The 56136-nt window shown below is 66.8% G+C and carries 53 protein-coding genes (1 of these 53 only partly in view); 29 read left to right on the top strand and 24 right to left on the bottom strand.

Translation table 11 applies throughout. The features are described from left to right. Positions 1-343 precede the first annotated feature (343 nt). The 4 genes from CK951_RS19770 to CK951_RS19755 are packed head-to-tail and all read left to right on the top strand — an operon-like array spanning position 344 to position 4799. Positions 344-3010 carry an SMEK domain-containing protein gene (locus tag CK951_RS19770; protein ID WP_096787912.1) on the top strand — a complete coding sequence of 889 codons (2667 nt, stop codon included), beginning with the start codon at positions 344-346 and terminating at the stop codon, positions 3008-3010. After that, positions 3007-3372 carry a hypothetical protein gene (locus tag CK951_RS19765; protein WP_157764684.1) on the top strand — a complete coding sequence of 122 codons (366 nt, stop codon included), beginning with the start codon at positions 3007-3009 and terminating at the stop codon, positions 3370-3372. The genes CK951_RS19770 and CK951_RS19765 overlap by 4 nt, the downstream gene beginning before the upstream one ends. After that, on the top strand, positions 3362-3760 hold the full coding sequence (locus CK951_RS19760; RefSeq protein ID WP_157764683.1) for a hypothetical protein: 399 nt from the start codon (positions 3362-3364) through the stop codon (positions 3758-3760). The genes CK951_RS19765 and CK951_RS19760 overlap by 11 nt, the downstream gene beginning before the upstream one ends. Then, positions 3738-4799, top strand: a complete 1062-nt coding sequence (locus tag CK951_RS19755; protein ID WP_232520758.1) for a radical SAM/SPASM domain-containing protein — start codon at positions 3738-3740, stop codon at positions 4797-4799. The genes CK951_RS19760 and CK951_RS19755 overlap by 23 nt, the downstream gene beginning before the upstream one ends. Before the next feature lie 197 nt (positions 4800-4996). On the opposite strand, the gene CK951_RS19750 is transcribed toward CK951_RS19755, so the two are convergent. Both CK951_RS19750 and CK951_RS21955 read right to left on the bottom strand, forming a co-directional pair. Continuing rightward, entirely contained in the window at positions 4997-5983 is a 987-nt protein-coding gene (locus tag CK951_RS19750) for a DUF3883 domain-containing protein (RefSeq protein ID WP_096787908.1), read from the bottom strand. A gap of 29 nt (positions 5984-6012) precedes the next feature. Beyond that, positions 6013-6144 carry a hypothetical protein gene (locus CK951_RS21955; RefSeq protein WP_269770566.1) on the bottom strand — a complete coding sequence of 44 codons (132 nt, stop codon included), beginning with the start codon at positions 6142-6144 and terminating at the stop codon, positions 6013-6015. A gap of 601 nt (positions 6145-6745) precedes the next feature. Here CK951_RS21955 and CK951_RS22025 point away from each other — a divergent pair. The 3 genes from CK951_RS22025 to CK951_RS19735 all read left to right on the top strand — a co-directional run bounded on the left by CK951_RS22025 (position 6746) and on the right by CK951_RS19735 (position 8018). Beyond that, on the top strand, positions 6746-6973 hold the full coding sequence (locus CK951_RS22025) for a hypothetical protein (RefSeq protein ID WP_096787907.1): 228 nt from the start codon (positions 6746-6748) through the stop codon (positions 6971-6973). A gap of 221 nt (positions 6974-7194) precedes the next feature. Beyond that, complete coding sequence (locus tag CK951_RS22020; protein ID WP_332461072.1) at positions 7195-7545, top strand: hypothetical protein; 351 nt, start codon at positions 7195-7197, stop codon at positions 7543-7545. After that, the gene (locus tag CK951_RS19735; RefSeq protein WP_096787906.1) at positions 7542-8018 is read left to right on the top strand and encodes a DUF421 domain-containing protein; all 477 of its coding nucleotides are present in this window, start codon (positions 7542-7544) and stop codon (positions 8016-8018) included. The genes CK951_RS22020 and CK951_RS19735 overlap by 4 nt, the downstream gene beginning before the upstream one ends. Here the strand turns inward: CK951_RS19735 and CK951_RS19730 are convergent. The 3 genes from CK951_RS19730 to CK951_RS19720 form a co-directional block, all read right to left on the bottom strand. Continuing rightward, a complete protein-coding gene (locus tag CK951_RS19730) occupies positions 8005-9249 on the bottom strand; it encodes a DUF2254 domain-containing protein (RefSeq protein WP_096787905.1) in 1245 nt (414 codons plus the stop codon). The two genes, CK951_RS19735 and CK951_RS19730, sit on opposite strands and share 14 nt — an antisense overlap. 448 nt (positions 9250-9697) lie before the next feature. Continuing rightward, the gene (nhaC, locus tag CK951_RS19725) at positions 9698-11188 is read right to left on the bottom strand and encodes a Na+/H+ antiporter NhaC (protein WP_096787904.1); all 1491 of its coding nucleotides are present in this window, start codon (positions 11186-11188) and stop codon (positions 9698-9700) included. Positions 11189-11703: 515 nt separating this feature from the next. Then, complete coding sequence (locus CK951_RS19720; RefSeq protein ID WP_232520757.1) at positions 11704-12267, bottom strand: OST-HTH/LOTUS domain-containing protein; 564 nt, start codon at positions 12265-12267, stop codon at positions 11704-11706. A gap of 148 nt (positions 12268-12415) precedes the next feature. Here CK951_RS19720 and CK951_RS21480 point away from each other — a divergent pair, with 148 nt between their 5' ends. The 5 genes from CK951_RS21480 to CK951_RS19700 all read left to right on the top strand — a co-directional run bounded on the left by CK951_RS21480 (position 12416) and on the right by CK951_RS19700 (position 16944). Next, complete coding sequence (locus CK951_RS21480; RefSeq protein WP_198402517.1) at positions 12416-12970, top strand: hypothetical protein; 555 nt, start codon at positions 12416-12418, stop codon at positions 12968-12970. A 66-nt stretch (positions 12971-13036) separates the two neighbouring features. After that, positions 13037-13315, top strand: coding sequence for a DNA-binding protein (locus CK951_RS22160; protein WP_096787902.1), 279 nt, complete (start codon positions 13037-13039; stop codon positions 13313-13315). Further along, positions 13243-13482 carry a hypothetical protein gene (locus CK951_RS19705; protein ID WP_096787901.1) on the top strand — a complete coding sequence of 80 codons (240 nt, stop codon included), beginning with the start codon at positions 13243-13245 and terminating at the stop codon, positions 13480-13482. The genes CK951_RS22160 and CK951_RS19705 overlap by 73 nt, the downstream gene beginning before the upstream one ends. 466 nt (positions 13483-13948) lie before the next feature. After that, the gene (locus CK951_RS21235; RefSeq protein ID WP_157764680.1) at positions 13949-14635 is read left to right on the top strand and encodes a hypothetical protein; all 687 of its coding nucleotides are present in this window, start codon (positions 13949-13951) and stop codon (positions 14633-14635) included. Further along, a complete protein-coding gene (locus CK951_RS19700; RefSeq protein ID WP_157764679.1) occupies positions 14632-16944 on the top strand; it encodes a DDE-type integrase/transposase/recombinase in 2313 nt (770 codons plus the stop codon). Before CK951_RS21235 ends, CK951_RS19700 begins: the two co-directional genes overlap by 4 nt. A gap of 185 nt (positions 16945-17129) precedes the next feature. Here CK951_RS19700 and CK951_RS19695 read toward each other — a convergent pair whose 3' ends face one another. From CK951_RS19695 to CK951_RS19685, 3 genes are all read right to left on the bottom strand, one after another. Continuing rightward, entirely contained in the window at positions 17130-17576 is a 447-nt protein-coding gene (locus tag CK951_RS19695) for a hypothetical protein (protein WP_157764678.1), read from the bottom strand. 59 nt (positions 17577-17635) lie between these two features. Next, positions 17636-18016, bottom strand: coding sequence for a hypothetical protein (locus tag CK951_RS19690; RefSeq protein WP_096787898.1), 381 nt, complete (start codon positions 18014-18016; stop codon positions 17636-17638). A 313-nt stretch (positions 18017-18329) separates the two neighbouring features. Beyond that, the gene (locus tag CK951_RS19685) at positions 18330-20597 is read right to left on the bottom strand and encodes an adenosylcobalamin-dependent ribonucleoside-diphosphate reductase (RefSeq protein WP_096787897.1); all 2268 of its coding nucleotides are present in this window, start codon (positions 20595-20597) and stop codon (positions 18330-18332) included. A gap of 133 nt (positions 20598-20730) precedes the next feature. On the opposite strand from CK951_RS19685, the gene CK951_RS19680 reads away from it, so the two are divergent. Beyond that, positions 20731-21162, top strand: coding sequence for a DUF1489 family protein (locus CK951_RS19680; RefSeq protein WP_096787896.1), 432 nt, complete (start codon positions 20731-20733; stop codon positions 21160-21162). On the opposite strand, the gene hisG is transcribed toward CK951_RS19680, so the two are convergent. Genes hisG through hisS form a run of 3 tightly spaced genes read right to left on the bottom strand, consistent with a single transcriptional unit; the run spans position 21155 to position 24437 of the window. Then, positions 21155-21862 (bottom strand): ATP phosphoribosyltransferase, encoded by a 708-nt coding sequence (gene hisG, locus CK951_RS19675; protein WP_096787895.1) that lies wholly within the window; start codon positions 21860-21862, stop codon positions 21155-21157. The genes CK951_RS19680 and hisG overlap by 8 nt on opposite strands. After that, positions 21859-22956 (bottom strand): ATP phosphoribosyltransferase regulatory subunit, encoded by a 1098-nt coding sequence (locus CK951_RS19670; RefSeq protein ID WP_096787894.1) that lies wholly within the window; start codon positions 22954-22956, stop codon positions 21859-21861. Before CK951_RS19670 ends, hisG begins: the two co-directional genes overlap by 4 nt. After that, positions 22953-24437 (bottom strand): histidine--tRNA ligase, encoded by a 1485-nt coding sequence (hisS, locus tag CK951_RS19665; RefSeq protein ID WP_096787893.1) that lies wholly within the window; start codon positions 24435-24437, stop codon positions 22953-22955. The genes CK951_RS19670 and hisS overlap by 4 nt, the downstream gene beginning before the upstream one ends. Before the next feature lie 87 nt (positions 24438-24524). Between hisS and CK951_RS19660 the strand changes: the two genes are divergently transcribed. Then, on the top strand, positions 24525-24725 hold the full coding sequence (locus CK951_RS19660; RefSeq protein ID WP_096787892.1) for a SlyX family protein: 201 nt from the start codon (positions 24525-24527) through the stop codon (positions 24723-24725). 44 nt (positions 24726-24769) lie between these two features. After that, the gene (locus tag CK951_RS19655) at positions 24770-25822 is read left to right on the top strand and encodes an AbrB family transcriptional regulator (RefSeq protein ID WP_096787891.1); all 1053 of its coding nucleotides are present in this window, start codon (positions 24770-24772) and stop codon (positions 25820-25822) included. Here the strand turns inward: CK951_RS19655 and dnaE are convergent, their stop codons facing one another. Next, positions 25823-29317, bottom strand: a complete 3495-nt coding sequence (gene dnaE / locus CK951_RS19650) for a DNA polymerase III subunit alpha (RefSeq protein WP_096787890.1) — start codon at positions 29315-29317, stop codon at positions 25823-25825. 181 nt (positions 29318-29498) lie between these two features. On the opposite strand from dnaE, the gene xdhA reads away from it, so the two are divergent. The 11 genes from xdhA (at position 29499) to CK951_RS19595 (ending at position 42255) form a co-directional block, all read left to right on the top strand. Further along, positions 29499-30863, top strand: a complete 1365-nt coding sequence (gene xdhA / locus CK951_RS19645; RefSeq protein ID WP_096787889.1) for a xanthine dehydrogenase small subunit — start codon at positions 29499-29501, stop codon at positions 30861-30863. Then, a complete protein-coding gene (xdhB, locus tag CK951_RS19640; RefSeq protein WP_096787888.1) occupies positions 30860-33277 on the top strand; it encodes a xanthine dehydrogenase molybdopterin binding subunit in 2418 nt (805 codons plus the stop codon). Before xdhA ends, xdhB begins: the two co-directional genes overlap by 4 nt. Further along, positions 33270-34211 (top strand): xanthine dehydrogenase accessory protein XdhC, encoded by a 942-nt coding sequence (gene xdhC / locus CK951_RS19635; RefSeq protein WP_096787887.1) that lies wholly within the window; start codon positions 33270-33272, stop codon positions 34209-34211. Before xdhB ends, xdhC begins: the two co-directional genes overlap by 8 nt. Next, entirely contained in the window at positions 34208-35728 is a 1521-nt protein-coding gene (locus tag CK951_RS19630; protein WP_096787886.1) for an ABC transporter ATP-binding protein, read from the top strand. The genes xdhC and CK951_RS19630 overlap by 4 nt, the downstream gene beginning before the upstream one ends. Next, positions 35715-36797 carry an ABC transporter permease gene (locus tag CK951_RS19625; protein ID WP_096787885.1) on the top strand — a complete coding sequence of 361 codons (1083 nt, stop codon included), beginning with the start codon at positions 35715-35717 and terminating at the stop codon, positions 36795-36797. The genes CK951_RS19630 and CK951_RS19625 overlap by 14 nt, the downstream gene beginning before the upstream one ends. Continuing rightward, positions 36797-37726, top strand: coding sequence for an ABC transporter permease (locus tag CK951_RS19620; RefSeq protein WP_096787884.1), 930 nt, complete (start codon positions 36797-36799; stop codon positions 37724-37726). Before CK951_RS19625 ends, CK951_RS19620 begins: the two co-directional genes overlap by 1 nt. A gap of 50 nt (positions 37727-37776) precedes the next feature. Continuing rightward, on the top strand, positions 37777-38868 hold the full coding sequence (locus CK951_RS19615) for a BMP family ABC transporter substrate-binding protein (RefSeq protein ID WP_096787883.1): 1092 nt from the start codon (positions 37777-37779) through the stop codon (positions 38866-38868). 420 nt (positions 38869-39288) lie between these two features. After that, entirely contained in the window at positions 39289-40359 is a 1071-nt protein-coding gene (locus CK951_RS19610) for an FAD-binding oxidoreductase (RefSeq protein ID WP_096787882.1), read from the top strand. Further along, entirely contained in the window at positions 40356-40991 is a 636-nt protein-coding gene (locus tag CK951_RS19605) for a DUF938 domain-containing protein (RefSeq protein ID WP_096787881.1), read from the top strand. Before CK951_RS19610 ends, CK951_RS19605 begins: the two co-directional genes overlap by 4 nt. 70 nt (positions 40992-41061) lie before the next feature. Next, on the top strand, positions 41062-41397 hold the full coding sequence (locus tag CK951_RS19600; protein ID WP_096787880.1) for a carboxymuconolactone decarboxylase family protein: 336 nt from the start codon (positions 41062-41064) through the stop codon (positions 41395-41397). A gap of 66 nt (positions 41398-41463) precedes the next feature. After that, on the top strand, positions 41464-42255 hold the full coding sequence (locus CK951_RS19595) for a GH25 family lysozyme (protein WP_096787879.1): 792 nt from the start codon (positions 41464-41466) through the stop codon (positions 42253-42255). Positions 42256-42301: 46 nt separating this feature from the next. Here the strand turns inward: CK951_RS19595 and CK951_RS19590 are convergent, their stop codons facing one another. The 4 genes from CK951_RS19590 to CK951_RS19575 form a co-directional block, all read right to left on the bottom strand. Beyond that, a complete protein-coding gene (locus CK951_RS19590; protein WP_096787878.1) occupies positions 42302-44797 on the bottom strand; it encodes an FAD-dependent oxidoreductase in 2496 nt (831 codons plus the stop codon). A gap of 146 nt (positions 44798-44943) precedes the next feature. Then, a complete protein-coding gene (locus tag CK951_RS19585; RefSeq protein WP_096787974.1) occupies positions 44944-45726 on the bottom strand; it encodes a metal ABC transporter permease in 783 nt (260 codons plus the stop codon). Beyond that, the gene (locus CK951_RS19580) at positions 45719-46465 is read right to left on the bottom strand and encodes a metal ABC transporter ATP-binding protein (RefSeq protein WP_096787877.1); all 747 of its coding nucleotides are present in this window, start codon (positions 46463-46465) and stop codon (positions 45719-45721) included. Before CK951_RS19580 ends, CK951_RS19585 begins: the two co-directional genes overlap by 8 nt. Next, entirely contained in the window at positions 46462-46944 is a 483-nt protein-coding gene (locus CK951_RS19575; protein WP_232520756.1) for a Fur family transcriptional regulator, read from the bottom strand. Before CK951_RS19575 ends, CK951_RS19580 begins: the two co-directional genes overlap by 4 nt. Before the next feature lie 71 nt (positions 46945-47015). Between CK951_RS19575 and CK951_RS19570 the strand changes: the two genes are divergently transcribed. Beyond that, positions 47016-47915: a zinc ABC transporter substrate-binding protein gene (locus CK951_RS19570; RefSeq protein WP_096787875.1), complete on the top strand. Its 900-nt coding sequence runs from the start codon at positions 47016-47018 to the stop codon at positions 47913-47915. Positions 47916-47960: 45 nt separating this feature from the next. Next, positions 47961-48944 (top strand): aldose epimerase family protein, encoded by a 984-nt coding sequence (locus CK951_RS19565; protein WP_096787874.1) that lies wholly within the window; start codon positions 47961-47963, stop codon positions 48942-48944. On the opposite strand, the gene CK951_RS19560 is transcribed toward CK951_RS19565, so the two are convergent. Continuing rightward, the gene (locus CK951_RS19560) at positions 48945-50171 is read right to left on the bottom strand and encodes a urate hydroxylase PuuD (protein WP_096787873.1); all 1227 of its coding nucleotides are present in this window, start codon (positions 50169-50171) and stop codon (positions 48945-48947) included. It abuts the gene before it with no gap. A 200-nt stretch (positions 50172-50371) separates the two neighbouring features. Here CK951_RS19560 and CK951_RS19555 point away from each other — a divergent pair, with 200 nt between their 5' ends. After that, positions 50372-50746 (top strand): DUF2237 family protein, encoded by a 375-nt coding sequence (locus CK951_RS19555; protein WP_096787872.1) that lies wholly within the window; start codon positions 50372-50374, stop codon positions 50744-50746. 36 nt (positions 50747-50782) lie between these two features. Here the strand turns inward: CK951_RS19555 and trpB are convergent, their stop codons facing one another. The 7 genes from trpB to CK951_RS19520 form a co-directional block, all read right to left on the bottom strand. Further along, entirely contained in the window at positions 50783-52015 is a 1233-nt protein-coding gene (gene trpB, locus CK951_RS19550; protein ID WP_096787871.1) for a tryptophan synthase subunit beta, read from the bottom strand. 5 nt (positions 52016-52020) lie between these two features. Beyond that, a complete protein-coding gene (locus CK951_RS19545; RefSeq protein WP_096787870.1) occupies positions 52021-52476 on the bottom strand; it encodes a GNAT family N-acetyltransferase in 456 nt (151 codons plus the stop codon). Continuing rightward, the gene (locus CK951_RS19540; RefSeq protein ID WP_096787869.1) at positions 52473-53111 is read right to left on the bottom strand and encodes a phosphoribosylanthranilate isomerase; all 639 of its coding nucleotides are present in this window, start codon (positions 53109-53111) and stop codon (positions 52473-52475) included. The genes CK951_RS19545 and CK951_RS19540 overlap by 4 nt, the downstream gene beginning before the upstream one ends. Next, positions 53111-53488 carry a LapA family protein gene (locus CK951_RS19535; protein WP_096787868.1) on the bottom strand — a complete coding sequence of 126 codons (378 nt, stop codon included), beginning with the start codon at positions 53486-53488 and terminating at the stop codon, positions 53111-53113. The genes CK951_RS19540 and CK951_RS19535 overlap by 1 nt, the downstream gene beginning before the upstream one ends. A gap of 37 nt (positions 53489-53525) precedes the next feature. Continuing rightward, positions 53526-53807, bottom strand: coding sequence for an integration host factor subunit beta (gene ihfB / locus CK951_RS19530; RefSeq protein WP_011910760.1), 282 nt, complete (start codon positions 53805-53807; stop codon positions 53526-53528). A 177-nt stretch (positions 53808-53984) separates the two neighbouring features. Beyond that, positions 53985-55670, bottom strand: coding sequence for a 30S ribosomal protein S1 (gene rpsA, locus CK951_RS19525; RefSeq protein WP_096787867.1), 1686 nt, complete (start codon positions 55668-55670; stop codon positions 53985-53987). 106 nt (positions 55671-55776) lie between these two features. Next, a protein-coding gene (locus tag CK951_RS19520) for a d(CMP) kinase (RefSeq protein WP_096787973.1) crosses the window boundary here: on the bottom strand, positions 55777-56136 show its 3' portion. It continues 261 nt past the right edge of the window; 360 of the gene's 621 nt are visible here — the last part of the coding sequence; its start codon lies beyond the right edge, outside the window; its stop codon occupies positions 55777-55779.

The following is a 56136-nucleotide window of genomic DNA, read 5'->3' as shown; positions in this document are numbered from 1 at the left end:
CGCGGGCGGAAAGCGGTCGTTCGCTGTGGGATCGACGGGCAGCCCCTTAGGGGGCGCATCCGGACTACCATCTGTTCACGGTGGATTGTGGAAAGCGATCCTTCTTCGGCAGGCGCGACAGTGTCCGCTCTCCTTGAGTCGGCGTACCACTCAAAACGCCGGCCAGCGCGACACAGGTTACACCATGTATCTGCCCTTGCTTGCGCAGCGCCTCATTATCCCTGATATTCGGCCGATTAGGGGGAGAAGCTTCCATGTCCTTCGCGGATCAACCTGTTGAGCAGTTACAGTATGATTTTGGCGGCACCCTTGCCGTAACATTCCCGAGCTCGATGGACTCCCGATGAACCGAGACGACCACCTCAAGAATATTGCCAAGTTTGCGGGGCGCATGGTCCATGAAATCAGGGCGCTTAACGCCATCGGGCGCTTCGACATCAATTCTGTTACTGAAGACTTTCTGATTCCCATTTTGAAACTGGTGTTCGATTGCTCGGATCTGCAAAACATGAACCGAGTCCAAGCCAACTTCCCGGCTGTAGACCTCGGCTGTACGACGACTAGGGTTTCGTTTCAGGTGACCACTGACGGGTCAAGCGGAAAGATATTGAAAACGGTCGAGAAGTTTCACGAGCACAGCTTGAGTAAGACTTTCGACCGCCTTTATGTGCTTGCGCTGACCGGGAAGCAGGCCTCGTACACGGCAAAGTCGCTGGAACGAGCAATCGCGGCGCTCACGATTCCATTCAGTCCTGCAGCGCACGTGATCGATTTGGACGATATCCTAGCGCGGATGCGGCATCTTGAAACCGCCAAGCTCGAAGCTATCGATCATTATCTCGCGTCGGGCTGGGCAAAGCGCGACAGCCAAGTGAAGTTCCGCGAGCAGCTCGACAAATTTCTCGCCTTCTCAACAGAGAAGATCGAGGTTGAAAAGACGTCGCGCAAATATATCCCCACGATCTTCGTGGAAACGCACTCCACCAAAGAGCAGATGAGGCTGTTCGCCAACCCATTGTTCTTCTATCGCAAGATACAGGATAAATTTCGTAATTTCGGCTATGATCACCTCAAACCCAGCTTTAGAATTGCCGGCGAGCCAGAACTGGTTTCGGAGCTCGATGTCGGCTTGCTCAGCGCTGCGCCGGCAACCTTCGCCGAATTGGGCGTGTGGCTTGACCAGGTTGACCAAGCGATCGGCGTCGAGTTGGCAAAGGTTCGCCCACTGTCGTGGTGGCGCGAGACCGGCGAGGCTCGCTACGAACCTGTGAACCCAGAGTCGGCGGGATGGAAGATCGCGCAGTTCCGGCTCGAGAGTGCCGCCAGCGGGCTAACGTCGCGATTGATCGATGCGCGCGCGCTGATCAGCCTCATCCGCAACAAGATTTTCCTCGTCACCAGTATGGCCGGACAGGGTAAGACCAATTTCGTGTGCGACTTGGTCGAGAACCAGTTTCGGCTGTTTGAAATTCCGTGCCTGTTCATCCCGGCGCGCCAGCTGAATGGTTTCACGCCGGGCACCCGGCTATTTGACTACATCAAACACAACCGATACGCGCCTGACGGCACCAAACTGCACGATTATCTGACGCTGTTCGACCAGGTGGCGCACGATGTCGAAAAGCCGTTCGTAATTGTCATCGACGGCATCAACGAAGTTAACGACCTCATATCGTTCAACGACGAACTCAAGGCGTTTTGCAGCGCGGTTTCCCAATATGAATGGATCAAGCTCGTAATCACATGCCGAAGTGAATTCTTCGATGAGCGCTTTGCAACGGTTTTGGACGAGCCATTTGCGGTGCACATCCACCGCGTGAACGACTTGCGTTCGGAAATGACCAACCATAGCAAGTCACGACTTTTGAACGCTTACTTCGCGCATTTTCGCATCAGCGGGTCGTTGCGGGGGAGAGCGAAGGCGTTCCTTGCGAACGACTTATTGCTCCTGCGGATCTTCTGTGAACGCCATGAGGGCAGCGATGTCGGGTACGTGACCGACATCTACAAGGGCGATCTGTTCGTCGACTATCTCCGCAAGAAGATCGACGCCTTCCCTCCAGAGCACAGGACGAGTGCCCTGCCTACCTTGTTCAAGATTGCGGTGTCGATGCTTGCAGCGGACGATTTTTCCAAGCTCTCGGTGCGCAATTTTACTGCCCAAGAGCAAGAGGTCGTCCGGCGCTTCGTCGAGGACGATGTAATCCTACGGCGGGAAGTCGATAGCGAGGGCCTCGCGGGAGTAGGCAATCTCGCCATCTCGTTCACCTATGACGAGCTGAGGGACTTTATCATCGCCTATCAGTTGGTCGATCTTGCCGATGCCCAGCAGGCCCAGGCATTGACCGAAGCGTTGGCCCACTTGCCCGGCCGTCCGGTTTATGAAGGCGTCTTCCGCTATTCCTATCTGCTCGCGCGCAGAGCGAACAAAACCGCCGCAATCGCGGCTTGCGAGGCGGCACCGAACTTTGGCGAGCATTTCAGTCTCAACGTCCACCTATTGCCCCCCGCAGTGCAATCAAGCGAAGACGTTGCGCGCGTTAAAGCCATTCTATCGGACGCTGGCTCCGCTCGGCGGCGGCGGCGCGTCGCTCTGTTTCTGCTTCACCGGCACAACACAGCCGAGTCGCTAAACATCGCTTTGCTTATCGCCCACTTGAACGATCTCGAAGACAAGGGGCACGCCGCCTTCATTCAGGATATCTTCGGCGACCTTCGTGACTACGACCCGCTTGCGTGGCGGCGACGTGTCGATAAGCTCGTGACCGATGTTGGGGGGGACGAAGGCAGCCGCGGCCTGATGCAACACACACCGGAATGGCTCGCGTTCTTCTTGCACGCCGCCACGCACGCCGGCTGGATGGAACGGGAACGCGCCTCCGCCCTATTCCGTGAAGCAGGGGGCGCAGTCAATTCCGCCAAAGCCCTGATGCTGGTTCGGCCGGCCAGAGCCACGGCGGTGCAACTGCTTCTCGCAGACATCGCAGCATCCGAGGTAGCGATGGCATGAATGATAAATTTCTAGTCCTGCCTGTGCGCCGGATTCCGCCGCTCGGCGAATTTCTCCATGCCTTGAAGATCAAGCCGACCGGGCTCGCCGCGCAGCTGTTCACATGTGTTTACAACCAGCTGTTCGTTTGGTCGGACGACTTGCGTGCGCAGTATGACCAATATTATTGCGTGGAGTATCCGACGCTCGCGGCCTATCTTGAACTAACGCACGAAGTCTATCTCGACCCGGCCGAACTCGAAAAGACGCACATCCTTTCAGTTGAATCTCTCGGAGGCGTGCTCGAGGAAGCCTATGACGACAATGTCCGGGACACAGTTCTCGCCTGCATTCGCAACCTGGAGGACGGCCATGAAGATTAAGATGGATTTCGTCTCAAACAGTTCGTCGACTTCGTTTGTCTATATCGCGCGGGACATGCTGTCGCGCGACGAATTCTTCTCGGCGGCGGGGGTCGGTCACGACAGCCCTGTGGCACCGCTCTTCGAGGCCATGTTCGCTGAGCTCAAGACCCAGATCGACCGCGGAACAGTCCTGACGCGAGTCGAGGATGTCGACACAACGGAGAGCCGGCAAAATTTTACGCCGGCGGTGCTCGATCGTATGAAGCAGGGCATCGTAAACGGCGATACGGTCACGATCGGCCGCTTTAGCAGCGAGAACAATCTGGCCGAGATGACGCTTTGCACTGAGATTTTCGAGATTGAGTCTGAAAAGTTCTTTATCAATGCCTATGACAACTATTGGTGAAACGAGCTTGCGCGTCAATTGTTACAAAGATCTCGGCTATTCGACCTTCTTTAACGCCCGAACCGGCTTCTTCGCCCGCGTCCCCGATCCCGGTGGGCGCGAGCCATTCTGGTCGCCGCACGGCCCCGAGCTTATAGACATTTCAATTACAAACTGGTGCGACAAGGGTTGCGTGTTCTGCTACAAGAGCTCTACCCGGCATGGGTCGCACATGGCGCTCGCTGATTACAAGCGCGTGATCGACCAGGCGGCCGAGATGGGGACCTTCCAAGTCGCGCTGGGGGGCGGCAACCCCAACCAGCACCCCGATTTCGTCGAAATCCTTGACTACACTTGGGCGAAAGGGATCGTCCCAAACTACACTACTAACGGACGCGGACTGACCGACGAAGTATTGGCTGCGACCCGTCGCAATTGCGGCGCAGTGGCGGTCTCTGCTTACGCTCCCTATCACGAGACAGCTGAGACCATCGGCCTGCTGACTGATCACGATATCAAGACCAATGTGCATTTCATCATCGACAGCGACAGCGTTGACACGGCGATCGACTGGCTCCGCAACCCGCCCCAGTTCCTTGTCAAGATCAACGCCATCATCTTCCTCAACTACAAACCCTCGGGGCGGAAGATCTTTGAGGAAAAGATGCTCCGTCATAGCGATCGCCTCGATGAGTTCTTCGGCCTAGCCACCGCAACTGATGCGAAACTCAAGGTCGGGTTCGATGCATGTTGTGTAAGCGGGGTGTTCGCCAGAACGGATGCCAACAACGCGCTAGTGGATGCCTGCGATGCAGGACGGTTCTCTCTATACGTTTCCGAAGACATGAAAGTTTATCCTTGCTCGTTTCAGAGCGGCCTAGTCGAAGGCGGCACGCTCGATGAAGACACTTCACTTCTGGACATCTGGCACGGCTCGGAAAACGTCCGCTCATTTCGGCGTTACTTTTCCTCCAACCGCTGCGGCGGCTGCTCGCACAGGCGAACCTGCATGAACGGTTGCCCGATATTCGATCAACTCGTTATCTGCGGAAACCGCTAGGCGAATATCTGTCGCTCCTAGCTCAATGCAATGTCGATTGTCCATTCAGTCTAGTGCCAGGCCAGATAAATGGCAGCTTTTAGGGTAGCAAGCAGACAGACCATACGTGACATGGAGGACGGGGCGTTGGCGTACGCTCGATGCCTGTCGACGGTGGTTATGGGCCGGTTTCGTAAAGCAGTACGGGTGTGCCTCGGTCAAGCAATTGACAGTCTGGCTGCGATGATAGGCTGAATTCGTAGACGTTGCCCGTCCTCGGTCACCCAGACAAGGTCATTTCCCTTCGACAGAATTGCATCATGGCGAAAGATGTAGGCCGTCGGCTTCGACGTAAGCGCCTCCGAAAGCACGTAAATGATGTAGTCCATCCGGTGTTCAGGTGACCGCATTTTCGCGTATTCGTTTGGCGTCAATTCGACGACTAGGTCTTTGCCCGAAAGTCCTTTGACCTCAACTTTAAGATTGACGCCGTCTTCAGCAAACGCTTCAAGGTCCCAACCTACGCCGTCTTTTTCAACTGTCTCCACCCTGTGAGAACCGCCCTTTTCGGACTCGTAATAGGCGATCGCATGGTTAATCGCGGCCTGTTCCACCTTACGGCGTAACTCTGGGTCAGTCTGTCTTGGAGATTTGGCTGATCGATCGACGCGTCGCCCGCCTCGGCCGATGTATTCAGCGACATCTCTATTGAAGGCTTCTCCTTTGCCGTACCAGACCGGGCTTTGGCCCAAGTTCCCGGGCTCCTTTGCCGTGGGAATAATGAATGAACGAGCATCGATCGGCAGAAGTACCGCGTCGACAGCGGGCGCTTCGATCTGATATCCGACATCGAAGCCCGACAAACGCTCCAGAATTCGATGCTCGGCATCTCTGTGGATGCGTGCGTTCCGATACCAGCCGACGATTACAGTCTTCTTGGTTCGTGGATTTCGCGCAATCCAGACAACCGTCACGCCATCCACCGCAGCATCGCCGCGTTTCGCACCTAGCCGCGAAATCTTGATTTTTGCAGAACGGGGCACATAGCCATAGACCTTCCCCCTGATTGGCTCGAAGTTCCATGATTCATGGGCAATGCCATTCGTCTTCAGAAAACCGAAGTTGCCCTCGGCCTTGTCCCCCTTGGGCCCTCTGTAGTGTGCCATCCATGCGTGGTTTATGTACACCAGTGTCTCTGTCGCCATTATTCCCGCCGCCTGTTAAACTCGTCGACTCAGATTTCCAGTGTGGCCAGCGCCCGTGCGAAATTCACCGTCCCCAAGATCACGGTGATGTCGTCCTGAAACAGTTTGAGCGTGTAGGCCGGTTTTTGCAACGTAACTTCGGCGTGCTCGATCCAGTTCACTGGATCGCGTCGACAGCGAGATGTTCGGTGCAAGGCCTTTTGCCCAACCCGATGAGGGAGTAAGTTGATATCGCTCTTTTAGATACCATGCCACACCGACTCAGATCGGTCGCCGCCCTACTGGAACATCACGCTGAAGTCTTGGCTGATTTCCATGCTGCACCTGCAAACGCCGGCAGTTGCCGGGATCGCAACTATTATAGCTGGCTTCTTGCAGCGGTTCCAATGGAACGACAGCTTTGTGGAACACTGCGAGGCCGCATCCTAACAGGGCGACCGTCCACTTTGGGCCGAGTCCATTGGTAGCGCAAGACGTGACTTCTCAAGTGTAATGTCCGCTTCCTGCGCTTCGCTGCCGGCGTCGGAGCGAGTGTCCGGTATTGCGGGTTTCTGCGACCGCCTTGCCGCGCCGCCGTCAGACCGCTTAGCGCAAAGCGCAGGTAGGACATCGGCGGCTCGTCGTTCCGGCTCCGGACGGCACCCGGGGCGGCCTCAAGACGGGCGGCTCCAGGGAGGAAACGGCTGGCTGCGGCGCAATGTTTCCACCCGCTCGCGGTTTTGGCCCACCGGGACGGGCCGCAGGCAGGGCGGGTCGACCCGCATGATCCTGCTCACCGCCCTTCTCGCCGCAGGCCTCGGGCTCATCCACATCTTCATCGGACGCCTGCGCTTCCTGGGACATGTTCCCCGCAGCACCTGGCTCCCGGCGGCGGGTGGCCTGGCCGTCGCCTACGTCTTCCTGCACATCCTGCCCGAACCGGGCGCGCACCAAGCCACCTTCGCGCGCGAGCTGGGGCTTCGGGCCGAGACCCCGGTCTTCCTCGTCTGACTCGCCGGGCTCACCACCTTCTACGGGCTCGAGAGGCTCGCCAAGACCTCGCGCAGCCGCTCGCGGGCGGAGGGCCGGGAGGATGCGGTCGAGGCGCGGCTCTTCTGGATCCACCTCGGCTCCTTCGCCGGATACAACCTGCTGATCGGCTATCTGCTCGTCCACCGCGAGGAGCCGGGGCTCGTGTCGCTCCTGCTCCATGCCGCTGCGATGCCGCCTTCGTGACCAGCGACTTCGGCCCGCGCGAGGATCACAAGCATCGTTACGACCGGACCGGCCGCTGGATCATGGCAAGGGCCGTGGTGGCGGGCTGGGCGCTCGCAGCGGTGACGCGCCTGCCGGATGTGGCCTGGGGCTTCCTCTTTGCCTTCCTCGCCGGCGGGGTGGTGCTGAACGTGCTGAAGGAGGAACTGCCGGAGGAGCGACAGAGCCGCTTCTGGCTCTTTTTCGGCGGTGCCGCGGCCTATGCGCTGGTCCCCGGCGCGATCTGCCCCACCTGCGTCAGGCTTCGGATCATTTCGGGCCCAGGCATGTTGCCCATGAGATCGAGCCGCAAGGGAAGGCATCAATGACCGAGCCGATCTTCTTCGACAGCTGGGCGGGCGTGGCGCGGGTGCTGGTGGTCGGCCTAGCGGCTTACGGCCTGCTCATCGTCATGCTGCGCGCGTCGGGCAAGCGTACACTGAGCAAGATGAACGCCTTCGACCTCGTGGTGACGGTGGCGCTCGGCTCCACGCTGGCGACGGTGCTTCTCAGCCCGAGCGTGCCGCTGGTCGAGGGGGTGGTGGCGCTCGCGCTGCTCGTCTGCCTGCAAGATGCGATCACCTGGCTGTCGGTCCGCGTTCCGACGGTTCAGGATCTGGTCAGGAGCGAGCCGACACCGCTGCTGCACGAGGGTCGCCTTCTCGACGGCGCGCTGAAGCGCCAGCGCGTGACGCAGGACGAGGTGCGGGCGGCGCTGCGGCAGGGCGGGCTCGACGATCCCGCCTCGGCGCGCTCGGTCGTTCTGGAAACCGACGGCAGCCTGACCGTCATTCCGCGGTAGCCAGCCGCGCGGCCTCGGCCCTCAGCCGCTCGATATCCTGCGGAAGCTCCATCGCGCGGGCGGCGCGGTCCAGCGCCTCGTGCGACAGTGCGCGGGCCGCCGCCCCGAACAGGCCTGGGTCGTGCGCGGCCAGCGTCGCCAGCCCCTTCTGAAGCCGGATCTGCACTTCCAGCTGGCCCGCCCCGTCGCGCGCGATCCAGCGGAAGGCGTCCTCCATCAGGTCCGTGACCGACAGCGGCGCGACGTGAAGCTGCGGGTGGCGCACCTCCGGCTGTGGCGCCAGATCGTCCGACCAGCGCGCCAGCAGGCCGACCGAGGTGCCGATGACGTCGATGGCCGTGCCGGGGTCGTTGACGCCCGGCGACAGCGCGCGCGAGGCGACCTCGGACAGCACGATCAGGCCGAAGCGCGGGTCGTGGTCGAAGGACCGGTCGGGGCCGATGACGAAGGCCGCGCGTAGCCGCGCCCCGGTCTCTTCGTCGAGGAAGCGCGCCGCGCGCAGCATCGGGCGGGTCGGATCGAGATAGGCGCCCGGCCGGACCAGCAGGCACAGGGGGATGTGCTCGGCGGTGCGCGCGATCTCTGGGATGTTCACGGTCTCCAGATAGCCGAACCGATCCGGGAAGAGGTCGAAGCCGTCCGGCGGCGCCAGTCCCGGCAGTCCGCCCATGAAGGGATCTCGGGCATGGGCCGCGAGCGCCCCGGCGGTCGCCTCCTCCAGTCGGTCGATCACTTCCGACACGTCGCCAAGACTCGACAGCTGGCCGATCCAGCGGATAAGCGACAGGATGACCGCCGCGATGACGACGCAGGAGGCGAAGAACAGGACCACCCGCGAGGCATCGTTGTAATAACGGGTCGAGAGCCCGACGATGCCCACGATCGCGAAGATGAAGCCACCGATGAAGGTCGAGATCGCGTTCTGGGCCGTGCGGTCCTGCATCAGAAGCGGCCGCGCCCGCGGGGTCGCGGCGCCGGCGGCGGCCTGCATCGATGAAGCCATGATCCCGAGAGAGAAGATGGCCACCGCCAGCAGGGAATTCGCCAGTGCGTCGAGCAGGTCGTAGACGCCGTCGAGCCCGATCAGCCGCACCAGCCTGTCCGGGATGAAGGGCGCGATCACCGGCGCCAGCACGAGCGTGGCCACCGCCACCGCAGCATAGAGGGCCGGCCGGAACCAGAGCGAGCTGCGGGTTCTGGTCAGGATTCTCTCGAAATGGACGAAAGCCATCACACCTCCGGGCTGAGGCCCAACGGAGCCGGTCAGATCCGGTTCCTGTCCGCGAGGGGGACCCTCTGCGGACGATGTGGCCGACACCTCGGCGGCAGGAAGACGCTCGGAGAATCGTCTCGTATGAGTGGTACGGAAACATCGCCGCAAGGGAACCCTATCCATACATTCGCCCGAATGACCCGGACCTTCATGGGCCATGCCCGCTGCTCGACCGACGAACAGGATATAGAGCCACAGTGGCGGACGCGGGCGGCTACGCGGGAGGGCGACACAATGTACTCGTAAACCCTCGCGTAGCAGCCTCGAAAGCTACGCCATTCGCCGTATTTTGACCGGTTCGGTTTCCGTCGATTCGACCGGAACGAGATCGGCCGCTACGACATCGTCATCCACGAGTTCTGCGTCGGACGGGCCGAGGCCCGCGTTCGGCCGCCGCGGAAGTTCTTCAGCCTCTGCTGTCCGAGAGTGCGTGATCTTCCAGATCCATGACATCCTCGGAGGAATTCGCCCAGGCCGCGCGTTCGTCATCGGTCGCCCGTGGCGAGAAGAAGCCGGTGAAGGCGTAGAAGATTCCGATCAGCGGCGCCGTCCAGCAGGCGAATGCCAGCGGGATGTAAAGCAGGTTCTGGATCTGGCCGGACATGATCCCCAGACCCAACGCCGAGATCACGAAGGCGCCGCCGGCGTTCCACGGGATCAGCGGGCTCATCAGCGTGCCGCCCTCTTCGACCGCGCGGCTGAGGTTCAGCGTCGAATAGCCCATGCCGCGGTAAAGCGGCGAATACATCCGCCCCGGCAGCGCGATCGAGATATACGGGTCGCCCGCGACGAGGTTGGTGGCGAAGGCGGTGGCGATGGCCGAGCTTTGCACCGCCGCGAAGGACTTTACCCGCGCGATGATCGCCGTGATGATGGCTTCGAGGCAGCCGGTGCGTTCCAGCGCTCCGCCGAAGCCGAGCGCGATCAGCATCAGCGAGATGGTCCACATCATCGACTGAATGCCGCCCGAATTCAGCAGGCTGTCGATCTCGGCTACCCCGGTTTCGAGGACATAGCCCGACTGGGCATAGGTGAAGACGTCATGCACCCCGGCGCCCTGCTGGAAGATCGCGATCAGCGCCCCTGCCAGCACCCCCGCGAACAGCGACGGCAGCGGCGGCTTGCGCGTCAGTGCAAGGATCACGACGACCAGCGCGGGCAGCAACGGCACAAGGCCGATCTCGAACCTCTCGTCGAGTTCCGCCGTGATCCTCTCGATGGCGCCGAAGGAGGCCTCGTCGGAGCCGATCAGAGCATAGCCGGCCACGAGATAGGCCACCAATGCGATCAGCATCGCCGGCACCGTCGTTGGCAGCATGTTGCGGATGTGATCGAAGATATTCACTCCGGTCACGGCGGGCGCAAGGTTGGTTGTGTCGGACAGGGGCGAGATCTTGTCGCCGAAGAATGCGCCGGAGACGACCGCGCCGGCCGTCCAATACGCCGGGATGCCGAAGCCCGCGCCAATCCCCATGAGCGCGAGGCCCACCGTGCCCACCGTGCCCCAACTGGTGCCAAGTGAAAGCGAGACGACCGAACAGAGGATCATCGCCGCCGCAAGGAAGATCGACGGGTTCAAAAGGGTCAACCCGTAGTAGATCAGCGTCGGCACCGTGCCGGAGGCGATCCAGACCCCGATGATCATCCCCACCACGATCAGCACCGAAAGCGAGGGCATCGAGACATGGATGACGTGGAAGACGCCCTCACGGATATCCAGCCATTCCTGCCCGCGCAGCACGCCGACAAGCCCGGTTATCGCCAGCCCGATCACGAGCGGAATATGCGGGGTGAAATCGCCGAAGTAGAACAGCTGCAAGGCCAGCAGGCCCAGCGTCAGGATCACCGGTACAAGGGCAAGCGGCAAGGACGGCGGGTCGAAGCTCGGCTTTTCCATTTCTCGCTCTCGGCAGGCTGTGACTGATGGGAAAGCACCGGAAGCGCCTGTCTGGTTCCGTAAACCCGTGGATCGAGCAGCTGTCCGCGTGGATCCCGGGCTGTACGCGCTGCGCGATCAACGAACGGCCGCTCCGGCTTTATGCTGCGGCTGCTGTGCCGCACTGCCGTCAGACCGCTTTCCGCCCGCCGGCTCGGTGCCGCCGGCCATGCCGCAGTGAGTTCGAAGGTCCGAGAAGGGCTGACCGGTCCTCTCGCTGCGCAGTGCTCGAACGGCAGCTTCGTCCGAACGAGCTTCGGTGCCCGAAAGGCCATTATGGGCCGGAGCGCGTCTTGTTGTCGCGCTTGGCAGGGTAGGTGACGGCAAGCTCGCAATGTGCGCATCACACCCGTTCGCGCCGTGAGATTGAGCGGCCCGTTTTGTAGGTTTCTGCGGATGCCATGCCGCGCGGCCGTTCGCTTCCCGCCCGTTGACACGGAACGGGCTATTCTATGGCGTCCGACATGACACCGCGGCTACCAGAATCTCGGAATGCGAGGACCATACCAAGCCCGAGGGCGGCCATCGACCTTGCGCACCTGCAGGTCGAAAAGCCCGGATTCGTGGATGACTTGGCGCCAGCTCCGACAACCATAATCATCGGGCCGTTCGCCGGGATCGCGCGTCAGGAACCAACTCAAGGCGGTCTCCACAGATGTCCAGCCGCCCGGTGCCAACTCACTTGCCGCGTCCACCAGGGCTTGCGCGATCGTCGTGACGGGCCAAGGTACTCGTTCGTGGACAATCCAGTCGTGAAATTCGGGTGACGCGAGATATTCGGCCATGGTGCTGCGGGCCTGTTCCATGTCCGCCGCGCAGGTCTGCAGATCCGCATGGGCGCGGGCGACGCGATTAATGGCGGCCGTCAGGGCCTGTCGCGCTAAGAGGCAGCCGTCTTCCGTGCGAAGATCGTGTTCTTCGAGGAAGTGGTGAACCAGGGTGTTGCGCAAAGCGACCAGCCCGCGGTGTTCACGTCCGATGCGGGCGAGGTCGTCGGCGGGGAAAGCTATCCGCCCCGAGCAGCTAATCGGCGGCGTCATCGCGCGCGTCGCGCTGGCCCTCCTGACCGGCAGGCACGAGGACGGACCCCATAATCTCGCCGACCAGTCCACCCAGGGTCTTCCGCCGGACCTCGGCTATCCGGTTGGCGCGGGTGTCCTCCCATGTGGACGTCGAGCCGGAGACGTGATGCCCCGCGACAATCGATTTCAGCAGCAGTTCGAAGGCTTGCAGCCGCAGAATGCACTGCCCGAAGAGATGTTCGACCTCGTCTCTGGCCGTCCGAAGGGGAGCGTCAACCGATGTCATTGCGTGCGAAGGCTAGGGTCGTCGGGCTTTTTCGTCAACGTCAAGGTCCGCAAGCTGGTGAGCGGCGCCTTGGCCAGATTTCGCATGCCGGACAAGAACAGAGTTCCTGAACAACTGAAACCCGCCGTTCACGAGTTGAAGCTCTTCGCGCGTAACGAGGCCCGCCTTCAATGCCGCCTCATCGGCCTGCCGCCAAATGGCCTTCTGCCGCGCGCGCTCCACGGGATCAAAGCTGTCCGTCTTCATGTCCTCACCACCGTTAGCGGCAGGATCGTCGTGCGCGCCGGTCACGTCAACCCGCACTCCTCGGAGCCGACTGGGATTGCCGCCGCGTACCGCCGTTCGCATACCGTCACGACAGCTTCTGTCAGCCGCCCGGAAGGATCCGGTGCGGCCGTTTGGTCGGCTCGGCAGAGACTATACGCGCGGGCATGAGCACGGCCTATTTCCGTATGACGCGAGACGGGTCCACTTCCACGGCAGGATCAGGAAGGTGACCGGATGCCTGCAAGACCCGCCCCTACCGTGGAAGACGTCCTCGCAACCGGCCTCGCGCTGCGCGCCGAAGGGGAAGAGCCGACGCAAGCCAAACTTTTCCGCCGGCTGGGTCGCACTGGGCATCCGGCGACAGCATGGAAGATCTGGCAGGAGCATGGTGCAAAACTCCTGCCGACCGACGCGCCGGCGGAAGTTCCGGATCGCCGGCGATGGCGCAGGCTCGGCAGCTCGTCCGGACCTCGGTCGAGGCGCTGCTGGACCTGGCGCGGCGCGAGGCGGTGACGCCTCACGTGGCCGAGGTCGAGACACTGAAGGCGGCTCTTGCACAAGTCAGGGCCGAGATTGCCGAGTTGAGGGCGGTAAAGGACGCCCAGCACGACCTCGCGTGCGAGCTTCGCGCGACAATCGCGGCAGGTCTCCAGCGGAAGCCGTTGCTCATCCTGCCCTGACGTCCACCGGGCTCGCCAAGGGCAGGACGGACTTCCCCACGGGAGTTGGCTCGGCGCGGGTCGGACCGAGTCAACCACCCGCATTTTTTCAAGGGTTTTCTTCCGACCGGATCGATCTGCTTCTTCGCGGGCGACGAGGCCCGCGACCAGAGGCCAGGACCATGATCTCGATCACAATCGACCCCACGCGAGGAACCGGCGGCACACCCTCCCGACAGACCGGCAAGTTCTTCTTCCGGACCGGCGCAACCGGCCAATATGACCTTTGCAAGGTCGACCTCCGCTTCGACACCGGCGCGTCCTGCACGAATGCATGGCTTGCACCGGCTCTTCCGCTTGACCGGTCCCGCGACACGGGGACCTTCCTGCGGAGCCCGACCATGCCCGAACTCGACTGCCATCCCCGGCATCTCGCCGGATACGGCACGGCGCCTGCCTTCCATACCGGCCATAAGGGAGCAGGTGCATGACCGCCGCACTCGCCCTCCTGCTTCGGGAGCCGTCCGACGTCCGGCTTCCGGCGCCGTCGCGCGCCGACCACGACGTCCCGCGCGCGTCCAAAAGCCATTGCATCGTGCACACCGTCCTCGGCGACGGCGACGGGGTTCGGGCGCAGGCCGAGTCGCTGCTCGAGCACAAGTGGCAGCTCGTGCTGAGTGCGCGGCCCGAGACGGTCGACCTGCGCGAGCAGGTCCGCTTCCGCTACGGCCGCGACGACGAGCACATCTTCGACATCGTCGTCACCGAACGCTCGGGACGCAGGATCGCCTACACGGTCAAGCCCGAGGTCCGGCTGGTTTCCGGTCGCTTCCTCGCCCAGATGCAGGAGGTCGCCTGGTGGGTGCGCCGGAAGCGCTTCGCCGACGACGTCCGGCTGCTGAGCGACGCCGATCTCGATCCGGTGGAATTGTACAACGCGCATCTGATCGCTGCCGTCCACGAACCCGACCCGGAGGCCGACGCGCGCGCCCTCGAGGTCGCCGCGACGCTGACCGGCGCGCGCTGCATCCGCGACCTGACGCTCGCGACCGGCCTCGAGGCACGCGGCTACCGCGCGATCCTTCGCCTCCTGCGCGGCCACCAGCTCTGCACCGCTCGTCCCGAACGCATCACCCCGGACACGCTCGTCCGCCTCACGGAGAACCGCGCATGAGCCGCGCGACCGACATCCGACATCCGCCCTTCCACGTCTCGGAGCACTGCCGTCTCACGATCGGCGGCAAGGCCTTCCGGCTTGGCTACCGCACCGGCGACGCCTATGTGCTGGCGCCCGCCGAAGGCACCGACCCTGCCGAGACCTTCACCTTCGACCACCTGAGCCGACTGAACCGTGCCGGCCACATCCATCACGAGCGCGAACATTTCCTGCCCCCGCACCTGCGGACCCAGGCCGCGCCGCCGCGCCCGGACATTACGACGTCCGACCTGGATCCGGAGCATGCCAGCAGGGTCAACGAGCGCTACGCGATGGTGTCGGCCCTGATCGATCTGCAGCGGCGGGGAGAAGTCGTCCTCACGTACCAGTCGATCAACGCGGCCATGCTGACCATTCGTGTCGAAGCCCTCAAGTACCTCGCCAAGCTTCCCGACGAGGCGCGGCTCAATGAGGTCTACCGTGCCCTCAAGACGGGCGACCAGGTGCCGCTGCCCGCCGGCATCCCGCTGCCCCGGCACCGGGCGGCGAAGACCCTTCTGCAGTGGCGCAAGAAGTTCCTCGCTGGCGGAAAGCTCGCGCTCGTCGATGGCATCGATCAGCGCGGCGATCGCAGTTCCGCCTTCCCCCCCGAGGTGGATGCCCTCCTCGTCCAGACCGTCCGCGCGAGCTACCTGACGCGCGAGCAGAAGTCCAAGGTCGCGGTGACGGCAGACGTCCGGCGCGCGTTCGAGAAGGAGAATGAGGAAAGGGCCGCCAAGGGGCTGTCGCTGATCACCGACGTGCCCCGCCGCGACGCGGTTCGCGCGGCGATTGCGCGCCTCGACAAGCTCGAGGTCATGATCGCGCGCCATGGAGAGGACTACGCGAAGAAGATGTTTCGCGCCGGCACCACCGGCCTCGAGGTCAGCCGGCCGCTCGAGCGCGTCGAGATCGACGAATGCTGGATCGACCTCCGGACCATCCTGTCGCAGACTAGGTTGCGCAAGATCTTCACACCGGAGGAGATCGTGGCGTTCGGCCTCGACAAGGAGAAGATCCGCTGGTGGATCGTGGTCGCCATCGACTGCCGCACGCGAATGATCCTCGCGCTCAAGCTCACGCCGAACCCGCGAGCGAGTGCGGCCGTCGAATGCCTGCGCATGATCATGGCCGACAAGGGAGAATTCGCTGATCAGGTCGGAGCGCTGACGCCTTGGTCGCAATGCGGGACGCCCGAGGGGATCGTGCACGACGCGGGCTCCGGTCTGACGTCGATCGACTTCAGCGACGCCTGCGCCGACCTGCGCATAACCGATCTCACGGCGATCGCCGGGGCTGCCTCGGCGCGCGGCCGCATCGAGCGACTGTTCCAGACCATCGCGAAGGGCCTGCTCTGCAGACTTTCGGGGCGCACCTTCTCGGACACCGTGAAGCGCGGGGATTATGATGCGGACGCGCGCGCCTGCCTTGGCACCGAGGATATGTGCCGGATCCTCGTCCGCTGGATCGTCGACATCTATCACAACACGCCTCACACCGGCTTGGGCCTGCTGACGCCGCTCGAGCAATGGCAATCGGACATGGCCGCCGGCAACTATCCGCTGAAGGCCCTCCCGTCGCTCGAGCGGCAGCGGGTCGCCTTCGGCATCGCTGGCACATACCGCCTGACGAAGCACGGCGTCGTCATCCTTGGGATCCCCTACAACAGTCTGCGTCTCGCCAGCCACTTCGCCGCAGAAGGGGCGATCATGCTCCAGACCCGCTGGGATCACGCCGACCTCGGCGCGATCAGCGTGCGGATCGACGATGTCTGGGTCGAGGTGCCGGCAGTGCACGAACGCTTCCGCGGCCTGACGGCGCAGGTCTGGATCGCTGCTCGCCAAGCCCTGCGGGAGGCCGCGGCAGCGCGCAAGTCCCATACTCAGGCGGTCATCTTCAAGGCGATCGACGACATCGAGGCGACCAACCAGAAGGCCAAGCTCCAGTCCCGCCTCGTCGACCAGGCCTGGACGCCGGAACGGCTGCAGCATTTCCAGTCCGAACTGTTCGCGAACTTCTCCATCGCGGCCGATGCGCCCACCGTGCTGCCGGTCGAGGAGGGCGTCGGCCGCTCGATCATCCCCACCGCGCCCGCTGCTTTCACTCCCGAGGACGAGGTTGGGGAACCTGCTGCGTCAACACCGCAGCGTGCCTCGCGGAAGGCCCGCTCCTCGACCCGACCTGCCAAGGTAGCCCCGACGGCGGATGCTCCGCCGTCCTCGAGCGCACCCTCCGACCTTGGGAATGCCGCCGCCAACACCAGCACGCTCTGGCGACCGCCGCGCTGACGCCGTTGGCGCCACACCGAACCGAAGGGCGTGCGCAATCCGCACGCCCTTTTGCTTTGGATGCAGGGCGGTGCCAAGAACCAGGAGCGACACAGGCAGGCGCCATCCTCGCTGCCACGGAAAACAGGCGGCGCGGGTCGCCCCGCGCCGCCTGTCCTTCATGCCAATCGCTGGTGACGCAGCGTTCAGCTGTTCTCCATGAGCCGCGCGATCTCGCGCAGCCCGATCACCGCATGACGGACCCCGTCGCGCAGACGCATGAACTCATTCACCAGATCCTGCACCCGGCACAGAACCTCCCCATCCGCATCATGGACCGGGATCGGCTCCACACCCCGCGGATCGTGCTCGACGGCGTCGTCGCAACCATCCCATGCGTAGCGGTAGCCAACGATGTGGCGCCCGATCTGTCGCTCGAGTTCCGCGTGGAGGCTGATCAGAGGACCATCGTCGGCAGTGTCGAACACCCGGCCCTGCTCGAAGCGCCGGAGGCAGACCTCTGGCAGGCCACCAGAGGACGCCGTTCGGTAAAGGTGATGTGCGCGCACCGCCAAGGCCACGGCACTGCCCCGCGCCACGGCGCGTTCGGCACGCGCCTCCAGTGACTCTTCCAAAAGCATGACCTCCTTCATTCTCTTCGGGTGGAAGCACCCGAGGTCAAGCGCCGGCCCCGAAGGGGGGCCGGAGGAAGTCATGCGGCGGCTCGCCGGGAAGGCAGGACCTCACGATCGTCGAGAGAGTCGAGAAGGTTGCTGAACGCTTCGCTGAGCCGGCAGATCTCGTGCACCCTCGGGTCCGCAGGATCGATCGAGGAGAAGTAGCCGGCAGCGTCGCCCTCCGGATCTTCCACGCCGTCGAGCGCGAGGAGGCGATGCAGCGCCAGCAGTTCGCGACGCAACAGAGGGGTCGCGCGAGTGGCTTCGGCGACACGAACGGCGAGCCGCTGCACGCGGTTGCGCGCGGACGAGCCTCCCAGCAAGTGCGCCGCAGCAAGCACGGCGGCCAGTTCGTGATCGAAGAAGACGCGCAGGAGCAGGATCCCGGCCGGGGAAGCCGGAGCGTCGTAGGGCATGGTGTCTTTCCGTAATGGCAACCAGCCACGGGGTTCTGGTCAAGTCGGCGCCGCGTCCCCGCTCTCCCCGAAGGAGCGGGAACACGGCGCTACGGGGTCAAGAACCGTTACGCGCCACCAGAAAGCACCCACGCTCGCGTCTGCCAGCGCCGGAACAGGCCATCAGAAAGATGGTGGCAGGGTAACACCCTGTAACAAAAGTGTTTTTCCGGTGACCGTGTCGGAATGGAAAACAATCATCCGAAAAATGGAAGCCGAAAGCTGCCAGAATGGAAGTTAAATGGCCGCTTCGTCACTGTTGCTCGCCACCTTGCTATCCGCACTTCGAAAACCCACAGCTCGCGCAGGTCATGCATCCCTCGACCATCCGCAGGTCGTAGCTTCCGCAGGACGAGCAGGCCTTTGCCTTCACGCCGAGAACCTCCACATCCGCCTTGGGGTCGGTCTTCAGCCCCATGCCTTCGCCCTCGATGAAGCCGATCGCGATCAGGTGGCGCTCGATCACGCCGCCGATGGCGGCCAGGATCGACGGGATGTAGCGCCCCTCCATCCAGGCGCCGCCGCGGGGATCGAAGACCGCCTTCAACTCCTCGACCACGAACGAGATGTCGCCCCCGCGCCGGAACACCGCAGAGATCATCCGGGTCAGGGCCACCGTCCAGGCGAAATGCTCCATGTTCTTGGAGTTGATGAAGACCTCGAACGGCCTCCGGTGCCCGGCGATGACGATGTCGTTCACCGTGATGTAAAGCGCATGCTCCGAGCCCGGCCACTTCACCTTGTAGGTCGCGCCCTCCAGTGCCGCGGGACGGTCGAGCGGATCGGTGAGATACACCACCTCGCCGCCCTTCGGCTCCGGCGCCTCGACCGGCGCGGCCTTCGCGGCTTCGGACACCGACAGGACCGAGCCCGTCACCTCGTTCGGGCGATAGGTCGTGCAGCCCTTGCAGCCCATCTCCCAGGCGGCGAGGTAGACATCGGCAAAATCGTCGAAGGAAATGTCCTCGGGGCAGTTGATCGTCTTCGAGATCGAGCTGTCGATCCACTTCTGCGCCGCCGCCTGCATCCGGACATGGTCCAGCGGCGCAAGCGTCTGCGCGTTCACGAAATGGTCGGGCAGCGGCGCGTCGCCCATCTTCTCGCGCCAGAGCCGGACGGCGTAGTCGACCACTTCCTCCTCGGTGCGGGTTCCGTCCTTCTGCAGCACCTTGCGGGTATAGGCATAGGCAAAGACCGGTTCGATGCCGGAGGAGACGTTGCCGGCATAGAGGCTGATCGTGCCCGTGGGCGCGACCGAGGTCAGCAGCGCATTGCGGATGCCGTTCTTGCGGATCGCCTCGCGCACATCATCGTCCATGTGGGTCAGCGAGCCGGAGGCGAGATAGGCGTCGGCCTCGAACAGCGGGAAGGCCCCCTTCTCGCGCGCGAGATCGGACGAGGCCAGATAGGCCGCGCGGGCGATCGCCTTCATCCAGGTCTCGGTCTGCCGTGCAGCCTCTTCCGATCCGTAGCGCAGCCCCACCATGAGCAGCGTATCGGCCAGACCCGTCACGCCAAGGCCGATCCGCCGCTTCATCTGCGCCTCGTGCGCCTGCTGCGGCAGCGGGAAGCGGGACGCGTCGACCACGTTGTCCATCATGCGGACCGACAGCCGGACCAACTCGTCGAGCTGCCCGAGGTCCAGCTCGGCTCCCTCCTCGAACGGGTGCGACACCAGCCGGGCGAGGTTCACCGAGCCGAGAAGGCAGGCGCCATAGGGCGGCAGGGGCTGCTCGCCGCAGGGGTTGGTGGCCGCGATGGTTTCACAATAGGCGAGGTTGTTCAGCTGGTTGATGCGGTCGATGAAGATCACGCCGGGCTCGGCGAAGTCGTAGGTCGAGCGCATGATCCGGTTCCACAGGTCGCGCGCCTGCAGCGTCCGGTAGACCTTGCCGTCGAAGACCAGTTCCCACGGCCCGTCCGCCTTGACGGCCGCCATGAAGGCATCGGTCACGAGAACGGAAAGATTGAACATCCGCAGCCGGGCCGGGTCCTTCTTCGCCTCGATGAAGGCCTCGATGTCGGGATGGTCGCAGCGCATCGTGGCCATCATCGCGCCGCGGCGCGAACCGGCCGACATGATGGTGCGGCACATGGCGTCCCAGACATCCATGAAGGACAGCGGCCCCGAGGCGTCGGCGGCCACGCCCTTCACCTCGGCGCCGCGTGGACGGATGGTGGAGAAGTCGTAGCCGATCCCCCCGCCCTGCTGCATGGTCAGGGCGGCCTCCTTCAACGCGTCGAAGATGCCCGCCATGCTGTCGGGGATCGTGCCCATCACGAAGCAGTTGAACAGCGTCACCGCGCGGCCGGTGCCGGCGCCTGCCGTGATGCGGCCGGCCGGGAGAAATCTGAAATCCTCGAGCGCGCGGTAGAAGCGATCCTCCCAGAGCGCCGGCTCCTTCTCCACTTCGGCCAGCGAGCGCGCGATGCGGCGCCACGTATCCTCAACGGTGCCATCGAGCGCATGCCCGGCACTGTCCTTCAGGCGGTATTTCATGTCCCAGATCTGTTCGGCAATGGGGGCGTGGAAGCGCGACATGGGACGGGAACCTTGAATTTGTGGATCAGGTGGAAGGGACACCCAAGATATGCGCCTGGCGCGCCGCGGTCAAACAGCTTGGACCGCCCGTGCGCCACGGCTATATGAAGGCTTCCGAAGCCGGAGAGTCCCCTTGGCCAAGCACGTCAACCTTCTGAAACTCTGCGTCGGCGCAGAGACGGTGGAAGATCTTCTCGACTGGCAGGCAAGCCAGAGGCACCGCTGGCCCGAGGGGAATCCCCGTCATGTCACGCGGATGTGGCCGAAGCGCGAGGCGGAGATCCTCGCCGGGGGCTCGCTCTACTGGGTGTTCAAGGGATCGATTCTCGCGCGGCAGCCGATCCTGGGGCTCGAGTCGGTCGAAGGCTCCGATGGCATCACCCGCTGCGCGCTGGTGCTGGATCCGGCGGTGATCCGGACCGTGGCCGCGGCCCGCCGGCCCTTCCAGGGCTGGCGCTACCTGGCGCCGGAGGATGCCCCCGCCGACCTGCCGCAGGGGCGGCAGCGCGAGGAGCCGCTGCCTCCCGATCTCGCTCAGGCGCTGGCCGACATCGGGCTCAGGTGAGCCGCGGCGCCGCGATGGCGAGATGCCCGGCCAGCCGGTCGAGAACCGTCCCCGCCTCGGTCCAGTCCGCCCGGCGCGAGGCGAACAGCACGGCCTGCGAGCTGTGCACCAGACCGTCGGAAAGGATTTTCAGATGATTCGCCCGTAGCGTCTCGCCCGATGAGGTAATGTCCGCGATGGCCTCGGCGGTGGTGTTTTTCACCGTGCCTTCGGTTGCGCCCTGGCTGTCCACGATCTGGTAGTCGGCGACGCCGTTGGCGGTCAGGAACTCCCGCACCAGGCGGTGATACTTGGTGGCGATCCGCAGGCGGAAGCCGTGGGTCGCCCGGAAGGCCGCCGCCGCCGCGTCCAGATCGTCCAGCGTGTCGACGTCGATCCAGAAGGCCGGCACCGCGATGATCAGGTCGGCGTGTCCGAAGCCCAGCGGGGCCAGCTCGGCCACCTGGGTCTCCCAATCCGCCAGCTTCTCGCGCACGAGATCCGAGCCGGTGACACCCAGATGAATGCGGCCGGCGCTCAGCTCCCGCGGGATCTCGCCGGCCGAGAGCAGCACGAGTTCGACGCCCTCGACGCCATCCACGGCGCCGGAATATTCCCGCTCGGCCCCCGTCTGGCGCATTGTCACGCCACGGGCGCCGAACCAGTCGAACGTCTTTTCCATCAGCCGGCCCTTCGAGGGCACCCCGATCTTCAGCATCACGCCGTCCCTTTCAGCTGCGCCACGAGACCGGGACGGATCACGCCGCCCACCGCGGGGATCGAGTGCCCCTGCCCCAGCACCGCCGTCAGCGCGTCATAGCGCCCGCCGCTGGATACGGGCGGCAGCGTCGGATCATCCGCGTGGAAGCTGAAAACGAAGCCGTCGTAATATTCCAGCGTGCTCTGGCCGTGGCCGGCCGCGAAGGGAAGGCGATCGACCGCGACGCCACGCGCCGCCAGCGCGTCCAGCCGCCCGGCGAACCGCTGCACCGAGGCGGCCATCGCGGGCATCCGCGCTGCCAGCGCCTCGAGCCGCGCGAGCGCCTCGCCCGCCGGCGCCTCGACCAGCAGCAGGTCATCGAGCACCGCCGCCTCGTCCGGGTTGATCGGCGGCGTCCGCGCATCCTCGATCAGGGCCGCAACCCGTGCGGCCACGTCTTCCGGCTCGCGCAGGCCAATGGCCGGGCCCGACTGATCCATCAGCGCCTCGGGCGAGGCCGCAGCGAGCCGCTCCAGCAGCCGCAGGCGGGGCTCGGGCACCGGGGTCCGCCCCGCGAACCGATCGAGCAGGGCGCGGAACCGCTGCGGGCGCCAGACATGGCGCAGCAGCGCCGACTTGCGCTTGTCCGAGGTCGAAAGCCCCCTGACTGCGGCCAGCAGGATACCGAAGTCGCCGGTCGCCGCCTGAAGCCCGAGCGGCGCCAGAACCTCGGCGATCAGCCCGAAGACATCGGCATCGACCGCCTCGGGATGTGAGCGGTCGAAGACCTCGAAGCCGACCTGCAGGTATTCCGAGGCCCGCGGCCCCAGATGCTCCTGCCGACGGAAGACCTCGCCCATGTAGGTGTAGCGGGCGGGATCGGCGCCGGCCGCCATGTGCGCCTGCACCACCGGCACGGTGAAGTCCGGCCGCAGCATCATCTCGCCGCGCAAGGGGTCCGAGGTCACATAGGCCCGCGCCCGGATATCCTCGCCGTAAAGGTCGAGGAGCGTGCCGGCCGGCAGCAGGATGTCAGCCTCGACCGGCTGCGCGCCGGCGGCCTGGAAGGCGGCGAAGATGGCCTCCGCCTCGGCGCGGACGGCGGCCTTTGTCACGCGAGCATCCCGCGCACAGCCTCGACCAGCGCGTCGCGCGGCACCTCGACCTGCGCCGGGCGCGACTTCCATTCCTCGAGGCTCGCGCCTTCCGCGATCCGCGCCCCAAGCACCAGGTCCTTCAGCACGACGACGCCGCGCGCCGCCTCGTCCGAACCCTGAATCACCGCAACGGGCGATTTTCGCGCATCGGCATACTTCAACTGGTTGCCGAAGTTCTTCGGGTTGCCGAGGTAAAGCTCCGCGCGAAGCCCCGCCCGGCGCAACTCGCCCACCATCGCCATGTAATCGGCCATGCGGTCGCGATCCATGACGGTGACCACCACCGGCCCCTGCGCGTCCTGCCCCGCCCGCCCCTTGGCGCGCAGCGCGGCAAGCAGCCGGTCCACGCCGATCGAGACGCCCGTCGCCGGCACCGCCTGCCCGGTGAAGCGCTTCACCAGATCGTCATAGCGCCCGCCGCCCGCGACCGAGCCGAACTGACGCTTGCGGCCCTTCTCGTCGAGGATCTCGAAGGTCAGCTCCGCCTCGAACACCGGCCCGGTGTAATAGCCAAGGCCGCGCACCACCGACGGGTCCACCACGATCCTGTCCGGCCCGTAGCCCTGCGCATCGAGCAGTTCGGCGATGGTTTCCAGCTCCTGCACCCCGTCGAGGCCGAGCGCCGATCCAGCGACCAGTTCCCGCAGTCGCGCAACCGTCGCCGCGCCGGTATCACGCTTGGAGGCCATGAATCCCATCACCACCTCGGCCTGTTCCGCCGAAAGGCCCGCACCCTTGGTGAAGTCGCCGGATTCGTCCTTCCGACCCTCGCCCAGAAGCGCCCGCACGCCCGCCTCGCCCAGACGGTCGATCTTGTCGATGGCGCGAAGGACGATCCCGCGCTCGGCCTCGAACTTCGCGGGGTCAGACGGGTCGAGCACGCCCACGACCTCCATCACGCCATTCAGGACCTTCCGGTTGTTCACGCGCACGATGTAGTCGCCGCGCGGAATGCCCACGACCTCCAGCGCGTCCGACAGCATCGCGCAGATCTCGGCATCCGCCGCCACGCTGGCCGAACCGACCGTATCGGCGTCGCACTGGTAGAACTGGCGGAAGCGTCCCGGCCCGGGCTTCTCGTTGCGCCAGACGGGGCCCATTGCGTAGCGGCGGTAGGGGCTCGGCAGGTCGTTGCGGAACTGCGCGGCCACGCGAGCGAGCGGCGCCGTCAGGTCATAGCGCAGCGCCAGCCACTCGCCATCCTCGTCCTGCCAGCCGAAGACGCCCTCGTTCGGGCGGTCGACGTCAGGCAGGAACTTCCCCAGCGCCTCGACGGTTTCCACCGCCGAGGTTTCAAGCGGGTCGAAGCCATAGCGATGGTAGACTTCGGCCACCGCATCGAGCATCGTCTTGCGCTCGGTCACGTCCGCGCCAAAATAGTCGCGAAAGCCCTTCGGCGTGTCCGCGCGCGGGCGGCGGGGAGCCTTGTCCTTGGCCATGGGTCGCACCCTTCGCTGTTCGTCGGGCGCGGTGTATCGGAAGGGGGCGGCGCGGACAAGCGCCGGGCGGAGCCAGAGGAGGAACGGATGGAAACGCGCATGGAAGCGGCCGAGGTGCAGATCGCGCACCTGACCCGCGTCGTCGAGGACCTGTCCGATGTGGTCGCGCGGCAGGCGACCGAGATCGCCCTGCTCACCCGCCGGGTCGAGTTGCTGATGGAGCGCGAGGCCGAGCGGGAAGCCGATGCCGTCGCACTGATCGCGGACCAGCCGCCGCCGCATTACTGACGGCGGCCTTGCCTTTCGCGGCAAGGGGTGCTGATTTGCCGCGGATGCGCCTGTCCTTCGATCCGCTCGCCCTGATCCTGACCTTCACGCTCGGCGCGGCTGGCGGCATGGTGGCGCGCGCGCTGGGGCTGCCTCTGCCGCTTCTGATGGGATCGCTCTGCGCGGTCGGCGCGGCGGCGGCGCTGCGGGTCAGGCTCTTCGGTCGCGCCGTGGCGGTGCCGCAGAAGCTGCGGATCGTCTTCCTGCCGGTCATCGGCGTCGCCATCGGCGGCGCCTTCACGGCCGAGGTCGTCCGCGAGGCTCCGCGCTGGTGGCCGAGCCTGCTCGCGCTCTGCCTCTTCATTCCGCTGGCCCACGTCATCGGCTACCAGATCTTCCGACGGGTCGGAGGTCTTCCGAAGCCGACGGCCTGGTTCGGCGCGACACCGGGAGGGCTGATCGAATCGGTCGCCCTGGGCGAGGAGGCGGGCGCGGATGCGCAGATGCTGGTGCTGCTCCAGTTCCTCCGCCTGATCCTGACCATCGTGCTGGTGCCAGCCGGCTTCACACTGCTCACGGGCCACGCTGTCGGCAGCGCCGCGGGAACGGCGGTGGCCGGGCTTCCGCTCGGGTGGACGGACTTGCTGGTGCTGGCGGTTGCGGCCCTTGCGGGCGTCTGGCTGGGCGGCCTCCTGCGGCTGCCGGCCTTCGCGATGACCGGGCCGGTCGCGCTGTCGGCCCTTGCCCATCTTGCAGGGCTGACGCGGGGAGTGCCGCCGGACTGGCTGATCGGGTTGACCCAGATCGGGATCGGCAGCGTCCTGGGAGCCCGCTTCGCCGGCCTGCCGCGTGGGGCGCTGCCGCTGGCGGGCCGGCTCGCCGCGATGAACGTGACGGCGGCGCTCGCGCTCGCCTTCGCCTTCGCGCTGCCGGTGGCGGCGCTTTCGGGGCAGCCGGTGGCCGCGGTCTTCCTAGCCTTCGCGCCGGGCGGACTGGCCGAGATGAGCCTGATCGCCCTCTCGCTCCAGATGAGCATCGTCTACGTGACCGCCCATCACGTCGCCCGGATCGTGCTGAGCGTCACGGTGGCGCGGCTGGTCTTGTGGCGGATCGGCTGATCATATCTCCTCGATCATCACCACGCCCTGCACGGCCTTGAGCGCGCCCTTCACCTGCGGGCTGACCGGGTAGTCCTGCGGCAGGGCGATGTCGATCTCCTGCCCGCTGGCGGGGTCGGCCACGCAGATCGTGACCTGTCCCTTCGCCCGTCCCTGCACCCGCGCCAGCAGCGCCGCGACCGAGGCCGCGGCCTCCGCCCGGTCGAGATGGATGCGCAGGCTGGCCGCGCCTGCATCCGCCGCCACCGCGTCGATGGGCGAGACGCCGCGCGCCAGAAGCTTCAGCGTGTCGCCCTCGAGCGTCGCCTCGACGGTCAGCACGACATGCCCGCCCGGCTCGAGCAGGTCGCGTGCCTGCTCCAGCACGTCCGAGAACACCGTGCATTCATAGAGGCCCGTCGGATCGGAGAGCTGGACGAAGGCGAAGCGGTTGCCCTTGGCCGACTTCTTCTCCTGCCGCGACGAGACAGCTCCGGCAATCTTGGCCACCATCGGCCCGCGTTGCGCGGCTTCGGCCAGTGCTGCGACGGTGGTCACGTTCTTCCGCTTCAGCGGCCCCATGTAATCGTCGAGCGGATGGCCCGAGAGGTAGAAGCCGATCGCCTGATGCTCCTGCCCCAGACGCTCCACTGGAAGCCAGTCGTCAACAGGCGGCAAAGGAGGAAGTCTCACAGTCTTTGTGCTCACGCCCCCCAAGAGGTCTGCAAGGGCACCTTCTCTCGGTCGGTGCACTTCGATGCTGAAGGAAACGAGAGACTCCAAAGCCTCGAAAACTTGCCGGCGGTTCCTATTGAGACAGTCGAAGGCACCCGCTCGTGCAAGCATCTCCAGCGGGCGCTTGCCAACGCGGGATAGATCCACACGCTCCGCAAAGTCGAATAGCGTCGCGAAGGGACGGGTGCCCCGCGCCGCGACGATCAGCTCCATCGCCTCGACGCCCACGTTCTTCAGCGCGCCCAAGGCATAGACCACCGCCCCGTCCCGCACCGTGAAGGTGGCGAGCGAGGCATTCACGCAAGGAGCCACCGTCTTCAGGCCAAGCTTGTCCACCTCGCGCTTGTAGACCGCAAGCTTGTCGGTCAGGTGGATATCGCAGTTCATCACCGCGGCCATGAACTCGACCGGGTGGTTCGCCTTCAGCCAGGCCGTCTGGTAACTGACCACGGCATAGGCCGCGGCGTGGGACTTGTTGAAGCCGTAGTTCGCGAATTTCTCAAGCAGGTCGAATACTTCGCCGGCTTTCTTCGCGTCGATGCCGTGGGTCTTCTTGGCACCTTCGATGAACTTCGGCCGCTCCTTCGCCATCTCCTCAGCGATCTTCTTGCCCATCGCGCGGCGCAAGAGGTCCGCGCCGCCGAGCGTATAGCCCGCCATGACCTGCGCGATCTGCATCACCTGTTCCTGATAGACGATGATGCCCTGCGTCTCGGCGAGGATCGGGTCGATGGTAGGGTGCAGGCTTTCGAGATCCCGAACCCCGTGCTTCACCTCGCAATAGACCGGGATGTTCTCCATCGGCCCCGGGCGATAGAGCGCCACCAGCGCGACGATATCCTCGATGCAGGTGGGCTTCATCCGCCGGAGCGCGTCCATCATCCCCGAGCTTTCGACCTGGAACACCGCGACGGTCTTGGCCTGCGCGTAAAGCTCGTAGGTCGCGGGATCGTCCAGCGGGATGTGGCCGATGTCGTTCTCGGCCCCCGGCGGCGGCTGGTAGAGCACCCGCCCGTCCGCGGCCTGATGCAGCGGACGCCCGCCGCCGCGGATCAGGTCGATGGCATTCTGGATCACCGTCAGCGTCTTCAGGCCGAGGAAGTCGAACTTCACGAGCCCCGCCGCCTCGACCCACTTCATGTTGAACTGGGTGGCCGGCATGTCCGACCGCGGATCCTGATAGAGCGGCACCAGTTCGTCGAGCGGCCGGTCGCCGATCACGACGCCCGCGGCATGGGTCGAGGCATTGCGCAGCAGCCCCTCGATCTGCATTCCGTAGTCGAGGAGGCGCTTGACCACCTCTTCGGCCTTGGCGGCCTCGCGCAGGCGCGGCTCGTCCGCCAGCGCCTTCTGGATCGAGACCGGCTTCACCCCCTCCACCGGGATCATCTTCGAGAGGCGATCCACCTGCCCGTAGGGCATCTGCAGCACGCGCCCTACGTCGCGCACCGCGGCCTTGGACAGAAGCGCGCCGAAGGTGATGATCTGGCCCACCTTGTCGCGCCCGTACTTGCCCTGGACGTAGCGGATGACCTCCTCGCGCCGGTCCATGCAGAAGTCGATGTCGAAGTCCGGCATCGACACCCGCTCGGGGTTCAGAAACCGCTCGAAGAGAAGCTGGTAACGCAATGGATCGAGATCGGTAATCGTCAGAGCGTAAGCCACGAGCGAGCCCGCGCCCGACCCCCGTCCCGGTCCCACCGGGATGCCGTTGGCCTTCCCCCACTTGATGAAGTCGGCCACGATCAGGAAGTAACCGGGAAAGCCCATCTGCTCGATGATGCCGAGTTCGAAGGCAAGGCGCGCCTCGTAGTCCTCGACCGGCGCCGCGTGCGGGATCACGGCGAGGCGGGCGGCCAGCCCTTCCTTGGCCTGACGGCGCAGTTCCTCGACCTCGTCATCGGCGAAGCGCGGCAGGATCGGGGGGCGCTTGGCCGCCTTGAACGCGCAGCGCCGGGCGATCTCCACCGTCGACTCCAGCGCCTCGGGCAGGTCGGCGAAGAGCGCGCACATCTCGGCTTCGGACTTGAAGTAGTGCTGCGGCGTCAGCCGCCGGCGGGGAGCGCTCTGGTCGACATAGGCGCCCTCGGCGATGCAGATCAGCGCGTCGTGGGCCTCGAACATCTCGGCCTTGGGGAAGTAGACGTCGTTCGTCGCGACCAGCGGCAGGTCCAGCGCATAGGCCAGTTCGACATGCCCCGGCTCGGTGGCCCGCTCGGCCTCGGTCAGCCGGCCACCTTCGCCGGGATGGCGCTGCAACTCGACATAGAGCCGGCCCGGATAGATTTCGGCCAGCCGCCGCAGCAGCGCCTCGGCCTTCGGCCGCTGGCCGGCCTGAAGGAAGCGTCCCACCGGACCCTCGGGGCCGCCGGTCAGGCAGATCAGGCCATCCGAATGCCGCTGCAACTCGTCCAGCGTCACCTGCGGCAGCGCACCCTCCTTGCCGACATAGAGGCAGGTCGAGAGCTTCATCAGGTTGCCATAGCCCGCCTCGTCCTGCGCCAGCAGCACCATCGGCGCGGGCGCCCGGGGCCGTTCCCCCAGCGCCGCAGTTTCGAAGGCGACGGCGATCTGGCAGCCGACGATCGGCTGGATGCCCGCCCCGCTGGCCAGCACCGAGAATTCCAGCGCCGCGAACATGGCGTTGGTGTCGGTCACGGCCACCGCAGGCATCCCGGCCGCGGTGCATAGCCCGATGAGCTTCTTCACCGGGACCGCGCCTTCCAGCAGCGAATATTCGGTATGGACGCGGAGATGGATGAATCGGGGCGCATTCGACATGGCGGAAGCCTACAGGGGCTGCGCCCGACGGGAAAGGCAGAGCCGTCCCGTCACGTCCCCCTTGCCATGGCATGCCGCGGCAGGCTTTCATGGGGTGATCCCTCGCAGCCCCGCTTTACGCCGCATCGGGCGGGCCTGCACCGGCATCGGCCGGCACTCACAGAAGGCGGCAGGTTTTCACATGACGGAGATCGCGTTCATCCTGAACGGAACGCCCCTCAGCGTCTCGGCCGAACCCACGCGCACCTTGCTTGACTGGCTGCGCGAGGATCGGGGTCTCTTCGGCACCAAGGAGGGTTGCAACGAGGGCGACTGCGGTGCCTGCACGGTCATCGTGACGGACGAGACCGGCCCCCGGGCACTGAACGCCTGCCTGCTGTTCCTGCCGCAGCTTCACGGCAAGGCGGTGCGCACCGTCGAGGGGCTGGCGGGGCCCGACGGCGCGCTGCACCCGGTCCAGCAGGCGCTGGTGGACCACCACGGCTCGCAATGCGGCTTCTGCACGCCGGGCATCGCGGCCTCGCTGGCCGCGGCCCATGCCGTGGGGCGGACCGACCACGACGAGGTGCTGGCCGGCAATCTCTGCCGCTGCACCGGCTATGCGCCGATCATCCGCGCCGCGCAGGCCGCGGAAGGCGCGCCGGTCCCGGACTGGCTGGCGCCCCCCCTGCCGGAGGCGCAGGCCGCAAGCGACGGGGTCCGACCCCGCAGCGCGGACGAGCTCGCGACGCTCTATGCAGCCCATCCCGAAGCGACCCTGATCGCGGGGGCGACCGATGTCGGCCTCTGGGTGACGAAGGAATTGCGCGACCTGCCGATGCCGGTCTTCCTTGCCGGCGTCGAGGATCTCCGCCGGATCGAGGCGGACGGCGACCGCCTGCGCATCGGCGCCTGCGTCACCATCGCGGAGCTTCACGAGGCAATGAAGACCCGCGTTCCCGGCTTCGCCGAGCTTCTTCGACGATTTGCCAGCGTGCAGATCCGCAATGCCGCGACAGTGGGCGGCAACATCGCCAACGGCTCGCCCATCGGCGACACGCCGCCCGCCCTGATCGCCATGGGTGCCACGCTGCACCTGCGCCGCGGCGGCGAGCGGCGCGAGATGCCGCTGGAGTCGTTCTTCCTCGACTACCGCAGGCAGGACCGCCGGCCGGGAGAATTCGTCGAGGCCGTGACGATCCCCGCCGCGGCGCCCGCGCTTCGCTGCTACAAGCTGTCGAAGCGGTTCGATCAGGACATCTCGGCCGTCTGCGGCTGCTTCAATGTCACCGTCCAAGATGGGAGCGTCACAGCCGCCCGCATCGTCTTCGGCGGGATGGCGGGCATCCCGAAACGCGCCGTTGCCGTCGAGGCCGCACTTCTGGGCCAGCCGTGGAAGCTTCCGGCCCTCGAGGCGGCCCGCGCCGCCTTCGCCGCCGATTTCGCCCCGCTCAGCGACATGCGCGCCTCGGCCACCTACCGGCTCGAGGCGGCCGCGAACCTCCTCATCCGCTATTTCCACGATCTGGCGGGGGAACGCGTCTCGGTGCTCGAGGTGCATGCATGAGCCTCGGCAAGCCCCTGCCGCACGACGCGGCGCCACTGCACGTGACGGGCGCCGCTCGCTATGTCGACGACATCCCGACACCGCGCGGGACGCTGCATGCAGCCTTCGGCCTTTCGCCGGTGGCCCATGGCGAGATCCGGTCGCTCGACCTTTCCGCCGTGCGGTCGGCGCCGGGCGTGGTGGCGGTGATTGGTCCGCAGGACCTCGACCCGATGCCCGACTGCTCGCCCTCGATCCACGACGAGCCGATGCTGGCGCAGGACCACGTGCACTATGCCGGCCAGCCGATGTTTCTGGTCGTGGCCGACAGCCACCTCGCCGCACGCCGGGCCGCCCGTCTTTCCCGGCCCGAGATCCGGCCGCTTCCGGCCATCCTGACGGTGGACGAGGCGCTGGCGGCCGACAGCCGTTTCGAGGGCGGCGCGGTCGTCTGGGAAAAGGGCGATGCCGCCCAGGCGATCGCCGGCGCGCCGCATGTCGTCGAGGGGGCGATGGAGGTCGGAGGGCAGGAGCATTTCTACCTCGAGGGTCAGGTGGCGCTGGCGCTGGCGCAGGAGGGCGGCGACATGCACGTGCACTCCTCGACCCAGCATCCCACCGAGGTGCAGCACAAGGTCGCCCATGCGCTCGGCCTGCCGATGAGTTCGGTGCGCGTCGAGGTGCGCCGGATGGGCGGCGGCTTCGGCGGCAAGGAAAGCCAGGCCAACGCGCTTGCCATCGCCTGCGCGGTCGCGGCGCGGGCCACCGGGCGGCCCTGCAAGATGCGCTATGACCGTGATGACGACATGGTCATCACCGGCAAGCGTCACGACCTGCGCATCCAGTATCGGGCGGGCTTCGATGCCTCGGGCAGGCTCATGGGGGTGGAGTTCCGGCACCTCATCCGCTGCGGCTGGTCGCAGGACCTTTCGCTGCCGGTGGCGGACCGGGCCATGCTGCATGTGGACAACGCCTATCACCTGCCGGCGGTGCGGATCGAAAGCCACCGGCTGCGCACCCACACACAGAGCGCGACCGCCTTCCGCGGCTTCGGCGGCCCGCAGGGCATGGTGGGGATCGAGCGGGTGCTGGACCACGTGGCCTTCGCCCTCGGCCGCGATCCGCTGGAGGTTCGGCGGGCGAATTTCTATGCCCCCTCGAAGACTGCCCCCGCCCTGCCCGCCGAGGTGCCGGAGGATCCGGGCCTGCTTCGGCCGCTCGAGGCTGACGAGGTGGACCTGACGTCGCGCGGGGCCGAGCCCATGCAACGCGCCGCGCCGCCACCACCGCCCGCGGATGTGCAGACCACGCCCTATCACATGCCGGTCGAGGACTTCATCGGGCACGAGATCGTGGCGGCGCTGTCAGAACGCGCTGACTATGTGCGGCGCCGGGCGGAGATCGCCGCATGGAACCGGACAAGCCCGATCCTGAAGCGCGGCATCGCGCTGACGCCGGTGAAGTTCGGCATCTCCTTCACGCTCACCTGGCTCAATCAGGCCGGGGCGCTGGTCCATGTCTATCAGGACGGGTCGGTCCACCTGAACCATGGCGGGACCGAGATGGGCCAGGGCCTGTTCCAGAAGGTCGCGCAGGTGGCGGCGGCGGAACTGGGCTTGCCGGTCGAGGCGGTGAAGATCACCCCGACCGATACCGGCAAGGTGCCGAACACCTCGGCCACGGCGGCATCCTCCGGGTCGGACCTGAACGGGATGGCGGTGCGGGCCGCCTGCGCGACGCTGCGCGAGCGTATGGCCGCGATGGTGGCCGAGCGGCATCAGGCGCGGCCCCACGAGGTGAACTTCGACGGGGGCCGGGTCCGCGTGGCAGGGGCCGACTATCCCTTTGCCGAGGTCGCCGCGATGGCCTATCAGGCGCGCGTCTCGCTGTCGGCCACCGGCTACTACCGCACCCCCGGCATCGTCTGGGACCGGCTGAAGGGCCGCGGCCGTCCGTTCTTCTACTTCGCCTATGGCGCGGCGGTGTCCGAGGTCGTCATCGACACCCTGACCGGCGAGAACCGCATCCTGCGCGCGGACATCCTGCACGACACCGGCGCGAGCCTGAATCCGGCGCTCGACATCGGCCAGATCGAGGGCGGTTTCGTGCAGGGCGCGGGCTGGCTGACGATGGAGGAACTGGTCTGGGACGACGCAGGCCGCCTGCGCACCCACGCCCCCTCGACCTACAAGATCCCCGCCTGTTCCGACCGGCCCGAGGTCTTCAACGTCGCGCTCTGGAACCGGCCCAACCCGGCCGAGACGGTGGCACGGTCGAAGGCGGTGGGCGAGCCGCCCTTCATGCTGGGGATCTCGGTCCTGATGGCGCTGTCGGATGCGGTGGCCGCCTGCGGCGACGGCTCGGTCTATCCCGCGCTCGACGCTCCGGCCACGCCGGAGCGGGTGCTGATGGCGGTGAGGCGGCAGCGTGGCTGAGGGCTTCGACCTCGACCGTCTGTGCGCCGCGGTCGCCACGCATGGCCGGGTAGCGCGTGTCGTGGTGGCCTCTTGCGACGGCTCCGCCCCGCGCGAGGTCGGGGCGTCGATGCTGGTCTGGGCAGCGGGATCGTCCGGCACGATCGGCGGCGGCGCGCTGGAGTGGGAAGCGGCGGGTCGGGCGCGCGCCCTGCTCGGTGGTGGCGGGCAGCGGCTGGACCGGGTGCCGCTCGGCCCCGGTCTCGGCCAGTGCTGCGGCGGGGCGGTGACGCTGCTGACCGAGGTCTGGGACGCGGCAGCCCTGACCCGCTTGAGCGGCCCCGTCATTTCGCGAAGCGTGGATGGCAGCCCGATGCCGCTGGCCGTGAAGCGCCTTCTTGCAAAGGCCCGGGCCGAAGGGATGCGGCCCGGGCCGCAGCTTCTGCAGGGCTGGATGGTCGAGCCGGTGGCGGAGGTGCGGCGACAGGTCTGGATCTGGGGCGCCGGTCATGTCGGACGCGCCCTCGTGGGCGTTCTGGCGCCGCTGCCCGGTCTGGGGATCACATGGGTGGATGTCGCGCGCGACCGCTTTCCCGAGGTCCTGCCAGAGGCTGTCCTGCCGATCTGGACCGCACATCCCGAGGCGCTGGTGGACCATGCCCCGCAGACGGCCGAGCATCTGGTGCTGACCTTCTCTCACGCTCTGGATCTCGAACTCTGCCACCGTCTGCTCGGCCATGGCTTCGCGCGGCTCAAGCTGATCGGATCGGCGACCAAGGCCGCCCGCTTCCGCCGCCGGCTGCGCGCGCTTGGCCATTCCGACAGTCAGATCGGCCGCATGGTGTGCCCCATTGGCGACAAATCCCTCGGCAAGCATCCGCAGGCGATTGCCTTGGGCGTCGCGGTGGAGTTGCTGAGGGAAAACCGGGCGGCAGGGGCGGAGATCGCGTCATGACGGAGCTTTTGCGGGTCGAGGGGGTGACGAAGGCCTATCCCGGCGTCGTGGCCAATTCAGACGTCTCCTTCGCCATCCGCGAGGGCGAGGTCCACGCGCTTCTGGGCGAGAACGGCGCCGGCAAGTCCACGCTGGTCAAGATGATCTACGGCCTCGTGCGGCCCGACCACGGCCGGATGTGGATTCGCGGCGCGGACTATGCCCCGAAGGAGCCGCGCGAGGCCCGCGCCGCGGGCGTCGGCATGGTGTTCCAGCACTTCAGCCTGTTCGAGGCGCTGTCGGTGGCCGAGAACGTGGCGCTCGGCATGGAGCATCCGCCGCGGCTTGGCGATCTTGCCGCGCGCATCCGGCAGGTGTCCGAGGATTACGGCCTGCCGCTCGACCCCTCGCGCCGGGTGGGAGATCTCAGCGCCGGAGAGCGGCAGAGGGTCGAGATCATCCGCTGCCTGCTGCAGGACCCGAAACTTCTCATCATGGACGAGCCGACCTCCGTCCTGACCCCGCAGGAGGTCGAGATCCTGTTCCAGACCCTGCGGCAACTCGCGGCCGAGGGAACGGCGATCCTCTACATCAGCCACAAGCTCGAGGAGATCCGCGCGCTCTGCGACGAGGCGACGATCCTGCGCCGCGGCAAGGTGGTCGCCACCTGCACCCCGCGCGAGCGCTCGGCCCGCGAGATGGCCGAGCTGATGGTGGGATCGGTCCTGACCCCGCCCGAGCGGCACGCGACGCCCAAGGGCGAGGTGGCGCTGGAGGTGGCGGGGCTCTCGGTCGCCTCGCCCATTCCCTTCGGAACGTCGCTGAAGGACATCAGCTTCAAGGTCCGCCGCGGCGAGGTGCTGGGCATCGCGGGCGTGGCGGGCAACGGTCAGGACGAGCTGCTGATCGCGCTGTCGGGCGAACTCCGCTCGCCGCGCGATGCGGTACTGCTCGCGGGACAGCCGGTCGGCGATCTGGGGCCGAACGAACGGCGCGAGCGGGGCCTTGTCGCGGCGCCCGAGGAACGGCTGGGCCATGCCGCCGCGCCGGACATGAGCCTTGTCGAGAACGCGCTTCTGTCGGGCATGGTGCGCAAGAAACTGACCAGCAAGGGTTTCATCGACTGGGCGGGTGCCCGCGTCTTCGCCGAGGGAATCGTCAAGGCTTTCGACGTGCGCACCCCCGGCACCTGGGTCGCGGCGCGGGCGCTCTCGGGCGGCAACCTGCAGAAGTTCGTGGTGGGCCGCGAACTCTCGCAGGAGCCGGTGGTGATCGTGATCAACCAGCCGACATGGGGCGTCGATGCCTCGGCCGCGGCGGCAATCCGGCAGGCGATCCTCGACTGCGCTGCGGCGGGGGCGGCAGTGGTCGCGATCAGCCAGGATCTTGACGAGCTTCTGGAAATCGCCGACCGCTTCGCCGCGCTGAACGAGGGGCGGCTGAGCCCGCCCCGCCCCACGCAGGGCCTGACCATCGACGAGATCGGGCTGATGATGGGCGGCGCGCATGGAATGGAGGTCGCCCATGCTCACACTTGAGAAGCGCCCGAACCCCTCGCGCTTCTGGAATTGGGCGACGCCGGTGCTGGCGGTGGTGCTGACCATGCTGGCGGGCGGGCTGATGTTCGCGATCCTCGGCAAGAATCCGGTCGAGGCGATCCGCACCATCTTCTGGGACCCGCTGTTCGGCGAGTTCGCGTGGTACTTCCGCGGGCAGTTGCTGGTGAAGGCCGGCCCGCTGATCCTGATCGCGGTGGGGCTGAGCCTCGGCTTCCGCGCCGGGATCTGGAACATCGGCGCCGAAGGCCAATACATGATGGGCGCGGTCTTTGGCGCAGCCGCGGGGCTGGCGCTCTATCCGGCCGACAGCCGGCTGATCTTTCCGCTGATGGTGGCGGCGGGCGCCTTCGGCGGCTGGCTCTGGGCGATGATCCCGGCGATCCTGAGGACGCGCTTCCGCACCAACGAGATCCTCGTCTCGCTGCTTCTGGTCTATGTCGCGCAGTCGATCCTGTCGAGCATGGCGCTCGGGCCGCTGCGGAACCCCGATGGCGGCGGCTTCCCCGGCTCGCGGAACCTGTCGCAGTGGCCCTCATCCGCCAACCCTGAATTGATCCCGGGCACCGGGATGCACTGGGGCGTGGTGGCGGCGATCCTCGCGGTGATCGCGGCGCATGTGCTGCTGCAGCGCCACATCCTGGGCTTCCAGATCCGGCTGGCCGGGCAGGCGCCACGCGCGGCGCGCTTCGCGGGCGTCTCGCCCAACCGGCTGGTGCTGATGTGCATGGGCATCTCGGGGGCGCTGGCGGGACTGGCGGGGCTGTTCGAGGTCACGGGGCCGGCGGGGCAGATCTCCATCGACTTCGCCCAGGGGTATGGCTTCACCGCGATCATCGTGGCCTTCCTCGGCCGGCTGACCCCGATCGGCATCCTGCTGGCGGGCCTCCTGATGGCGCTGACCTATGTCGGCGGCGACAATGCCTCGACGAACCTCGGGCTGCCGGCGGCCTCGATCCAGGCCTTCCAGGGGATGCTGCTGTTCTTCCTGCTCGCCGTGGACCTGCTGTCGAACTACCGCATCCGCCTTGGCCGGAAGGAGGCCGCCTGATGGACTGGGGAGGCATCAATCCCGCCGTGCTCGTGGCCTCGCTGATGACCGCCTCGGTGCCGATCATCTTCGCCGCCATCGGCGAGCTGGTGGTCGAGAAGTCCGGCGTGCTGAACCTGGGCGTCGAGGGGATGATGATCATCGGCGCGATCTGCGGCTTTGCCGTGGCGGTCGAGACCGGAAGCCCGACCCTGGGCTTCGTCGGCGGCGCGGCGGGCGGGGCCGCGCTCAGCCTGATCTTCGCGCTGCTGACGCAGGTCCTGATGGCGAACCAGGTGGCCACCGGTCTTGCGCTGACCCTGTTCGGGCTGGGGCTGTCCAGCCTGATCGGACAGGGCTACGTCGGCGTGAAGCCGCCCCCGACCGGCCGGCTGGACCTCGGCCCGCTGTCGGACATGCCGGGGCTGGGGACCATCCTCTTCCGGCACGACGTCATGGTCTATCTGTCGGTCGCGGCCGTGGCCGTCGTCTGGGCGGTGCTGCGCTACACGCGGAGCGGCCTCGTGCTGCGCGCAGTGGGCGAGAATCACGACGCGGCCCATGCGCTCGGCTATCATGTCGTCCGCATCCGCGTGCTTGCCATCCTGTTCGGCGGCGCCATGGCGGGGCTTGGCGGGGCCTATCTCAGCCTGATCCGGGTGCCGCAATGGACGGACGGGATCACCGCGGGCGCAGGCTGGATCGCGCTCGCCATCGTGGTCTTCGCCAGCTGGAGACCCTGGCCCGTCCTGCTGGGTGCCTATCTTTTCGGCGGCATCACCGTCCTCCAGTTGAACCTGCAAGCTGCCGGTTCACGCATTCCGGTGCAATACTTGTCCATGTCGCCCTATCTGATAACGATCCTCGTGCTGGTCATCATGTCCGCGGACCGACGCCGGACCGCGGCGGCGCCCGCCTCGCTGGGCAAGACCTTCCACGCCTCGCGCTGAGGCACGCATATCCGGCCGGAACCTCCGGCAAGAACAGGGAGCAAGGACTCATGGATCGCAGAACGCTTCTCGCCGGCGCCGCCTCTGGCCTCGCGCTGTCGCTGGCGGGTCGCGCCGCGCTGGCGCAGGCCAAGGACAAGGTGAAGGTCGGCTTCGTCTATGTCGGCCCGATCGGCGACGGCGGGTGGACCTTCCAGCACAACGAAGGCCGCCTTGCGGTCGAGAAGGAATTCGGCGACCGGGTCGAGACCGTCTATCAGGAAAGCGTCCCCGAAGGCTCGGACGCCGAACGGGTGCTGACGCAGATGGCCCTGGGCGGCTGCGACATCATCTTCACCACCTCGTTCGGCTACATGGACGCGACCAACAACGTCGCCGCCAAGTTCCCGAACGTGAAGTTCGAGCATTGCACCGGCTTCAAGCGCGAGCATCCGAACGTCTCGACCTACAACGCCCGCTTCTACGAGGGCCGCGCCGTCTGCGGCACCATCGCCGGCATGATGACCAAGTCGAACAAGATCGGCTACATCGGCTCGTATCCGATCCCCGAGGTGGTCATGGGGATCAACGCCGCCTACATCCACGCGAAGAAGGTGAACCCCGACGTCACGATCTCGGTGGTCTGGGCCTATACCTGGTTCGATCCGGCCAAGGAGGCGGATGCCGCCAAGGCGCTGATCGAGCAGGGCGTGGACGTGATCCTGGCCCACACCGATTCGACCGCGCCGCTGGCCGAGGCCGCGAAGACGCCGGGCGTGATCGGCTTCGGGCAGGCCTCGGACATGGCAGCCTATGCGCCGTCGCCGCGGGTGTCGTCGATCATCGACAACTGGGCGCCCTACTACGTCAAGCGCGTGGGCATGCTGCTCGATGGCACGTGGCAAAGCACCGATGCCTGGGAAGGCATCGCCGGCGGCGAGGTCAAGATCGGCGAGATCACCGAGGCGGTTCCCGCCGAGGTTAAGGCAAAGGCCATGGAGGTGCATGACGCCATTGCCGCGGGAACCTACCATCCCTTCACCGGGCCGCTGAACAAGCAGGACGGCTCGGCCTGGCTTGCCGAGGGGCAGACGGCGCCCGATTCTGATCTTCTCGGAATGAATTTCTACGTCGAGGGCATCCAGGGCGAGATCCCGAAGTAAGGGATCGCCGCCTGACAGGTGCGGGCCCGGACCCATGGTCCGGGCCCTTCTTTTTGACGTGAAACTTCCGTCAAAACGAACAGGAATGGCATCCGGACGTATTCGCGACCGATACGGAATGTGGTAGCTTCATCTTAGCGGTCCTGTGGAGACTTTTCAGAAAGACATTGTTGAAACCTTCCCCCGATGCCCGTGCGCCACTTTCGCGGCATTTATTGAAACCAGATCCCTTTTCAGCACGACCCTCAGGACCGCGCCTACGTCGATACCCCTTCCCGATGCGTCCTCCTTGACCCCGGCCTCTGGCCGGGGTCCTTTTATGTGCCGCCAACGGTGCCGGAACGTCCTGTCCGGCCGGGGCGCCCCCTCCCGTCACACGGACCCTTGCCATTCCCTCTCCGCCGGGCCAGCCTGCGCCGCATGGTTCACGACTTTCTCATCATCGGCGGCGGCATAGCCGGCATCTCGGCGGCGGCCCGCCTCTCCGAACTCGGCTCCGTCCTTCTTCTCGAGGCCGAGGACTCGCTGGCCCACCATGCCTCGAGCAGGTCGGCCGCGCTTTACGAGCCGCGCTACGGGCTGGCGCCCGTGGTGGAGCTGTCGCTCGCCTCGGCCGAGTTCTACCACGGCGCCGAGGGCATCCTGTCGCCCCGGGGCATGATGGTGGTCGCCCGCGCCGACGATGCCGCGCAGTTCGAGGCCGAGGCGGAGGCGATGCAGCTCGACCGGCTGACCCCGGAAGAGGCCAGGGAGATCGTGCCCGTGCTGGCCGAGGACGTGACGCTTGCGGCCCATGCGGATCACGCCTGGGACATCGACACCGACCTCCTGCTCCAGCGCTTCGGGCGCGAGGCCCGGCAGCGCGGCGCCACCTTTCGCACCCGGGCGCCCGTCACTGCCATCGTCCGCGAAGGCGGCTTCTGGTCCGTCACCGCGGGCGAACGCCACCGCGCCCGCGTGATCGTGAACGCCGCCGGCGCCTGGGTGGACCGGGTGGCCGAGATGGCCGGCGTGAGGCCGATCGGCTTCACGCCCTACCGCCGCTCGGTGGCCCGTATCCCCGCGCCGGAGGGCCGGGACGTCTCGCGCTGGCCGATGATCTTCGGCACCGGCGAAGGCTGGTATGCCAAGCCCGATGCCGGCGCGCTCATCGTCTCGCCGGCGGAAGAGCACCCGATGGAGCCGCATGACGCCTGGGCCGACGACATGGTGCTGGCCGAGGGGCTGGCACGCTACGAGGAGATGGTGACGACGCCGGTGACCCGGCTGATCGCCTCGTGGGCGGGGCTGCGCACCTTTGCACCGGACCGGGTGCTGGTGATCGGCCGGGATCCTGCCGAGCCGTCGTTCTTCTGGCTGGCAGGCCAGGGGGGCTATGGCTTCCAGACCTGCCCGGCCGCCAGCCGTCTTGCGGCCGACCTGCTGGGCGAGCGCCCGCCCGAGGTGCCGCCCGCGCTGGTCTCGGCCCTCGCGCCGGCCCGCTTCGGATGAGCCTGCGGCTGCCCGATTCGGACGCCCCGGAAAGCCCGGACGGCCGTCGCCACGCCCCCTCGGCGGAGCGGAACGCCGAGGCGATCCTTGCCGTGCTGCAGGCAGAGGCGCCCAAGGGACGGCTGCTCGAGATCGCCTCGGGCACGGGCCAGCATGCCGCCCGCTTCGCCCGGGCGCTGCCCGCCCTCGACTGGCAGCCAAGCGACCTCGACCCGGGGAACCTGCGCTCGATCGCTGCGTGGCGTGCGCATGCCGCCGCGCCGAACCTTCGCGCGCCGATCGTCCTCGATGCGGCCCGTCCGGGCTGGTCGGCGGACCATCGGGCCGACGCGATCCTGATCGTCAACCTGCTGCACCTGATCCCCGAGCCCGCCGCGGCCACGGTTCTCGCGGAAGCGGCGGCAGCACTTCTGCCCGGCGGCAGGCTGCTCCTCTACGGCCCGTTCCTGCGCGACGGCCGCGCCACCAGCGAGGGCGACGCGGCCTTCGACGCGAGCCTTCGGGCGCAGGACCCGGACGTGGGCTACAAGGACAGCCGCTGGGTCGAGGAGCGCCTGGCCGCGGCGGGCCTCGTTTCCCGCTGGACCTCGATGCCGGCGAACAATCTGATGCTGGTCGCCCGCCGCACTTGAGATGGATCAAGGCCCCCGCCCCGCCGGCCGTGCGACCTCCTGCCCGAACATATTCATATGAGGGCATGTGATGGACTGGAAAGACAAGAACGCCAACATCCGCGACCAGCTCAAGACGCTGCGCCAGCTGATCCCGGAGGCCACCAAGGGCTTCGGGGTCCTGTCGAAGGCCGTGAAGGACGGCGGCGTCCTGGACTACAAGACCAAGGAGTTCGTCGCCCTCGGCATGGCGGTGGCGGTGCGCTGCGAGGAATGCATTGGCCTCCATGTCGAGGCGCTGCACCAGGCCGGCGCCACGCGCGAGGAACTGGGCGACGTCCTGGCCATGGCGATCCAGATGGGCGGCGGACCCTCGCTCATGTATGCCGCCAAGGCGTTGAGGGCGTGGGACGACATCACGGCCTGAGGGGTGACAGGGACCCGGATCTCGGCCAAAGTCGGGCGACCTTCGCCCGACCTTCCCCGGAGAACCATGACCCGTCGCCTTCTCGCCCTCGGCCTTGCCGCCCTTCTGCTGTCCTGCGGCCGGCCCGACGTTACTGCCGAACTTCCCTCCGGCCAGACCGTCACCATCTCTCAGCCCACCTTCGGCGATGCCAAGCCGCACCCGTGGAACGGGCGCGCGCCCTCCTCCTACCAGGTGCACGGCATCGACGTCTCGCGCTTCCAGGGGCCGATCGACTGGCGCACCGCCGCCGATGCCGGCGTCTCCTTCGCCTTCATCAAGGCAACCGAAGGCGGCGACCGGGTGGATGCCGCCTTCCACGACAACTGGCGTGCCGCCGGACGCGCCGGGGTGCCGCGCGGCGCCTATCACTTCTTCTACTTCTGCCGCCCGGCGGCAGAGCAGGCGGAGTGGTTCATCCGCAACGTGCCGAACTCGCCGCGCGCCCTGCCCCCGGTGCTCGACATGGAATGGAACCCGTTCTCGCCGACCTGCACCTTCCGGCCCGAGCCCGGGGTGGTGCGCGCGGAAGCGCAGGTCTTCCTCGAGGCGGTGACACGGCACTACGGCAAGCGGCCGATCATCTACACCACGGTGGACTTCTTCGAGCGGAACCAGATGTGGCTGCTCAACGGCTACGAGTTCTGGCTGCGCTCGGTCGCGGCCCATCCGCACGAGCGCTATGACGGCCACCCATGGACGTTCTGGCAGTATACCGGCACCGGCATCGTTCCCGGCATCGGCAAGGTTACGGACATCAACGTGTTCAACGGGGACGCGACCGACTGGGCCGGCTGGCTCGCCCGGAACCTCAGATGAGAAAGGGGCGGGAAGATCCCGCCCCTCAGGTCTTCGCCGGACGGGATCAGCCGTCCTGGCGAATGCGGGCGTTGGTCGGGTCGAAGGGTGAATCCTCCGCCACCACCGCCTCGTAGGTTTCGCGGAACATCCGGACCTGCAGCTTCGTGCCGACCTCGGCCAGGTCGGGGCGCACATAGCCCATGCCGATCTGCTTGCCGAAGGCCACCGACCAGCCGCCCGAGGTCAGGCGCCCGACCTTCTCGCCGTTCAGCAGAAGTGCCTCCTTGCCCCAGGGATCGGCATCGGCCGGCCCGTCGATCAGCAGCGTCACACATTTCGACCGGATCCCGGTCTCCAGCATCGCCTGCTTGCCCTGGAAGTCCTTCGAGAGATCGATGAAGCGGTCGAGACCCGCTTCCATCGGCGTGGCATCCCGGCCCAGTTCGTTGCCAAAGGCGCGATAGCTTTTCTCCTGCCGCAGCCAGTTCTGCGCCCGCGCGCCCACGAGCTTCAGCCCGTGCTTCTCGCCGGCCTTCAGCAGCAGGTCCCAGAGATAGGTCGACATCTCGATCGGGTGATGCAGTTCCCAGCCAAGCTCGCCCGTGTAGGCCACGCGCACCGCCCGCACCGGGCACATGCCCAGCTCGATGTTGCGCCAGCTGAGCCAGGGGAAGCGCTTGTTCGATAGCACCGTCTCGGGCTGCGCGTCCCTGACGATCTCGTTCAGGATCGCGCGCGAGTTCGGACCGGCCAGCGCGAAGACGCCCCACTGGGTCGTCACGTCGTGGATGTCGATCCAGCCGAAGTCGCCCATCCTGTCCTCGGCGCATTTCTTCAGCCAGTCGGCGTCATAGGCCGTCCAGGCGCCGGCCGAGACGAGGTAGTATTCGTTCTCGGCGATCCGCACGATGGTGTATTCGGTGCGGGTCGTGCCGGTGGGCGTCAGCGCATAGGTCAGGTTGATGCGCCCCACCGCGGGCAGCTTGTTGCAAGTGAACCAGTCGAGGAAGGCGGTCGCGCCCGGCCCGCGAACAAGATGCTTGGTGAAGGCGGTCGCGTCGATCAGGCCGGCGGTCGCGCGCAGCGCTTCCGCCTCGGCCTTGGCAAAGGGGTGCCACGCGCCGCGCCGGAAGCTGCGGGAGTTGTGGTCGAAGTCGGGCGCTGCGTCGAGCGGGCCGTAGTAGTTCGGCCGCTCCCAGCCGTTCACCTGCCCGAACTGCGCGCCAAGCGCCTTCTGCCGGTCATAGACCGGCGCGGTGCGCAGCGGCCGGCAGGCTTCGCGCTCCTCGTCGGGGTGGTGGAGGATGAAGACGTGCTCGTAGCACTCCTCGTTCTTCCGTGCCCCGTATTCGGTCGTCATCCACGAGCCGTAGCGCTTCGGGTCCAGCGAGGCCATGTCGATCTCGGCCTCGCCCTCGGTCATCATCTGCGCAAGGTAATAGCCGGTGCCGCCTGCCGCGGTGATGCCGAAGCTGAAACCTTCCGCCAGCCACATGTTGCGCAGGCCCGGCGCCGGACCGACCAGCGGGTTGCCGTCCGGCGTGTAGCAGATCGGGCCGTTGTAGTCGTCCTTGAGGCCCACCGTCTCGGACGAGGGCAGCCGGTGGATCATCGACATGTATTCCGCCTCGATCCGCTCCAGATCCAGCGGGAACAGGTCGGCGCGGAAGCTTTGCGGCACGTCATAGAGGAAGCGCGCCGGGGCGTTCCGCTCGTAGGGGCCGAGGATCCAGCCGCCGCGTTCTTCGCGGACATACCACTTGGCGTCGGCGTCACGCAGCACGGGGTGCTGGGGGTTGGTCTTGCGCCATTCCACCAGCGCCGGATCGGGCTCGGTCACGATATACTGGTGCTCGACCGGGATCGCCGGGATCTTGATGCCCAGAAGCCGCGCGGTGCGCTGCGCATGGTTGCCGGTCGCGGTCACCACATGCTCGGCATGGATCTCGAAGGTGTCCTCGGTCGGCACGAGGTTGCCGCCCACCTCGGCCATCCGGCAGCAGGAAACGATCCACTCGCTGCCGGTCCAGCGATAGCCGTTCACCTGGATCTTGCGCTCGATGGTGCAGCCCAACTGCCGCGCGCCCTTGGCCATCGCCTGCGTCACGTCGGCCGGGTTGATGTAGCCGTCCTGCGGGTGGAACAGCGCGCCCTTCAGGTCCTCGGTGCGGACCAGCGGCCAGCGATCCTTGATCTCCTTCGGGGACAGGAACTCGTGATAGACGCCTGCGGTCTCGGCGACCGACGAATAGAGCATGTACTCGTCCATCCGCGCGTCGGTCTGCGCCATGCGCAGGTTGCCCACGACGTAGAAGCCGGCGTTGAGGCCGGTTTCCGCCTCCAGCCCCTTGTAGAAATCCACCGAATACTTGTGGATGTGGGTCGTAGCATAGCTCATGTTGAACAGCGGCAGCAGGCCCGCCGCGTGCCAGGTCGAGCCCGAGGTCAGTTCGTCCCGCTCGACCAGCATCGTGTCCCAGCCGGCCTTGGCAAGGTGATAGGCGATCCCGTTCCCGACGGCGCCGCCGCCGACGACAAGGGCTTTCACATGGGTCTTCATCCGGGCACTCCGTGACGGGCATGGTCTGCCGCATCAATGACGCATCAGGGCGGTCCGGAACAGGTCAGCCCGACCTTTGGCGTCCGAAAACGACATGCGGCGAAGAAGCTGATGTTGCAGGCGCGACCGGCCCCCGCCCGGCCGCCTCAGGGGCGGCGCAGGACGGCCGAGGCCGCGAAGGCCAGCGCCGCCGCGGCCACGATCGAGGGCCCGGCCGGCGTGTCGAAGGTGAGCGACGCCCCGAGGCCGGCAAGGCTCGCGCCTGCGCCGATCAGCGCGGCGAGAATCGCCATGGGCTCGGGGTTGCGTGCCATGCCGCGCGCGGCCGCGGCCGGGATGATCAGCATGGCCGAGATCAGCAGCGCCCCAACCACCTTCAGCGCCACCGCCACCGTGACGGCCAGCGCCAGCGTCAGCACGAGCCGCTCGCGCGCCGGATCGAGGCCCGAGGCAGAGGCCAGATCCTCGTTGATCGTCGTCGTGAGCAGCGCCGACCAGCGCCACGCCAGCAGCGCCACGACCGCGGCCGCTCCGCCCCAGATGAAGGCCAGATCCGTGACCGAGACCGCGAGGATGTCGCCGAACAGCCAGGCCGACAGGTCGGTGCGGACCGCCGGCAGGAAGCTGACCGCCACGAGGCCGAAGGCAAGCGCCGAATGGGCGAAGACGCCCAGCGTCGTGTCCATCGCCCAGCCCCGGCCGGCAAGCCCTGCAACCGTCACCGCCATGGCGAGCGCCACCGCAAGCGTGCCGAGGCCGACCGGCAGGTCGGTGGCCAGCGCGAGCGCAACGCCGAGGATCGCGGCATGGGAGGTGGCGTCGCCGAAATAGGCCATGCGCCGCCAGACCACGAAGGCCCCCAGCGGACCCGCGGCCAGCGCCACGCCGATCCCGGCCAGTGCCGCCCGGACAAGGAAATCGTCAAGCATGATGATGCCCATGGTGAGGGAGCGAATCGTGAGTGTGGTCGTGGTCATGGTCGTGGCGATAGAGCGCCAGCGCCCCCTGCGTGCCGTGACCGAACAGCGCCCGATACTCCGGCGCGTTCGACACCACGCGCGGCGTCCCCTCGCAGCAGACATGGCGATTGAGGCAGATCACCCGGTCCGAGGCCGCCATGACCACGTGCAGGTCGTGGCTGACCATCAGGATCGCCGCCCCGGTGGCCGAGCGGACCTCCTCGATCAGGCGGTAGAAGGCGGCCTCGCCCGGCTGGTCGAGACCCTGCGTCGGCTCGTCGAGCATGAGGATCTCGGGCTCGGTCAGCAGCGCACGGGCCAGCATCACGCGCTGAAGCTGGCCCCCGGAGAGATTCGCCATCTGCCGCTCCGCCACCTCGGGGACGCCCACGCGCACAAGGGCGGCCGCCGTGGCCGCCGCCGTCTGGCGGACGGGCAGCGAGAGGAACCGGCGCACCGTGATCGGCATGCTGCGGTCGATCTGCAGCTTCTGCGGCACGTAGCCGATCCGCAGCCCGGGCTTGCGGCTCACCGCCCCGGAGGCAGGCGGCAGGATGCCCAGCAGCGCGCGCAGCAGCGTGCTCTTGCCCGAGCCGTTGGGTCCGACGATGGTGACGATCTCGCCCGGCTCGACGGAAAGGCTCACATCGGACAGGATCTCCTCGTGGCCCTGGCGGACGGCAAGGTGATGGGCGGCGATCAGCGTCATGCCGCCCCCCGGCAGGTCGGGCAGAGGCCCACGGCCTCGACGTTGCTGCGCTCGATGGCGAAGCCGAGTCGCGCGGCCGCGTCCTCCAGCGCCGCGCGCACCGGCTCGGCCGGGGCCTCGGCGACGATGGAGCAGCTGCGGCAGATCAGGAAGGCGGGCGCATGGGCCACCCCCGGATGCATGCAGGCGGTGAAGGCATTGAGCCGCCGGATCCGATGCGCGAACCCCTGCTCGACAAGGAAATCCAGGGCCCGATAGGCCACCGGGGGCTTGTTGCCGAAGCCCTCCTGCGCCAGCCGCTCCAGCACCTCATAGGCCCCAAGCGCACGATGCGCCTCCAAGAGGATCTCGAGCGTGCGCCGGCGCACCGGCGTCAGCCGCACGCCCGCCTCGGCCGAGGCGCGCTCGGCATGGGCAAGGATGTCACCCGCACAACGGCTGTGATCATGCGGCTCGAATGCGGCGCTGCCTCCGGTCATCGCATCTCCCATTGACGTGTTACGTTATAACGTCTTAATTCGACACCATCCCGAAGGAAAGGTTCCGGAGAATGCGTTATACCATATCATTCGCGCTCGCCAGCCTGCTGGCAGGACCGGCCGCGGCCGAGGCGCCGCGCGTCGTGACGGACCTGCCGCCGGTCCATTCGCTGGTGGCGCAGGTGATGGGCGAGGTGGGCCAGCCAGAGCTGTTGCTGGACCGGGGCGCCGATGCCCATTCCTTCCAGCTTCGTCCCAGCCAGGCGCGCGCGCTGGCCGAGGCGGACCTCGTGGTCTGGATCGGCCCCGAGATGACGCCCTGGCTGGAGCGCGGTCTCGACGGCGAGGCCAGGCCGCAATTGCGCCTTGCCGAGGTCGCGGGGACCCACCACCAGGAGTTCGGCTCGCACGAGGCGCATCATCACGAGGACGAGCACGAGGGTCACGGCCATGAGGGCTCCGACCCGCATCTCTGGCTTGATCCCGGCAATGCGCAGGTCTGGCTGGGGGCCATTGCCGCGGAACTGGGTCGGCTCGATCCCGACCACGCCGCCGCCTATGCGGAAAATGCGGCGCGGGCGCAGGCTGCCGTGAAGACGCTGGAAGCCGAGACCGCGGCGCGGCTTGCACCGGCCCGCGGCGTGCCGTTCTACGTCTTCCACGACGCCTATGGCTACTTTGCCGCCCATTTCGGCCTGACCGTTGCCGGCAGCATCGCCGGTGGCGACGCCGCCGCGCCCGGCGCCGCGCATCTGGCCGAGTTGCGCGCAGAGATGGAGGGAACCGCGCGCTGCCTCTTCCCCGAAGCGCAGCACGATCCGAAGCTGGTCCGCCGCGTGGCGGAGGATGCCGGGGCGAAGCTTGGCCCGGCGCTCGACCCCGAGGGCAGCCTGCTCGAACCGGGTCCCGACCTCTATGCAAGTCTGATCCGGGATCTGGCCGAGGGCATCGCCGGCTGCGTCGCGCCTTGACCGCGCGGGGCGGGTCGCCCAGCCTTGGACCATGGAGGGCCCGCCATGACGATCACTCGCTTCGGCACCACCCCTGACGGGCAGGCCGTCCATCGCCTGTCGCTCCGCGCGGGCGATCTGCGCGTGGCGCTGCTCGACTGGGGCGCGATCCTGCAGGATGTGCGGCTGGAGGGTATCGACTGGCCGCTGACCGCCGGCTCGCCTGACTTCGCCGCCTATCTCGGCCCGCTGCGCTGGTTCGGCGCCATCGTCGGCCCGGTGGCCAACCGGATCGGCGGCGCGCGCGCGCTGATCGGCGGCCGTCTCGTGCGCTTCGAGCCCAACGAGGGCGGGACGCTCCTGCACTCGGGCGCCGGCGGCACCCATGCGCGGCTCTGGCAGGTGGTCGAGGCGACCGAGGCGCGGGCGCTGCTGCGCCTTGACCTGCCGGACGGCTGCGACGGCTTTCCCGCCACGCGGCGGATCGAGGCCGGGGTCACGCTCGAGCCGCCCGCAGGCCTGCGCCTGTCGCTCACCGCCCGAAGCGACGCGACGACACTGATGAACCTGGCGAACCACAGCTACTGGACCCTGGACCCCGAGCCGGGAATCGCCGGGCAGCAGTTGTCGGTCAACGCGCAAGGGTGGCTGCCGACCCGGGCGGGCCTGCCCGTCGGAGAGGTCGCCGCGGCCGCCGGCTTGTTCGACCTGCGCGAGGCCCGGCCCCTGGCGCGGGACGAGGTGATCGACCACAACTTCTGTCTTGCGGACGCGCCCCGCGCGCTGACCGCCGCTGCCACGCTGACCGGGCGGGCCGGGCTGCGGCTTGATCTTTCCACGACGGCGCCCGGCCTTCAGGTCTACAGCGGGCGCGAGATCGACAGCGGCACCTTTCCCGGCCACCACGGCCGACCCTACGCCCCCTTCGACGCCATCGCGCTCGAGCCGCAGATGTGGCCCGATGCGCCGAACCATCCGGGCTTCCCCCCGATAACCCTCAACCCGGGCGAGACCTTCCGGCAGGAGACGCTTTTCACCTTCTCGCGCTGATCAGCCCGCGACCGAGCGATACCAGCGCACGATCGCGGCACGCTCCCCGGGCTCCATGAAGCTCAGGTTGCCCGGTGGCATGGCATGGCTGATCCCGGCCTGTAGGTAGATCCGGCGCGCCTCGTGCGCGATCTGGGCCGGCGTCTCGAGCCGCACGTTCTTCGGCGGCCAATGCAGGCCGTCCCATCCCGGCTCTGCCGCATGGCACATCGAGCAGCGGCCCATCACGATGTCGGCCACGTCCTGAAAGCCCTCCGCCCGGGCAAAGCGCGCGGCGCTGCCGGTCAGCGCGGCCTCGTCCTCGGGCGCCGAGGCGCGCATCGGCGCGGTGGACAGCCAGGCGATCAGCAGGAAGATCACCGCGGTCGCGGCCCAGGTCCAGTGCGGGTTGCCCTTTCGCGCGTGGCGCGTGTTGAACCAGTGCCGGATCGTCACCCCCATCAGGAAGACGAGGCTGGCGATCAGCCAGTTCCACTCGGTCGCGAAGATCAGCGGATAGTGGTTGGAGAGCATCAGGAAGATGACCGGCAGCGTCAGGTAGTTGTTGTGCAGGCTGCGCTGCTTGGCGATCTCGCCGTATTTCGGATCGGGGCGTCGCCCGGCCTTGAGGTCGGCCACCACGATCCGCTGGTTCGGCATGATGGTCAGGAAGACATTGCCGCTCATGATCGTCGCGGTGAAGGCACCCAGATGCAAGAGCGCCGCCCGGCCCGAGAAGACCTGCGTGTAGCCCCAGGCCATCGCCACGAGCACGCCGAATAGCACCAGCATCAGCGCGGTGGGATGCCGGCCGATCGGCGACCGGCAAAGCCCGTCATAGACCATCCAGCCCAGGGCAAGCGAGCAGAGCGAGATGACGATGGCCTGCCCGACCTCCAGATCCATCACGGTCGAGTCGATCAGGAACAGTTCCGCCCCGAGGTAGTAGAACAGGACCAGCAGGGCAAAGCCCGACAGCCAGGTCGCGTAGCTCTCCCACTTGAACCAGGTCAGGTGCTCGGGCAGGAAATCCGGCGCCACGAGATACTTGGTGATGTGGTAGAAACCCCCGCCATGCACCTGCCACTCCTCGCCATGGGCGAGGGGCGGCAGCGAGGGTGTCTTCCTCAGCCCCAGATCCAGCGCGATGAAGTAGAAGGACGAGCCGATCCAGGCGACGGCGGTGATGACATGCGTCCAGCGCGCAGCGATCAGCACCCATTCCCAGAGCACGGCGTAATCGTACATCGGCAAGCTCCCCGGCTGCGCCCGCTCGGGGCCACCTGCCCAGTTGTTCCCGGATCGCGGCGAAAGTGCAATCGCCGGTCGCGCCCGCGGGGCCGGTGGACGCGGTTTTCCGGCAGGTCGAAACCGATCCCCGCGATGCCGGTTTCACCTTCGCAACGCCGGGCGCATCGGGCAGACTGGCAGGTGCAAGGGAGGGCGCAATGAAGGACGCATCGATCAACGTGCTGGGCGGGCCGCTCGAGACCTGCTCGACCGCCCCGCTCACCGGCTTCTTCCGCAACGGCTGCTGCGACACCGGGCCGGCCGATGCCGGGCAGCACACGGTCTGCGCGCTGATGACGGCGGAATTCCTCGCGCTGTCGAAATACCTTGGCAACGATCTTTCGACTCCACGGCCGGAATACGGCTTCCAGGGACTGAAGCCGGGCGACCGCTGGTGCCTCTGCGCGGCGCGTTTCCTGCAGGCGCATGACGAGGGCGCCGCGCCGCAGGTGCGCCTTTCCGCGACCCACCGCCGGACGCTCGACGTGGTGCCGCTGGAGATCCTGCAGCGCTACGCCGTCGATCCGGTCTGAGGGCGGCGCGGCCGCATCCGCCGCGCCGCGTCCGTCTCAGATCTTCATGTCGAAGCCGAGGTGCTTGGCCACGGTGAAGATGTCCTTGTCACCCCGCCCGCACATGTTCATCACGATGATGTGGTCGCGAGGCAGCGTAGGCGCGATCTTGATGACATGCGCCAGCGCGTGGCTCGGCTCCAGCGCCGGGATGATCCCTTCAAGCGCGCAGCAGAGCTGGAACGCCTCCAGCGCCTCGGCATCGGTGATGCTCACGTATTCCGCGCGGCCGGTGTCGTGCAGCCACGCGTGCTCTGGCCCGATCCCGGGATAGTCGAGACCGGCCGAGATCGAGAAGCCCTCGAGGATCTGGCCGTCCTCGTCCTGCAGCAGGTAGGTTCGGTTGCCGTGCAGCACGCCCGGCCGCCCCCCGGTCAGCGAGGCGCAATGCTGCATCCGGTCATCCACGCCCTTGCCGCCGGCCTCGACCCCGATGATCCGCACGGACGGATCGTCGAGGAAGGGATAGAACAGCCCCATGGCGTTCGAGCCGCCGCCGATGGCCGCGATCACCGTGTCGGGCAGGCGGCCTTCGCCCTCCTGCTCGGCCAGCTGCCAGCGCACCTCCTTGCCGATGATCGACTGGAAGTCGCGGACCATCGCCGGATAGGGATGCGGCCCCGCGACGGTGCCGATGCAGTAGAAGGTGTCGCGGACGTTGGTCACCCAGTCGCGCAGCGCGTCGTTCATCGCATCCTTCAGCGTGCCGCGCCCCGAAGTCACCGGCACGACCTCGGCTCCCAGCAGCCGCATGCGGAACACGTTCGGCGCCTGCCGCTCGACGTCGTGTGCGCCCATGTAGACCACGCATTTCAGCCCGAACTTGGCGCAGACGGTCGCCGTCGCCACGCCGTGCTGGCCTGCGCCCGTCTCGGCGATGATCCGGGTCTTGCCCATGCGACGCGCGAGGATGATCTGGCCGAGCACGTTGTTGATCTTGTGCGCGCCGGTGTGGTTCAGCTCGTCGCGCTTGAGGTAGATCTTCGCCCCGCCCAGATGCTCGGTCAGCCGGGGCGCGAAGTAGAGCGGCGAGGGCCGGCCGACGTAATGCTTCCAGAGGTCGTCCATCTCGGCCCAGAATTCCGGGTCGGTCTTGGCGTGTTCATAGCGGGCCTCGAGGTCGAGGATCAGCGGCATCAGCGTCTCGGACACGAAGCGCCCGCCGAAGATGCCGAAGCGCCCCTGCTCGTCCGGTCCGGTCATGAAGCTGTTGATGCCGTCGTCCGCCATTGCGCCTACTCCTGTGGTGTCAGCGCCCGTTTATATCCGATGTGCGAGGCGGTAAAGCCGAGCCGCTCGTAGAAGCGGTGCACCCGTTCGCGGCTCTGGTGCGTGGTCAGCTGCAGGAGAGTGGCGCCCGCGGCACGCGCCCGCGCCTCGGCATCGGCCATCAGAAGCGCGCCGAACCCCTGCGAGCGCCAGTCCGAGGCGACGCGCACGGCCTCGATCAGGCCGCGCGTCGTGCCGCCCAGCGACAGCCCCGGCAGGATCGCCAGCTGGTAGGTTCCGATCACCCGGCCATCGATCTCGCCCACGATCAGCAACATGCCGGGCACCGCGGCGATCCGGTCGAAGGCGGCCTGATAGGTCTCGAGCGGCGCGGTCTCGCGCCCCACGCCGAGCAGGTCGTCAGCAAGAAGGCCGACGATCGCCGGCACATCCTCGCGCCGGGCTTCGCGAAAGGTGATCATCGCGCGGCCTGCACGAAGGCGGCAATCCGTGCGGGATCCTTGATGCCGGGCGCCGACTCGACGCCGGAGGAGACGTCCACCTGCCGCGCGCCGGTCCGACGGATCGCCTCGGCCACGTTCCCCGGGTTGAGGCCGCCCGCCAGCATCCACGGCCGCAGCCAGTGCCGCCCTGCGATCAGCCGCCAGTCGAATGTCAGCCCGTTGCCGCCGGGCAGGGCCGCATCCTTCGGCGCCTTGGCGTCGATCAGGATCTGGTCGGCCACCAGCGAATAGTCGAGGATCTGCGGCAGGTCCCCCTCGTCCGCCACGCCCACCGCCTTCATCACCGGCAGACGGTAGCGCTCGCGAACCTCGGCCACCCGCTCGGGGCTCTCGTGGCCGTGCAGTTGCAGCATGTCGAGCGGCACGCCCTCGATGATCGCGTCGAGCGTGGCGTCATCGGCATCCACCGTCAGCGCAACCTTCGCCAGTCCTGGCGGCGCCACGAGCGCCAGTGTCCGCGCGACCTCGATGCTCAGGTGGCGCGGCGACCGGGGGAAGAACACAAGACCGAAATAGGCCGCGCCCGAGGACGCGGCCGCCTTCACATCCGCCTCGGTCCGCAGTCCGCAGACCTTGACGCGGACCTCGGCCATCAGGCCGTTTTCGTCAGCGCGGTCAGAACGTCGTTCTTCGGCGCATTGGCATTGGCCGCATCGACCTTCGACTTCAGGGTCGAGACTTCGCGCTGCAGGGTCTTGACCTCTTTCGTCTTCCGGCGGGCCTCGGCGCGGTGCTTGTGCTCGCGCATCCACTCCCAGAAGAAGCCGATCAGCAGGCCGGCGACGATGCCGCCAAAGATCACCGCATAAAGCGGCAGGTCCATCGACCATGTTGCCCAGTCGGTGGCGACGAAGGCCGCCAGGTTTTCGGGCATGAGTTTCACCGTGACAGGGTCACGATGGGCCAGCGCGACGGTCAGCAGCACCACCGCCAGCACAAGGAGGAACAGAATACGCAACCAACGGATCATAGGGTCCTGCTCACCATTCAGAGGGCCATGCTGTGCGTCACTTCGCGTTCAGGCGGTCGCGCAGCAGCTTGCCGGTTTTGAAGAAGGGAACCTTCTTGTCTTCGACTTCGACGGCTTCACCCGTTCTCGGGTTGCGGCCGACTCTGGCATCGCGGGACTTGACCGAGAATGCGCCGAATCCGCGCAGTTCCACCCGGTCGCCGCGGGCAAGCGCCTCGATGATCTCCTCGAAGACCGTATTCACGATCCGCTCGACATGGCGCTGGGTGAGATGGGGATTCTCGTCGGCGATTTTCTGGATCAGTTCCGATCGGATCATCCTTATCCCCCCTTCGCCGCCTTCGGCGGACGCTCTTATGTCCGGAGAGGATAGAGGAAAAGATTGCGCCATACAAACAGGAAAACCCTGTATTAAGCGGCACTTCCGGGCCATGGGCGGAGGAATGCAAAGGGCCCCGCATCACTGCGGGGCCCCGAACTCGCCGGAAGGCGTGGATCAGCCGCGCTCGCTGTTGCGCAGCGCCGCGCCGAGGATGTCGCCCAGCGACGCGCCCGAATCGGACGAGCCGTACTGTTCGACCGCTTCCTTCTCTTCCGCGATCTCGCGCGCCTTGATCGACAGGCCGAGACGACGGGTCTTCGGATCGACGTTGGTCACGCGGACGTCGACCTTGTCACCGACCTGGAAGCGCTCGGGGCGCTGGTCGGCGCGGTCGCGCGACAGGTCCGAGCGGCGGATGAACGACTTCATGCCGTTGTAGTCCACCTCGATCCCGCCCTCTTCGATCGCAGTCACGGCGACGGTGATGACCGAGCCGCGCTTCACGCCTTCGATGGCTTCCGAGAAGGTGTCGTCGCCCAGAGCCTTGATCGAGAGCGAGATCCGCTCCTTGTCGATGTCGACCTCGGTCACGACCGCCTTCACGACGTCGCCCTTGCGGTAGTTCTGGATGGCTTCCTCGCCGCGCTGGTCCCAGCTGAGGTCGGAGAGGTGCACCATGCCGTCGATGTCGTGCTCGAGACCCACGAACAGACCGAACTCGGTGATGTTCTTGACCTCGCCCTCGATCGGGGTGCCGACCGGGTGCGTTTCGGCAAAGACTTCCCACGGGTTGCGCATGGTCTGCTTGAGACCGAGCGACACGCGGCGCTTGGCGCTGTCGATTTCCAGCACCATGACGTCCACTTCCTGCGAAGTGGAGACGATCTTGCCGGGGTGCACGTTCTTCTTGGTCCAGCTCATTTCCGAGACGTGGACCAGACCCTCGACACCGGCTTCCAGCTCGACGAACGCGCCGTAGTCGGTGATGTTGGTCACGCGGCCCTTGTGGACCGAACCGATCGGATAGGCTTTTTCCACCGCATCCCACGGATCCGACTGGAGCTGCTTCATGCCCAGGCTGATGCGGTGGGTTTCCTTGTTGATCTTGATGACCTGGACCTTCACGGTCTCGCCGATCGACAGGATCTCGGACGGGTGGTTCACGCGGCGCCACGCCATGTCGGTGACGTGCAGCAGGCCGTCCACACCGCCGAGGTCGACGAACGCACCGTATTCGGTGATGTTCTTGACGACGCCGTCAACGGTCTGGCCTTCGTAGAGGTTCGAGATGACCTCGGCGCGCTGTTCGGCGCGGCTCTCTTCGAGGATCGCGCGGCGCGACACGACGATGTTGCCACGGCGACGGTCCATCTTCAGGATCTGGAACGGCTGCTTCATGCCCATGAGGGGGCCGGCATCGCGCACCGGACGCACGTCGACCTGCGAGCCCGGCAGGAAGGCCACGGCGCCGCCGAGATCGACGGTGAAGCCGCCCTTGACGCGGCCGAAGATCGCGCCTTCGACGCGGGTCTCGTTGGCGTAGGCCTTTTCGAGACGATCCCAGGCTTCCTCGCGCTTCGCCTTGTCGCGGCTGATGACAGCCTCGCCGCGGGCGTTCTCGACGCGATCAAGGTAAACCTCGACGTCATCGCCGACCGAGATGTCGACCGAGCCCGACATGTCGGCAAATTCCTTCAGGTCGACGCGGCCTTCCATCTTGTAGCCGACGTCGATGATGGCCTGGCCCGCCTCGATGGCGATCACGCGGCCCTTGACGACCGAACCCTCCTGGGGGGTGTCGATCGCGAGGCTCTCGTTCAGAAGGGCCTCGAATTCGTCCATGGTTGCTTTAGCGCACATACAGTCTGATATCCTTTTCGTGTCATTTCACTGGCCTGGCGGTTGGCTCCGCCGGTCTTTCACGTCGTCCGGGCGCGGCCCGTCTCAAAACCAGAAGGGCCGAGGATTACTCCCGACCCTGTGCCTGCCTGAGCTCGATGGCTTCGATGGCCTTTCGGACTGCCGCGTCTATAGTCAGTTCCGTCGTGTCAAGCAAGAGCGCATCCGGCGCGGGCCTCAGCGGCGCCGTCTCGCGCTCGCGGTCGCGGCGGTCGCGTTCCTTCAGGTCGGCGAGGATCTCGGCCTCGGTGGCGGTGCCGCCCTTGGCCGCAAGCTCCAGCCAGCGCCGCCGCGCCCGCTCCTCGTCCGAGGCGGTCACGAACAGCTTCACCTCGGCCTCGGGGCAGATCACCGTGCCGATGTCGCGCCCGTCCAGCACCGCGCCGCCCGGCTGGCGGGCAAAGCGGCGCTGGAACTCGACCAGGGC

Origin of the sequence: Rhodobacter sp. CZR27 (assembly GCF_002407205.1) — a bacterium.
Classification (GTDB): Bacteria; Pseudomonadota; Alphaproteobacteria; order Rhodobacterales; family Rhodobacteraceae; genus Cereibacter_A.
Note: the sequence above shows the minus strand (reverse complement) of the source record. Positions and strands in the feature narration are given on the sequence as shown.

What these genes read in the sequence shown, in the direction of transcription:
- CK951_RS19770 (WP_096787912.1), top strand. Translation starts at nt 344, where the DNA reads ATGAACCGAGACGACCACCTCAAGAATATTGCCAAGTTTGCGGGGCGC.
- CK951_RS19765 (WP_157764684.1), top strand. Translation starts at nt 3,007, where the DNA reads ATGAATGATAAATTTCTAGTCCTGCCTGTGCGCCGGATTCCGCCGCTC.
- CK951_RS19760 (WP_157764683.1), top strand. Translation starts at nt 3,362, where the DNA reads ATGAAGATTAAGATGGATTTCGTCTCAAACAGTTCGTCGACTTCGTTT.
- CK951_RS19755 (WP_232520758.1), top strand. Translation starts at nt 3,738, where the DNA reads ATGCCTATGACAACTATTGGTGAAACGAGCTTGCGCGTCAATTGTTAC.
- CK951_RS19750 (WP_096787908.1), bottom strand. Translation starts at nt 5,983, where the DNA reads ATGGCGACAGAGACACTGGTGTACATAAACCACGCATGGATGGCACAC.
- CK951_RS22025 (WP_096787907.1), top strand. Translation starts at nt 6,746, where the DNA reads ATGATCCTGCTCACCGCCCTTCTCGCCGCAGGCCTCGGGCTCATCCAC.
- CK951_RS19735 (WP_096787906.1), top strand. Translation starts at nt 7,542, where the DNA reads ATGACCGAGCCGATCTTCTTCGACAGCTGGGCGGGCGTGGCGCGGGTG.
- CK951_RS19730 (WP_096787905.1), bottom strand. Translation starts at nt 9,249, where the DNA reads ATGGCTTTCGTCCATTTCGAGAGAATCCTGACCAGAACCCGCAGCTCG.
- nhaC (WP_096787904.1), bottom strand. Translation starts at nt 11,188, where the DNA reads ATGGAAAAGCCGAGCTTCGACCCGCCGTCCTTGCCGCTTGCCCTTGTA.
- CK951_RS19720 (WP_232520757.1), bottom strand. Translation starts at nt 12,267, where the DNA reads ATGACGCCGCCGATTAGCTGCTCGGGGCGGATAGCTTTCCCCGCCGAC.
- CK951_RS21480 (WP_198402517.1), top strand. Translation starts at nt 12,416, where the DNA reads ATGCCCCGCGACAATCGATTTCAGCAGCAGTTCGAAGGCTTGCAGCCG.
- CK951_RS22160 (WP_096787902.1), top strand. Translation starts at nt 13,037, where the DNA reads ATGCCTGCAAGACCCGCCCCTACCGTGGAAGACGTCCTCGCAACCGGC.
- CK951_RS19705 (WP_096787901.1), top strand. Translation starts at nt 13,243, where the DNA reads ATGGCGCAGGCTCGGCAGCTCGTCCGGACCTCGGTCGAGGCGCTGCTG.
- CK951_RS21235 (WP_157764680.1), top strand. Translation starts at nt 13,949, where the DNA reads ATGACCGCCGCACTCGCCCTCCTGCTTCGGGAGCCGTCCGACGTCCGG.
- CK951_RS19700 (WP_157764679.1), top strand. Translation starts at nt 14,632, where the DNA reads ATGAGCCGCGCGACCGACATCCGACATCCGCCCTTCCACGTCTCGGAG.
- CK951_RS19695 (WP_157764678.1), bottom strand. Translation starts at nt 17,576, where the DNA reads ATGAAGGAGGTCATGCTTTTGGAAGAGTCACTGGAGGCGCGTGCCGAA.
- CK951_RS19690 (WP_096787898.1), bottom strand. Translation starts at nt 18,016, where the DNA reads ATGCCCTACGACGCTCCGGCTTCCCCGGCCGGGATCCTGCTCCTGCGC.
- CK951_RS19685 (WP_096787897.1), bottom strand. Translation starts at nt 20,597, where the DNA reads ATGTCGCGCTTCCACGCCCCCATTGCCGAACAGATCTGGGACATGAAA.
- hisS (WP_096787893.1), bottom strand. Translation starts at nt 24,437, where the DNA reads ATGGCCAAGGACAAGGCTCCCCGCCGCCCGCGCGCGGACACGCCGAAG.
- CK951_RS19660 (WP_096787892.1), top strand. Translation starts at nt 24,525, where the DNA reads ATGGAAACGCGCATGGAAGCGGCCGAGGTGCAGATCGCGCACCTGACC.
- CK951_RS19655 (WP_096787891.1), top strand. Translation starts at nt 24,770, where the DNA reads ATGCGCCTGTCCTTCGATCCGCTCGCCCTGATCCTGACCTTCACGCTC.
- dnaE (WP_096787890.1), bottom strand. Translation starts at nt 29,317, where the DNA reads ATGTCGAATGCGCCCCGATTCATCCATCTCCGCGTCCATACCGAATAT.
- xdhA (WP_096787889.1), top strand. Translation starts at nt 29,499, where the DNA reads ATGACGGAGATCGCGTTCATCCTGAACGGAACGCCCCTCAGCGTCTCG.
- xdhB (WP_096787888.1), top strand. Translation starts at nt 30,860, where the DNA reads ATGAGCCTCGGCAAGCCCCTGCCGCACGACGCGGCGCCACTGCACGTG.
- CK951_RS19630 (WP_096787886.1), top strand. Translation starts at nt 34,208, where the DNA reads ATGACGGAGCTTTTGCGGGTCGAGGGGGTGACGAAGGCCTATCCCGGC.
- CK951_RS19625 (WP_096787885.1), top strand. Translation starts at nt 35,715, where the DNA reads ATGCTCACACTTGAGAAGCGCCCGAACCCCTCGCGCTTCTGGAATTGG.
- CK951_RS19620 (WP_096787884.1), top strand. Translation starts at nt 36,797, where the DNA reads ATGGACTGGGGAGGCATCAATCCCGCCGTGCTCGTGGCCTCGCTGATG.
- CK951_RS19615 (WP_096787883.1), top strand. Translation starts at nt 37,777, where the DNA reads ATGGATCGCAGAACGCTTCTCGCCGGCGCCGCCTCTGGCCTCGCGCTG.
- CK951_RS19610 (WP_096787882.1), top strand. Translation starts at nt 39,289, where the DNA reads ATGGTTCACGACTTTCTCATCATCGGCGGCGGCATAGCCGGCATCTCG.
- CK951_RS19605 (WP_096787881.1), top strand. Translation starts at nt 40,356, where the DNA reads ATGAGCCTGCGGCTGCCCGATTCGGACGCCCCGGAAAGCCCGGACGGC.
- CK951_RS19600 (WP_096787880.1), top strand. Translation starts at nt 41,062, where the DNA reads ATGGACTGGAAAGACAAGAACGCCAACATCCGCGACCAGCTCAAGACG.
- CK951_RS19595 (WP_096787879.1), top strand. Translation starts at nt 41,464, where the DNA reads ATGACCCGTCGCCTTCTCGCCCTCGGCCTTGCCGCCCTTCTGCTGTCC.
- CK951_RS19590 (WP_096787878.1), bottom strand. Translation starts at nt 44,797, where the DNA reads ATGAAGACCCATGTGAAAGCCCTTGTCGTCGGCGGCGGCGCCGTCGGG.
- CK951_RS19585 (WP_096787974.1), bottom strand. Translation starts at nt 45,726, where the DNA reads ATGCTTGACGATTTCCTTGTCCGGGCGGCACTGGCCGGGATCGGCGTG.
- CK951_RS19580 (WP_096787877.1), bottom strand. Translation starts at nt 46,465, where the DNA reads ATGACGCTGATCGCCGCCCATCACCTTGCCGTCCGCCAGGGCCACGAG.
- CK951_RS19575 (WP_232520756.1), bottom strand. Translation starts at nt 46,944, where the DNA reads ATGACCGGAGGCAGCGCCGCATTCGAGCCGCATGATCACAGCCGTTGT.
- CK951_RS19570 (WP_096787875.1), top strand. Translation starts at nt 47,016, where the DNA reads ATGCGTTATACCATATCATTCGCGCTCGCCAGCCTGCTGGCAGGACCG.
- CK951_RS19565 (WP_096787874.1), top strand. Translation starts at nt 47,961, where the DNA reads ATGACGATCACTCGCTTCGGCACCACCCCTGACGGGCAGGCCGTCCAT.
- CK951_RS19560 (WP_096787873.1), bottom strand. Translation starts at nt 50,171, where the DNA reads ATGTACGATTACGCCGTGCTCTGGGAATGGGTGCTGATCGCTGCGCGC.
- CK951_RS19555 (WP_096787872.1), top strand. Translation starts at nt 50,372, where the DNA reads ATGAAGGACGCATCGATCAACGTGCTGGGCGGGCCGCTCGAGACCTGC.
- trpB (WP_096787871.1), bottom strand. Translation starts at nt 52,015, where the DNA reads ATGGCGGACGACGGCATCAACAGCTTCATGACCGGACCGGACGAGCAG.
- CK951_RS19545 (WP_096787870.1), bottom strand. Translation starts at nt 52,476, where the DNA reads ATGATCACCTTTCGCGAAGCCCGGCGCGAGGATGTGCCGGCGATCGTC.
- CK951_RS19540 (WP_096787869.1), bottom strand. Translation starts at nt 53,111, where the DNA reads ATGGCCGAGGTCCGCGTCAAGGTCTGCGGACTGCGGACCGAGGCGGAT.
- CK951_RS19535 (WP_096787868.1), bottom strand. Translation starts at nt 53,488, where the DNA reads ATGATCCGTTGGTTGCGTATTCTGTTCCTCCTTGTGCTGGCGGTGGTG.
- ihfB (WP_011910760.1), bottom strand. Translation starts at nt 53,807, where the DNA reads ATGATCCGATCGGAACTGATCCAGAAAATCGCCGACGAGAATCCCCAT.
- rpsA (WP_096787867.1), bottom strand. Translation starts at nt 55,670, where the DNA reads ATGTGCGCTAAAGCAACCATGGACGAATTCGAGGCCCTTCTGAACGAG.